This is a genomic window from Pseudomonas sp. HY13-MNA-CIBAN-0226, from assembly GCF_040310305.1.
GTDB lineage: Bacteria > Pseudomonadota > Gammaproteobacteria > Pseudomonadales > Pseudomonadaceae > Aquipseudomonas > Aquipseudomonas gregormendelii.
The window spans coordinates 1-55,127 of the sequence record NZ_JBEOPS010000023.1 but is presented as its reverse complement, the minus strand read 5'-3'; the positions used below and the strand labels follow the sequence as shown (position 1 = coordinate 55,127).

Genomic DNA, 55,127 nt, shown 5'->3' with positions numbered 1-55,127 from the left:
AACCAGTTCCATCCGACTTGCCTGTATCACCCGCAAGCCAAGAGCTTTCTGGTGACAGAAGCCCTGCGCGGCGAAGGTGCGCACCTGAAACTGCCCAACGGCGAACGTTTCATGCAGCGTTTCGACCCGCGTGCCGAACTCGCGCCCCGGGACATCGTGGCACGGGCCATCGATCATGAAATGAAGCGCCTGGGGGTGGACTGCGTCTACCTGGACATCAGCCACAAGCCGGAAGCGTTCATCAAGAGCCACTTCCCGACAGTGTACGAACGCTGCCTCGAATTCTCCATCGACATCACCAAACAGCCGATCCCCGTGGTACCGGCTGCGCACTACACGTGCGGCGGGGTGATGGTCGACCAGCACGGTCGCACCGATGTCCCAGGCCTGTATGCCATCGGCGAAACCAGCTTCACCGGGCTGCACGGCGCTAACCGCATGGCCAGCAACTCGCTGCTGGAATGCTTTGTGTACGCACGGTCAGCGGCGGCGGACATTCTAAAACAGCTGCCTGCAGTGTCGATCCCGATCGACCTGCCGGTCTGGGATGCCAGCCAGGTCACCGATTCGGACGAGGACGTGATCATTGCGCACAACTGGGATGAACTGCGCCGTTTCATGTGGGACTACGTCGGCATCGTGCGCACCAACAAGCGTCTGCAGCGCGCCCAGCACCGGGTACGTTTGCTGCTTGATGAGATCGACGAGTTCTACAGCAACTATAAAGTCAGCCGGGACCTGATCGAGTTGCGCAACCTGGCCCAGGTGGCCGAGCTGATGATCCGCTCGGCCATGGAACGCAAGGAAAGCCGCGGTCTGCACTACACGCTCGACTACCCGAACCTGTTGCCGGTGGCGCTGGACACTATTCTGGTGCCGCCCACCTACGTCGACTGAACCTCAACCGCACCCGCAGGCGGCGGTGCACATCTACCGCCTGCGAATCCCGGGGTACGCACACTGATCGGACCCTTCTCTCGCCTCGCAGGCGAAAGCGCAACACCACGATCAGTGGCAGCGCCAGGCTGTCCGGGCGCAACTGCACCGGCTGCCAGCCCCTGGCCTCATTCCACAACTGCCAGCCATCGGCATCTCGACGCAGCCCGCGAAACGCCTGGGGATGACTCAACAGAATCTGCCTAGGCAAGACCCACGCACCGTGGGCCACGCACAGCAGCACCCCAAGCGCAGTGGCCCAGAGTGGAATGGAGAGCAGGAACAACGAAACCAGCGCGAGCAGCTGCGCCAGCAGATAGGCCGCCAGCAGCTGCCGTGAGGCGTGCCAGCGGCATTCAAACAGGTTACTTGGGCTGGACACGATCCAGGATCATCCGGACCATGCGCTGCAGCTCCGGGTCTTCCGATTCAGCGCGTTCCATGAACCAGCCGAACATGTCCTGGTCTTCACACTCGAGCAACCGGACGTAGCAGTCGCGGTCGACTTGGTTCAGATGCGGATAAACCTCTTTGACGAAGGGCACCAGCAACACGTCAAGTTCAAGCATGCCGCGGCGGCTGTGCCAGTAGAGGCGATTGAGTTCAACATTTTCGACCATGGAGCGCTCCTCAAATAGGCCGCAAGTATACAGCCCCGTGCCCGGCGGGACACTCGGCTTTGGTCGGGCGCGATCAGGCTTTTGTAAACTACCCATTTCGAGGGCACACCCTTATGATGTCCTCCAGACTCTTTACCCTGCGATGACTCATGGCCGATTCTGCTTTTTTTTGCACCCTGTCTCACGAAGGCGTACTCGCGGTCCGAGGCGCGGACGCCAGTAAATTCCTGCAAGGCCAGTTGACCTGCAACCTCAACTACCTGAGTGATACCCAGGCCAGCCTGGGCGCGCGCTGCACGCAAAAAGGTCGGATGCAATCGAGTTTCCGCATCCTGCTGGAAGGAGACGGCGTGCTCATGGCCATGGCGAGCGAACTGCTGGAGCCGCAGTTGGCGGACCTTAAAAAATACGCCGTGTTTTCCAAATCCAAATTGACCGACGAAAGCGCCGCCTGGGTCCGCTTTGGCCTGGAGCATGGCGACGCTGCACTGAACGCCCAGGGTTTAGACCTGCCGGCAGTCACCGACAGTGTCGCGCGCCACGGCGGTCTCGTCGCCATCAGGGTTTCGCCTGACCGCGCCGAACTCTGGGTGGCTGCCAATCAGGCCGCTGCCGTGAAGCAACAGCTGGCTGCCGTACTGGCTGAAGGCGAACTCAATCAATGGCTGCTGGGCCAGATTCGCGCCGGGATTGGCCAGGTCATGGCGGGCACCCGCGAGCTGTTTATCCCGCAGATGCTGAACCTGCAAGCCATCGGTGGGGTGAGTTTCAAGAAAGGTTGCTACACCGGCCAGGAAATCGTCGCGCGCATGCAGTACCTGGGCAAGCTAAAGCGCCGGCTGTATCGCCTGCAACTGACTGGCGATGCATTGCCGGAGCCCGGCGCGCCGCTGTTTTCCCCCAGCCACGCCAGCGCCATAGGCGAAGTGGTGATCGCGGCACAGGCAGGCCAAGACATTGAACTACTGGCAGTATTGCAGGCCGAAGCAGCGGAAGGTGGTGATGTTCACCTGGGCAGCCTCGAAGGGCCTGCCCTGACCTTGCTTGACCTGCCTTACGAGCTGGATCGCGACCGCGAAATCCAGCGCTAAAGGCAGCACCTCTCGCAATACCCTCCTGGATAGACAAAATGAGCAAGCTGGCGGAAAAGGTCCAACAGGATTTGGTTGCGGCCATCGACAACGATGACCTGGTTCTGCCTACGTTGCCCGAAGTGGCCTTGCAGATTCGCAAGGCTGCCGAAGACCCGGAAATCAGTGTCAGTGCCCTCGGCAAGGTGATTGGCCGCGATACGGCGTTGTCGGCGCGCCTGATCAAGGTGGTCAACAGCCCGTTGCTACGCGCCACTCAGGAAGTCACTGACCTGCACACGGCGATCACCCGCCTGGGCGTCAACTACAGCAGCAACCTCGCGATTGGCCTGGTCATGGAGCAGATCTTCAACGCCCGTTCCGAGGTGGTCGAGCAGAAAATGCGCGAAGTCTGGCACAAGAGCCTGGAAATCGCCGGCGTCAGCTATGCACTGTGCCGTCGCTACACCCAACTCAAGCCGGACCAGGCCGCTCTTGGCGGGCTGGTGCACCAGATCGGCGTGCTGCCGATCCTGACGTATGCCGAAGATCACAATGAGTTGCTGGCCGACGCGGTGAGCCTCAATCACGTCATCGACCAGATCCATCCGCTGATCGGCGAAAAGTTGCTCAAGGTCTGGGATTTTCCCGAGAAGCTGGTGCAGATTCCCCGGCTGTACCTGGATCTGCAGCGCGATTCCGAACGCCTGGACTATGTCGACCTGGTGCAGGTCGCCAGCTTGTACTGCCACAAGAACAGCAATCACCCGCTCTCGCGAGTCGATGCCCTTGAAGTGCCGGCGTTCCGGAAAATGGGGATTGACCCGCAGAACGAGACGCTGTGCAGGGATCTGGAAGAGTCGCGGTCGATGTTTTACTGAGCCTTGTGCTCAGTAACCCTGGGGCCACTGCGCAACCTTTATCCCGCGACGAAACTCACCCGAACCTTCAAGCCCGAGTGCTCGCCATCGTGCAGACTGATTTGTGCCAGGTGCGCACGGCAGATCTCACCGACAATCGCCAGGCCCAGTCCCGACCCGGCGACCTGCTGATTGCGTCGGTAAAATCGTTCGAATACCCGCTCACGCTCTTCAAGGGGAATTCCCGGGCCATCGTCCTCGACCTCCAGCACCGCCGGCGCAGTGACCCGCAGAATCACATTGCCGCCCGATGGCGTGTGGGCCAGCGCGTTGTCTACCAGATTACTCAGCAGCTCGTTCAACAGCGTGGGTTCGCCGCGCAACCACACCGGTTCGTCTGCTTCCAGGGCCAGCGCCACCCCGCGAGCATGGGCAAGAGGCGCCATGGCCATGCCCAGCTCCCGGGCCAGTTGGCTGAGATCGAGCAACTGCGCACCGCCCTCGGCGATCGCCCGGGCGCCGTTCTCCACCCTGGCCAGTGACAGCAGCTGGTTCGCCAGATGGGTCAGGCGGTCGGTGCCCTGGGCTGCGGTTTCCAGGGTGCTGCGCCAGGTTTGCGGTTCGGTTGCCCGCAAGCCCAGTTCCAAACGTGCCTTGAGCGCCGCCAGCGGAGTGCGCAATTCGTGCGCGGCATCGGCGATAAATTGCGCCTGGCGCTCGAACTGCCCGCGCAGGCGTTCGGTGAAATGGTTGAGCGCGCGCACCAGCGGCCATAATTCGTGCTGAACCTCCACCAGTGGCAGTGGCCGCAAATCGTCCGGCTGACGCTCTTCCACGGCAGTGCGCAAGCGTTCCAGGGGCCGCAGCGCAGCGCTGACGGCAAACCACACCATCAACAGCGCTCCGATTGCCAGCATGCCCAGGCGCAGCAGGGTGTCCGCCGCGAGGCTGCGGGCCATGTCGACCCTGGCTTCATCGGTTTCCGCGACCCGAATCTCCGCCATGCCGTTCATGTTCGGCTCGCTGACCGGCTTGAGCAGGCTGACCACGCGAACATTCTGGCCCTGATACTTGGCGTTGTAGAACCGCGCAAGCGCCGGGTAATCGTCGGTGCGCGGGGTACCCGGGGGCGGTGGAGGAAGGTTTTCATAGCCGGAGATCAGTTTCTGGTTGATGTCGTTGACCAGGTAGAAAATTCGCCCGGCGCTGTCGTAGGCGAAGGTATCGAGCGCCACATAGGGCACGTCGGCGCTGAGGGTGCCGTCGACCTGGGAGACCCCCGCAGCGATGGTACGCGCCGAGGCCAGCAAGGTGCGGTCATAGGCCGTATCGGCGGCCTCGCGACCATTCCAGTAAGCGCTCAATCCACTGGCCAGCATCAACACCACCAGCAACAGCGCCAGGTTCCACAACAACCGCCAGCGCAGGCTGCTGGGCTTATGCATCGCGGCTTTCCAGCAAGTACCCGAGGCCGCGGAACGTCACGATGGCGACCGACTGGCCGTCGAGTTTCTTGCGCAGGCGGTGCACGTAGATTTCGATCGCGTCGGGGCTGGCTTCCTCGTCCAGGCCGAACACCTGGGAGGCCAGTTGTTCCTTGCTCATCACCCGCCCCGGCCGGGCGATCAGCGCCTCGAGCACCGCTTGTTCGCGCGAGGTCAGGGTGAGCAACTCCTCTCCAAGGGTGAAGCGTCGAGTGTCCAGGTCGTAGGACAGCACACCGCAAGTCTGCTGGCGCTCGCCACCCAGCACGCTGCGGCGCAGCAGGGCCTTGACCCGTGCCTCGAGCTCGGTCAGCTCAAAGGGCTTGGCCAGATAATCGTCGGCGCCCAGGTTGAGGCCATGCACCCGATCCTTGACGTCGCTGCGGGCCGTCAACATCAGCACCGGCAGGTTCTTACCCCGGGAGCGCAGGCGCGCCAACACCTCGAAGCCATCCATGCGTGGCAACCCGACGTCGAGGATCGCCATGGCGTAGTCCTCGCTGCTCAGTGCCAGGTCTGCGGCCACGCCATCGTGTAGTACGTCCACGGTCAGCCCCGTGCTTTTCAGCGCCTGGGCGACACTTTCGGCAAGCTGCAAGTGGTCTTCGACGAGCAGAACACGCATGGATCTTTACCTCATTCAGGGATGGTCGACGCCATTCTTTGGCGCGAAGTTTACAGCCCGATCCGGCGCTGTGAAGCAGCAAAACCGTGAAAGCACGCTGAAAGGTTGGCGAAAGGTTGGCCCGTTACAGTCGGCCGACGGACGGTTTCGACTGCAAGCCATCACCCCGTGCTTTGAAATGTAGCTCCCGAAAAACGCCTTGAAGCGTTTTCGCCAATAAGAACAATAAACGAGGTACTGCACCATGCCGTTTACACGCCGCCAGGCTGACCTGTCTCGTCCCATCCTTCGCTCCCCAACGCTTATCGACACCATTTGCATGGTGCGAAATTGCTTCGCCTGAATCATTCCAAAAACAATAACTCCCCTGGAGACACCATGAATCGATCACTGCGCCGTTTCGCCCTCGCCGCCAGCTGCATACTCTTTGCTGGACAAATCATGGCCGAGCCCAAGCGCCCGGAATGCATCGCCCCCGCCTCGCCCGGCGGCGGTTTTGACCTGACGTGCAAGCTGGTACAGAGCGCCCTGGTGAACCAGAAACTGCTGAGCAAACCGATGCGCGTGACCTACATGCCCGGCGGAGTCGGCGCAGTGGCGTACAACGCGGTGGTTGCCCAGCGCCCGGCCGATGCCGGCACGCTGGTGGCGTGGTCAAGTGGTTCCCTGCTGAACCTGGCCCAGGGCAAGTTTGGTCGTTTCGACGAGAGCGCGGTGCGCTGGCTGGCGGCGGTCGGTACCAGCTATGGCGCGATCGCAGTGAAAAGCGATTCGCCCTACAAGACCCTCGACGATCTGGTCCAGGCGCTGAAAAAAGACCCGAGCAAGGTAGTGATCGGCTCCGGCGGCACCGTGGGCAGCCAGGACTGGATGCAGACCGCGCTGATCGCCAAGGCCGCCGGGATCAACCCGCGCGACCTGCGTTACGTGGCCCTCGAAGGTGGCGGTGAAATCGCCACGGCGTTGCTGGGCGGGCATATCCAGGTCGGCAGCACCGACATCTCCGACTCCATGCCGCACATCCAGAGCGGCGACATGCGCCTGTTGGCGGTGTTCTCCGAGCAGCGCCTGGACGAGCCGGAAATGAAAGACATTCCGACCGCCAAGGAGCAAGGCTACGACATCGTCTGGCCAGTGGTTCGCGGCTTCTACCTCGGGCCGAAGGTCAGTGACGAGGATTACGCCTGGTGGAAAGACGCCTTCGACAAACTGCTGGCGTCCGATGAGTTCGCCAAGCTGCGCGATCAGCGTGAACTCTTCCCCTTCGCCATGACCGGCCCCGAGCTGGACACCTACGTGAAGAAGCAGGTCGCGGACTACAAAGTGCTGGCCAAAGAGTTCGGCCTGATCCAGTGATCGTCCTTGTCTAGCGGTTGCGACCCCGCCCCGGGGTCGCAGCCAAGGAGTTTCCCATGCTCTTACAACGCATTTTTGCTGCGGTGCTGTTGCTGGCCTGCGTCGGCCTGGCACTGATGGCATGGCCATATCAGGCCGCTTTTTCCTACGAGCCGGTCGGCCCACGGGCCTTTCCCCTGCTGATGCTCGGGCTGATGGGCTTGGGCCTGCTGTACATGCTGTTCCGTCCGACGCCGATCGTACACAGCGACGATGACCCTAAGCTCGATCGCGAAACCCTGAACAAGATCGGCATCTGCATCGTGCTGCTGCTGATCTTCGCCGGCCTGTTCGAACCGCTGGGCTTCATCCTTAGCAGCATCCTGATCGGTATTCCGATGGCTCGCCTGTACGGCGGTCGCTGGTGGCCGAGCATCGTGGTGACGACGCTGATGAGCGTTGGTCTCTACCTGCTGTTCGACAAGTTGATGGACGTGCCGTTGCCACTGGGCCTGCTCGACGTTCTGGAGAACTGATATGGATACTTTTGGCTATTTGGGCCAGGGGTTCGGCGTCGCGCTGAGCCCGTATAACCTGGTGACTGCACTGTGTGGCACCCTGATAGGCACCGTCGTCGGCCTGTTGCCGGGCCTGGGCCCGATCAACGGCGTGGCCTTGCTGATCCCGATCGCGTTCGCCCTCGGCCTGCCGCCGGAGTCGGCGCTGATCCTGCTCGCGGCGGTGTACCTGGGTTGCGAATACGGCGGCCGGATCAGCTCGATCCTGCTGAACATCCCGGGTGAGGCCTCCACCGTGATGACCACCCTCGACGGTTACCCGATGGCGCGCAAGGGCCTGGCCGGCGTTGCACTGTCGCTCTCGGCGTGGAGTTCTTTCATCGGCGCGTTCATCGCCACCTGCGGCATGGTGTTGTTCGCGCCGCTGCTGGCGAAATGGGCAATTGCCTTCGGCCCGGCGGAATACTTCGTCCTGATGGTGTTCGCGATTGTCTGCCTCGGCGGCATGGCTGGCGACCGACCGTTGAAGACGTTTATTGCGGCACTGATCGGCCTGTTCCTGTCGACCGTCGGCATCGACGCCAACAGCGGTGTGTACCGGTTCACCGGGGATAACATCCACCTGACCGATGGCATTCAGTTCGTGGTGCTGGTGCTGGGCCTGTTCTCCATCAGCGAAATCCTGCTGCTGCTGGAAAAAACCCACCGCGGCCAGGAAGCGGTAAAAGCCACCGGGCGCATGATGTTCAACTTCAAGGAAGCGTCGGCGGTGTTCGCGGTGAACATCCGGTGCGGCCTGCTTGGCTTCATCATGGGCGTGCTGCCAGGTGCCGGGGCCACCCTCGCCAGCGCCGTGGCCTACATGACCGAAAAACGCATTGCCGGGGCCAAGGGTACGTTCGGCCAGGGCGACATGCGCGGCCTGGCGGCACCGGAAACGGCCATCGGTGCTTCGGCCTGCGGCGCGCTGGTGCCGATGCTGACCCTGGGTGTTCCCGGCTCAGGCACCACGGCCGTGATGATCGGCGCCCTGTCGCTGTACAACATCACCCCAGGCCCGCTGCTGTTCCAGCAACAGCCAGACATCGTCTGGGGGCTGATCGCGTCACTGTTCGTCGCCAACATCATGCTGGTGATCCTCAACATCCCGATGATCCGCATATTCACCCGCATCCTTGCCGTGCCGAACTGGGCACTGGTGCCGGTGATCGCCATCATTACCGGGATCGGCGTCTACGCGGTGCACGCCACCACCTTCGACCTGTTCCTGATGATCGCCATCGGCATCTTCGGCTACATCCTGCGCAAGCTGGACTTCCCGCTGTCGCCGGTACTGCTGGGGTTCATCCTCGGCGGTTTGATGGAGCAGAACCTGCGTCGCGCCCTGTCGATCTCCAACGGAGCGCTGGAAATCCTCTGGTCCAGCCCGATCACCTTCGGGGTGTGGATACTGACGGCGCTGATGCTGTTGATGCCGTTGCTGCGGATCTGGCGCAAACGTTCGGTCGCTCGTCGCGCAGTCGCCGATGCCTGATCGAGCACCCCTCAACGCCTGGTGGGGTACGCCGCTGGTTGGCGCGCTGGGCGGTTACCTCGCCAGTCTGGTGGGCTGGCCGCTGCCGTGGATGGTCGGCTCGCTGCTGGCGATCATCCTGGTGCGCTGCCTGACGCCGTGGCAGTTGGCAGAGATCCCTGGCGGGCGTAAATGCGGCCAGTGGATCATCGGCATTGGTATCGGCCTGCACTTCACCCCGCTGGTGATGGAGCAGGTGCTGAGCCACTTCGGCCTGATATTTTTTGGCGCACTGGTCACCAGTCTGTCCGCCGTGGTCGGCGTCTGGCTGATGCGCCGGACGGGCGAAGATCGCGCCACCGCGTTCTTCTCCAGCATGCCCGGCGGCTCCGGCGAAATGGTCAACCTCGGTGCGCGCAATGGCGCAGTGTTGAGCCGTGTCGCTGCAGGGCAGAGTCTGCGAGTGCTGGTAGTGGTGCTGTGCGTACCAGCGGCATTCAAGTATCTGCTGGGTGACGGCGCACCGGTTTTCCATCCGGCGGCTGTCAGCTGGTGGTGGCTGGCCCTGCTCTTTCCGGCAGGCGCCATGGCCGCCTGGGTCTGGGATTTTCTGCGGCAACCCAACCCTTGGCTTTTCGGCCCGTTGCTGGTCACTTCGGCAGTGAGCATTGGCTGGGACCTGCACATCGGTTTACCCGATGGTGGCAGTCAGATCGGCCAATGGCTGATCGGCAGCGGACTGGGCTGCCACTTCAACCGGCAATTTTTCCGCCGGGCACCCTCGTTCATGGGCCGCACCTTGATAGCCACCGTGCTGACCATGCTGATCGCGACACTGGCGGCACTGGGGCTCAGTGCCTTGACCCATCTGGACTTGCGTTCGCTGACCCTGGGGATGATGCCCGGCGGGATTGCCGAGATGAGCCTGACTGCCGAGACCCTGCAGCTGTCGGTGCCACTGGTGACGGCGATGCAGGTGATGCGGTTGTTGTTTGTGCTGTTTCTGGCGGAGCCGTTGTTCAAGTACTGGAATCGCAATCCTGATTAGACCGGCGGCAACCGCCACTCGATGGGCGCTTCGCCGTTCTGTTCCAGAAACTTGTTGGTACGGCTGAAGTGCCCGCAACCGAGAAACCCGCGATAGGCCGACAAAGGCGACGGATGCACCGATGTCAGCACCAGGTGCTTGGTCGCATCGATCAGCTTCTGCTTGCTCTGGGCATGGGCGCCCCAGAGCATGAACACCAGATGCGGCTGATGGAGGCTGACCAGTTCAATGATCCGGTCGGTGAAAAACTGCCAGCCCTTGTCCTTGTGCGCATTGGCATTGGCGCGCTCAACCGTCATGGTGGTGTTGAGCATCAGCACGCCTTGATCGGCCCAGCTCTGCAAATAGCCGTGGTTGGGGATATCAATGTTCAGGTCGCGCTTGAGCTCTTTGTAGATGTTGACCAGCGATGGTGGCGCCGGCACGCCCGGTTGCACCGAGAAGCACAGGCCGTGGGCCTGACCCGGGCCGTGGTACGGATCCTGCCCGAGAATCACGACTTTGACTTTATCCAGGGGCGTCGAATTGAGCGCATTGAAAATCATCGGGCCAGGCGGATAGATCTCCTTGCCCGCCGCCCGCTCCTGCTGCAGGAAATTGCGCAACTCTGCCATGTAAGGCTGGTCGAACTCAGCACGCAGTGCCTCCTTCCAGCTCGGTTCGAGTTTGATACGGTCGTCAGCAGTCATGGTTACACCCGGCAAAAACAATGGGGGGAACCCTAAGAAGGCCGCTCACACTTGTCAATTGATCTGACGCAGATCCGGCACTTTCCTGCACAGCGATCATACTGAACGCTCAAATTCCTGATCGAGGTCACGATGAATCTGCACTTCGAAGAACTCACCGGTACCGACGGCGCACGCATCGGCGTGGCCACCCTGGATGCCGAAAAATCCCTGAATGCCCTGTCCCTGCCGATGATCAACGCATTGAGTCAGCAACTGGACGCCTGGGCCAAGGAGCCGCAAATCGTCTGCGTCCTGTTGCGCGGAAACGGTGCGAAGGCGTTCTGTGCCGGTGGCGAGGTGCGCAGCCTGGTGGAAGCCTGCCGCGCGCAACCGGGCGAAGTACCGCCCCTCGCCGCGCATTTTTTCGCGGCGGAATATCGCCTCGATTTCAACCTGCATACTTATCCCAAGCCACTGATCTGCTGGGGCCATGGTTACGTACTCGGTGGTGGCATGGGCCTGTTGCAAGGCGCAAGCCTGCGCATTGTTACGCCGAGCAGCCGCCTGGCAATGCCGGAAATCAGCATCGGCCTGTATCCGGACGTTGGCGCCAGCTGGTTCCTGTCGCGCCTGCCGGGCAAGCTCGGCCTGTTTCTAGGGCTGACAGGCGCGCACATGAATGCTCGCGATGCGATCGACCTCGACCTGGCTGACCGCTTCCTGCTCGATGAGCAACAGGAAGCGTTACTGGAAGGGCTGTTGCAGATCAACTGGCAGGAACAGACCGCCATGCAGCTCAACAGCCTGCTCAAGGCCTTGCAACAGCAAGCCCTGGCGCAGATGCCCGAGGCGCAATGGTTACCTCGCCGTCAGCAGATCGATGAGCTGCTGGATGTCAGTGACGTGCGCTGTGCCTGGAAAGCCATCAGCCAGCAGAGCGACCACAGCGACCCGCTGCTCAGCCGGGCTGCCAAGACCATGAGCGAAGGCTCGCCGCTGACTGCGCACCTGGTGTGGGAACAGATTGCCCGCGCGCGGCACATGTCGCTGGCGCAGGTATTCCAGATGGAATACACCCTGAGCCTGAACTGCTGCCGTCATCCGGAATTCAGTGAGGGGGTGCGGGCGCGATTGATCGAAAAGGACCAGAAGCCGCATTGGCACTGGCCTGATATCAATAATGTGCCGGAGGCGGTAGTCGATGCGCATTTCAAGAAGGTTTGGGAAGGGCGCCATCCGCTGGCGGATCTCTCGGAATACTGAAAACAATTGCAGGAGCCGATTTTCTGGCGGTGCCAGCAACGCTGGTATGCCCGTTTAACCCGTAGGAGCTGCCGAAGGCTGCGATCTTTTGCCTTCGGCGCCCATTTTGACGCAGAAGATCAAAAGATCGCAGCCTTCGGCAGCTCCTACGGGTGTGGTGTATCCGATGCGCAGCCATTCAGATGGCGGTATATCAGACGCATGTGACACGGGGGCGGTGTATCAGACGCATAGCAATACAGATGGCGGTGTATCAGTCGCATGTAATACAGCTGGCGGTGTATCAGATACATCGTAGATTGCCGGCAATCCGTTGCCGGCAATCCGCTCCTTCGGGGTTTCAGCGGTTGCGGCCACCGCGGCCATCGTGATCACCGCGACCATTATGGTCGCCACGCCCACCGTGGCGTCCGCCGCCGCGATAGTCATTGTTGCCGCCGCCACGATTAGGTCCATCCCAGCCGTGCCGCTGTTGAGCCCGATAATCGGCCCGTGGTGACGAGTGGTAATAACGCGGTGCGGGCTGGTAGACCCGTGGCTGGTAATAATGCCGCGGAGTCGGCTGGTAATACCGCGCAGGCGGTGCGTAGTAGCGGCGCGGCTGGGTGTAATAACCGCCGCCTCCCGAGTAGTAAGTGCCGCCGGAATAGTAGGCAGGCGCGGGCGAGGTGTAGACCTCGGAACTGTAGTAGCTGCCTCCTCCATCGGAATAGGGCACGCAGGCGCCCACTGACAATCCCAACGCAGCAATCAGAAGAATTCGCAGTTTTATTCGAGAGAGCATGGCGGCCTCCTGGACCGCGAGTGAGCCACACCAGCGACGCTGGCAGGCGACAGTCAATTATTCGGTGACTGTCGATAGATCAGACATCGATTCCGGAATCTGGTGCGGCCTTGCAATACGTTGAAACATCTCGCCGATGAAAGGTTCGTCATCTATGGCCCAGGCCTTCCAGCATTTCGACGATGCACCTGCACCAACCCCGGTCGCCCGCAATGATCGCGCCAGGCTGGTGGTGGGCGGCGCTCAGCCATTGCGGTAGAGGTCTGGGAATTACCGAGCAGCGAACTGGGCTCGTTCCTCACCGGCATCCCGGCGCCTTTGGGCCTGGGTAAAGTGCAGTTGGCAGATGGCCGTTGGGAGAGCGGATTTATCTGTGAAAGTTATGGCCTGGAAGGCGCAGTCGACATCAGCCATTGTGGCGGATGGCGTGCGTATCTGACAGATCGGCAGTGACCTCACGCTTCGCGAGCAAGCCCGCTCTTGTAGGAGCAAGGCTTGCCCGCAATGACACCCTCCCTGCCACCACCCGTCCTGATCCTTACCAATTCACCCTGCAAATCCCACAGTTATTTCCCCGCAGTGCCTTTAGAATGTTTTGCACCGGATCATTGCCAACGGAATTGTCATGCCGCTTCGCTCGCCGCTGTATTCGCAACGTTCATTGGTTTTCACCCTGATTGCCTTGCTCGGCGCCGGCTTCCTGGCCACGTCCTTGCTCAGCTATTACGCCTCGCGCGCGTCGATCCGCGACAGCATCGTCAACACCGAGCTGCCGCTGACATCGGACACCGTCTATTCGGAAATCCAGAAAGACCTGGTCCGGCCGATCCTGATTTCCTCGATGATGTCCCGCGACACCTTCATGCGAGACTGGGTGGTGGACGGCGAGCAGAACCCCGAGCAGATGACCCGCTACCTCAATGAAGTGATGACGCACTACGGTGCCTACACCGCGTTTTTCGTCTCCAACGCCAGCCTCACCTACTACCACGCCAAAGGCGTGCTCAAGCAGATCAAGGTCACCGAGCCCCGCGATGCCTGGTACTTTCGCGTGCGCGACATGGCCGAGCCCTACGAGATCAACGTCGATCCGGACCTGGCCAACAAGGACAACCTGACCTTCTTCATCAACTACAAGGTCTATGACTACAACAACCGATTCATCGGCGCAGCAGGCGTCGGCCTGACCGTCGATGCGGTGATCAAGCTGATCGACCGCTACCAGCAGCGCTATCAACGCAGCGTGTACTTCGTCGACACCTTCGGCCGCCTGGTGCTGACCGGCGCAGAAGGCGGGCCTCAAGGCGCGCACATCGGGCAGACCCTGAGCGAACTCGACAGCATGAAGAGCCTCGTCAGCCAACTGCCCAAACCCAACAGCGGCAGCTACGAGTACTCGGTCCAGGGCGAGGGCCATTTCCTCAACGTGCGGTTTATTCCGGAGCTCAACTGGTACCTGTTCGTCGAAAAGCGCGAAGACGGCGCACTGAGCGAAATTCGTCATTCGCTGTACCTCAATTTGCTGATCTGCCTGCTCGTCACCCTGATCGTGCTGGCCCTGCTGAACCGTGTGATCAAGCGCTACCAGCGCCGCATCCACGCCCAGGCCACCCTCGACAGCCTGACCGACCTGCCCAACCGACGCGGCTTCGATCTGCTGGCCGCGCAAGCCATGCATGAAGCGCAGCGCGAGCCGAAACCGCTGACCGCGTTGCTGCTCGACCTGGACCATTTCAAGGCGTTGAACGACACCTATGGCCACCTCGCCGGCGACCAGGTACTGATCGGCTTTGCCCGGGACCTGGAAAGCTGCCTGCGCCATTCCGACATCGTCTGCCGCTGGGGCGGCGAAGAGTTCATTGTGTTGCTCAAAGACACCGATGGCGAGACTGGCCAGATGATCGCCGAGAAAATCCGCCGGCACGTCGAGCAGCAGGACTATGCCTATAACGGTCATTCGCTGAAGCTGACCGTGAGCATCGGCCTCACCACCCTGCAACCTGACGACACCTTGCACACATTGCTGTCCCGGGCGGATCATGCGATGTATCGGGCCAAGCAAACCGGCCGCAACCGCACCTGCGTGCTATCCCACTCAAGCAGTCCACACACCGTTCATGAATAAACCAGATACCTGCCCGGCCTGCGGTGCGCCCAACGATTGCACCCTGGCCGACCCGCGCACCGCCGCACGGGCCTGCTGGTGCTACGGCGTCAGCATCGACCCGGCAGTGCTTGAAGCCTTGCCCGCCGAACTGCGCAACGCCACCTGCCTGTGCCCCCGCTGCGCCGGCGTCGAGGCGCAACTGCAAGCAGGCGCCCGGCCGATCACGTAAGATACGCGGCCTTTTCCTGCCGACGCCCCGTCATGCGTGTAGACCGTTTTCTCAGCAATCTGCCGTGCTTCAACCGCAAGCAGGTGCGCCTGTTGCTGGTGGAAAAACGCGTGCGCATCGATGGCAGTATCGTCAGCGACCCGCACGCCGAAGTCCGCGAATTCAGCCGGGTCGAAGTCGATGGCGCGGTGTTACAGCCTGGCAAGCCCGTGCGTCACTACATGCTGCACAAACCCCCTGGCTGCGTCAGCGCTACCCGCGACCCGGAGCACCCGACCGTCCTCGACCTGATCCACGAGCCGGACAAGGAGGACTTGCACATCGCCGGTCGCCTGGACTTCAACACCACCGGCCTGATGCTCATCACCAACGACGGCAGCTGGTCGCGGCGCCTGACCCAGCCCCAGACCAAACTGCCCAAGGTCTATTACGTCGAGACCGAGCAACTGATCGGCCCCGAATATGCGCGCAAGTTTACCGAGGGCCTGTACTTCGCGTTCGAAGACCTGACCACCCTGCCCGCCAACCTGGAGGTGCTTGGCCCCAGGTCGGCACGCCTGAGCATCGTCGAAGGTCGGTATCACCAGGTGAAGCGCATGTTCGGCCACTTCGACAACAAAGTGCTGCGCCTGCACCGCGAGCGCATGGGGCCGCTGGTGCTCGACAGCTCGTTGAACCCGGGGGAATACCGCCCGCTGAGTGCCCAAGAGATCGAAATGATCTAAGCGGGCTACCGCTGAGCAGAAGTTGTCGAACAATTTGCCAAAGGTACTTGCGCGATGCCTTCGCCCCTGCTTGAATCAGGTCGTCAGCCGAAATGTGACTGATGAGTCACAACATACTTCTAAGAAACTTTTTGCCGGTTAGTGAACCCTCAGGTTCCGCCTCAGACCAGCAAACTGCCCGCCAATAATAATACCCGTCGACCTGCCTTACCGGATCGACATGGGCCTCGCAAAATTCCAGGCATATGCCTACCTGTCACAAAGCTCGTGCAATCTCATTTGCGCGCATACCCGCTTGCCAGGAGTCTTATGACATGAGGCCAGAAATCGCTGTGCTGGATATACAAGGTCAGTATCGGGTTTACACGGAGTTCTATCGCGCAGACGCCGCAGAGAAGACCATCATCTTGGTCAACGGCTCGATGGCCACGACTGCGTCGTTTGCACAAACCGTGAAAAACCTGCATCCGCAGTTCAACGTGGTCTGCTACGACCAGCCCTACGCGGGCAAGTCGAAGGCCCACAACCTGCACGAGAAATTGCTGACCAAGGAAGTCGAAGGGCAGATCCTGCTGGAGCTGATCGATCACTTCGCCGCCGAACACGTGCTGTCGTTCTCCTGGGGCGGCGCCGCCACCCTGGTGGCGCTCGCGCAGCAGCCACGGCGCATCGAAAAAGCCGTGATCAGCTCGTTCTCCCCGGAGATCAATGCGCACATGCTCGACTACCTCGAGCGCGGCATCGACTACCTCGGCAGCCGTGACGGCGACCGTGTCGGCAACCTGGTCAACAGCACCATCGGCAAGCACCTGCCAACGCTGTTCAAGCGCTTCAACTACCGCCACGTCAGCAGCCTGGCCGAGCACGAGTACGGGCAGATGCACTTCCACATCAGCGACCTGCTCAACAGTGACCGCCAGTGCTTCCTCAAGGCGTCAGAGAAGATCAAGGTGCCGGTGCTGTTCATGAATGGCGAATGGGACGAATACACCGCCGCCGACGGCGCGCAACTGTTCGCCAACCACGTGCAGCACAGCACCTTTACCACTCTGGAGGCGACCGGCCACTTCCTCGACATGGAACACAAGGCTGCCTGCCGCGACAGCCGCAACGCCCTGCTCGGCTTCCTCAAACCCGCGCAACATGAAAGCCGAACCCGTTACCACTACGTCCAGGATCACCATGCACTGGCAATCTGAAACAGAGTCATCGCGAGCAAGCCCCTCCCGCTGTGCAGGAGCAAGGCTTGCCCGCGATTGACCGCCGTATGGTTTTTTTGAACGGTTTCACCTGTACTAAAGCCTTGCACTTAAAGAAAAACTTCATTTCCGCGCGCACATCTGGTACAAAGTCAGCCGCTCTGAGCGGGTGTCGTATAATGGCATTACTCCAGCTTCCCAAGCTGATAACGAGGGTTCGATTCCCTTCACCCGCTCCACTCGGATTTCGCACTCGCGTTGTTGTTTTGACGGGAGATGCACGTAAAGAAAAAAACCGGCCTTGATGGCCGGTTTTTTTATTTCCACAGATTCCCCGGCACCACACCCGGACACCTGGAGAACCAGGCGCCCAAGCGCAGCACCCAGCTCAATCAGTCCGTCTCAAGCGTATAGCTCTTGCTCACAAACAACCCCGCGAACAACGACTTGTCTTCCTTGAAGCTGTACGCCTCCTTGAACTTGCCATCGGCAACCAGCTTTTGCGCAATCGCGCATTCCGAGTCGCTGTGCTGCTTGGCCTTGGCGCCGAAGTCGTTCTGGAACGTTGACAGGCCGGCCGCTGCGCAGTAACCGGCGAACTCCTTCTGCTTGGTCGCGGCCTGGTATTCGTCGAAGCCATCCTTGAGTTCATCAAAGCCCTTGTAGGTCAGCGAGTAGCTGGCCACCTTGGCTTTGCGCGCGAAGTTGCCCACGGCTTCGGCGATGACGGTTTGCCCGGTGGAGGTGCTGTAGGCGCCGACGATGAAGCCGCTGAACGCCGCCTTGAGCTGTTCCTGGACGTCGTCCAGCGGCGGTATCGAGGCGAATGAAGCCTCGCGTACGATGCGCCCGACTTCACTGCCGTCGTTGCGGTGTACTACCACGAATTTCATCGAGCCTTCACCGTCATCGGAGCGCTTGAGGGTGAAATCCAGGTCGACCTTGGTGCCGATATCGCCGGTAGCAGCGCTGATGAACGCACCGGTAAACGGCAGGCGGGCGACCATGTTGCTGCCCCACGAGAAGTTTGAGCTGACGACGCGACCGTACTGATCGACCTCGGCCCGCGGCTGGATTTCGTCTGCCACCTCCGACACCAGTACTACGTCACCACCTTTCTGCGAGAGGTAGGGATTGCTCAGGTCCAGGCCCAGCAACTGGACGTGGATCTCGCCGTCCTTGCTGTCGCCGGAGCGACTGACCTTCAGGGCATCGGCCTTGAGGTACACGCCACCCGCTTTGCCGCCACCGGTGGTGGAGGTGATCAGGTAGCGGGACCAGGCGGCCAGGCCGCTTTCCGCCGTATTGGCGTTGAGACCGGCGAGCATGCCCATCATGCTCTTGAGGAATTTGTCAGCGCCATTGGTATTGGCGGCGACCAGGCGGATCTCCGGGGCCTCCACAGTGAGGTTGCCGGACCAGAACGAATAGGATACGTCCCCTTCGTTCAGCACGTTCTCAAGGAAAAACTGTTCCTTGAGTTCGTCGTAATAACCCAGGGTTTCCTTTTTTCCGGCACTGGACAGCATCGAGCCGACAATGCCGAGGATCACCACGCCGGCGACCGCGGCGGCGATGATGATTTGTTTCTTGTTCATCGATTTCATATTGGCGGTGCCTTACTGAATTTGGGCGGAAGCTTGCTGCCAAGCTGTCACGTAGCGCTCGGAGACTTCAGGCGTCCAGCTGAAGTCGATGCCGGCGTTTGGAAATTCCTTGGCCAGCACGGCACCAAACGACACGCGGTCGGCGCAGTGATCCTGCTTGCAAGCCTCTGGATCGCCAACGGCGTATACGCGGAACGTTGGAATCGCACGGCCGTCTTCCAGGGGCAGGTAAGGCGTCATGTTCGCGGCATGGATCACGTACCACTGATCCTCCAGCTCTACATCGGCCTGGACCCGGCCCTTGCGCGGGAAGTCGATTTCATAGAAGTCGCCGCGTTTGCCGGTGACGTGAATCATCATCGGCACCGCCGAGGTCGAGGACGACGGATCGAGCAGGGTCATGGGTGCGGCGAACGTCACCTTGATCCCGGCCATCTGCGCCAGCGCTTCGGTCTCGCGGCCCTTGAACGCGGTCATGCCGTCCTTGAGCTGCTCGTAACGGGCGAGTACGCGGTTGTGCAGTTCAGCCATCTGCTGCTGCTGGCGACGGGCTTCACGCAGACGAGTCTCCTCACGACGCTGGGCGTAGTTGGTGCCTTCACGCGCATCGAAGTAGAACTCGCCACGGTTCTCACCCATGCGATTGCGCACGATCTTGTCCTTGTCGTCGTTGGAGTAGCCGGACGCCGGGTAGAGGGTTTCCAGGTTCTTGGCGATGAACAGGTTCGACAGGTCGACCGTGGTGGGCGAGGTTGCTTTCACCAGTTGATACACCTCCAGCACCGCACGCTTGTACTCCGCCGGATCGAGGGCGAAGCTTTCGTCCGCCGTGATCGCCACGTAGTACGGGTCGCTGCTGAACGGCGACAGGATGCGATAGGTGGAGCGCTGGTAAGCCAGGTACACCTTCATGCCACGCGCCGGGATTTCGCCGAGCTGGAACAGCGCCTGGTCGGCGTTGTTGCTGAGGAATGACAGCGACTTGCCTTTGACGGCGGCACTGATGGACTGATTGAACATCAACCCGCTCGGGTGCACGTAGGTGCGCGACCAGGTGTCCCCGCGATAGGTGTTGGGGATCGACCAGCGCAACTTGTCGAAAGCACCTTCGGCATAACCGGAGATGCCACAGGGCATCGCTGGAGTGGAGGCGAAGGCAAAGCTGGAGTCGTTTTCGTCGATAGCGCTTTTGCTGATCAACCATTTGCAGCCGCTGGCATCTGTGATGCCGACGAGATTCTTGTTGGCCAGGACCAGCGCACGGCCAAGGTCTGCGGACTGCACGGCAGCGACTGCTGCAGGCGGTGCGACGGGGGCTGCGGGTGTTGGCGGGGCTGCTTCTGGGGCTGGGGCCGGTGCGGGAACGGAAACCGGTGCAACAGCGACAGGTTCAGCCGGGGCTGGAGCTGGAGCTGGAGCTGGAGCTGGAGCTGGAGCAGCAATAGGAGTAGCAACAGGAACAGGGGCTGGTACAACAACCACTGCAGCCGGGGCAACAGGGGCCGGCGCAACAGGTGCTACGGCTGGCGCTGGTGGTGCAGCCACCACTGGCGCTTCAACGACCGGTGAAACCGCAGCAGGCGCGGGTGTGACCGGCGCTGGTGCAGGCGCTGCGGCAGGAGCGGGAACGGCAGCGGGAGCGGGAGCGGCAGCAGCAGGAGCCGCCGGTGCAGCAACAGCCGCAACCACCGGAGCAGGCGCAACCGCCAGCGTCGCTATGCCCAGATTGCTCGCATTGCCCGCGCCAGAGGCGTAAACCACGCCCTTGGCATCGACCGCTTTCCAGCTGACTTTAGCCTGGGGACACTCCTGGCCGAGAATGAAAGGCAACTTGCTCAATAGCCCATTCAATGGCTTCTGATCATCCCAAGTGGGACGCTGCATGGTGATGGCGATTTCCGGCTGGCACCAGGTGGTGGCTTCGCCGTTGACGACAACGTGGATCTGCTCGGTTTTCGAGAAGGCAATCTCGTGTGCAAATGCTTGCGGCGCGAGGCCGCAAGCACTCATCACAGCGAGTGCGAGTGCGCGGTTTTTCATGGAGATCCTTAAATGAGTTCCCAGGTGCCGTTGGCTTGTTTGCAGAACGTGTTCTGTTCCTGCTCGCTCTTGCCGTCTGCCGCCTTGAGGCTGACGGTGACCGGCCGGCAGGCAGTTTCTGCGGCGACCTGCTGGGTCGGCAGGGCAGCAATAGCGTCAAGATCGAAGGCCTTGGTCTCGGTGTCGGCGGCCACGTCCATCTCGTCGAGATTGGCCGCCGGTTTCACGCTGCGTACCACGGCTGCAGATTTGGGCGAGACCAGATCTTTGCTGATGTAGCCCACGGTCACGCCCTTGCGCCCGACCAGAATCCAGTCACCGGTAGAACCCACTGCAGTGAACTCGGTACCCGCCTTGAGCCCGCCGACCTTCTCTGCCGTCTTGTTGGGCGCGGCCCGCACGTTGGAACTGCTCTTGGTCAGGTATTGCTCGTTGATGAGTTTCATCGACGGAACTGCGGCGATCTTTGGCGCGCGCTTTACTTCAACCGTCTTGGTCTCGGTGTACTCCTTGCCCTGCACGATCTGCGCGGTCGCGCCGGAATGGCCGGATGTCCAGGACACCGCTTTAGCCGAATCATTGGCCGGCAGGCTCAAGGCTTCCTGGGTACGCAATGCCAGGGCCTGCTTGTCCTGGTCGTCGAGCATCGAACCGATCTTGTTGCCGATGAAACCGCCGATGGCGCTGGTCAGCAGGACAGCGACAACCTTGCCATTGCCGTTGCCGATAAAGGAGCCAACGACTGCGCCGGCTACCATGCCAACTGCAGTACCAGCCTGCTGCTTGTTAATGCCCAATTGCGCACAACCGGAGGCGGCGGCGATGGACACTGCGAGGACGGCGACGACAAACTTTTTACGCACGGTGAAGCTCCCTTTCTTTCAGGTTCACTGGGGGGACGGAATTTTTTTCAGGCGAAATGACTGCGCCGCGCTGTTCGGAAACAGAGCGTTTAACGTAGGGTGGCGGAGTAAACGGAAGGCATTGCAAACCACGGGTACGGCAGACATCCAACTGATCCTTGTCAGAAATACAGGCGTAAAACCCTGATTGAAAGGGTCTGCGCCAGCAGATGTAGCATATTGCCATCTCGCCGACGGATGCACCAGCCGCCCGTGCTCACTAACGCGACAGAGCAGCTCGAACATGACTCAAAACATTTACGACGATCTCGAATTTTTCCAGGCCTACAGCCAGTTGGGCCGCTCGGTCGGTGGCCTGGATGCCGCACCGGAGTGGCCTGCCCTCAAAGCACTGCTGCCCCCCCTAAAAGACCTGAAGGTGGTGGACCTGGGGTGCGGTTATGGTTGGTTCTGCCGCTGGGCCAGTGAACAAGGCGCAGCCCGTGTGCTGGGGCTCGACGTCTCGGAAAAAATGCTCGAACGGGCCCGTCAGACCACCAGCGGCGCCACCGTGCAATACGCCCGCGCCGACCTGGAACACCTCGACCTGCCAGCCGCGCAATTCGACCTGGCCTACAGCTCGCTGGCGCTGCACTACATCAAGGATCTGCCAGCGCTATTCGCCACGATTCACGCAGCGCTGAAACCCGGCTCGCGTTTCGTCTTCTCGATTGAACACCCGATCTTCATGGCGCCGCGCAACCCCGGCTGGCTGACGGACAGCGAGGGCCACAAGCGCTGGCCGGTGGACAGTTATCAACGCGAAGGCGAACGGGTCACTAACTGGCTGGCCGATGGCGTGATCAAGCAGCATCGAACCGTCGGCACGTTGCTGAACACGCTGATCGCAGCGGGATTCAGCATCAGCCACGTCAATGAATGGGGCCCGAGCGACGCCGATGTGGTGGCGCTGCCGGCGCTCGCGGAAGAACGAGAGAGACCGATGATGATGCTGGTGGCGGTGGAGCGCTGACGAGCGCGCCGAATCACGACTCCCCCTGTAGGAGCAAAGCTTGCTCGCGATTGCGCACTGACAGCCACCATTGATGTCGACTGACACTACGCAATCGCGAGCAAGCTTTGCTCCCACAAGATTCAGCTCCAGATTTGCTGCAACAAGATTCAGATCCAGATTTGATCCCAGTGGATTCAGGTCCGGAGAACCTGGCGCACTACCGGGTCGCGACAATAAACAACCGCGGAAACGGCAGCAGTACTGATCCATCTTCCAGCGCCGGATAAGCCTGCTCAACGCCCGCCAGATACTCCTGGAGAAAAGCATCGCGCTCTTTCTCATTCAGAGGCTCGAGAAACGGACGCAAACCACTGCGCTTGAACCATTCGACGACCCCCGAAGGCCCCGCAGCCAATGGGTGATGATAGGTGGTGAGCCAGACGTCGACCCGTGAACAGTGCGGGCGCAGCACGGCGTAATAATCGCTGGCGCTGGCGACCTCGGTGCGTTGCGCGGCAGCCCCGGCCAGTTTTTTTGCCCACGGCCCCGTCGCAGCCACCTCTCGCATCAAGCGGTGCGATGGCTGGTTGAGCGTGTCGGGCATCTGCACCGCCAGGCTGCCGCCCGGCGCCAGTTTGTCCACCAACGCGGGCAACAATGAGGCGTGATCAGGCAACCACTGCAACACTGCATTGGCGAAAATCACATCGAACGGACCCGTCTCGCTCCACTGATCGATGTCGGAAACATCGAACCGCACTTGAGGCAAGCGCTTGCGTGCGGCTTCGATCATGTCGCTGGAACTGTCCAGCCCGCGCAATGTGGCGTGGGGATAGCGCTCCACCAACAGCTCCGTGGAGTTGCCCGGACCGCAGCCGATATCGATGGCCGAATGCACATCCCCTGGCGGTAGCGCGGCCAGCAGGTCGCGGGCGGGACGCGTGCGCTCATTTTCAAAAGCGACGTATTGTCTGGCAGACCAACTCATTGCGTTCTCCTGTAGGTGCGAAACGGCCAGGCACAAGCTTCACGGCAAATTCGCACCCACAAAAATAGCACGGACCTATTTGTCCGCTGCCTCCTTGTCCTGCATCTGCACCGAAGACTTGGTGCCATCAGTGTTGTCCCGGGTTTCGTTATCGGAATTATCGAAGCAGCCTTGCAGGGCGAACAGGCAGCAGGAAAGGCAAAGAGTGCGCAGGATGTTCATGGGGGGGCTCCAACTCTAATGGGGTTTAACTAGTGACTCTCCAGAGCGGGCAAAGGTTGCGACTGTCACCGCGATCAACGTCGAGCGTGGCTTTTTTTGACTCGAGTAAAATGTAAGCAGAATTTTCCATGTGCCGGTGCTGTCACAAATTCAAGTGCACCCCAATAAGGAATCCGGCAATGAAATTCGCAAAGATCTCGCAGAAGCTCGCTCTGTGGGCCGGCAGCCCCAAGACGTTCATGGCGGCCTTGATCCTGATATTCCTCTGGGGCTTGAGCGGTCCGATATTTGGCTACAACGATACCTGGCAGCTGGTCATCAATACGTCCACCACGATTATCACCTTCCTCATGGTGTTCCTGATCCAGAACACGCAAAACCGCGACACCGACATTCTCCACCTGAAAATCGACGAGTTGCTGCGGGTCAACAAGGAAGCGCAAAACGCCATGTTGGGCCTCGAATTGCTCGACCTGAAACAGCTGGAAGCCTTGCGCAAACACTATCGGGCCATGGGCGAAAAAGACGTCCACGCCCTCGAAGGGCTGGCTGCGGCGAACAAGCGCAAACAAGACCTGAACGAATGCTGAGCAAAAAAAACGGCGCCTGTGATGGGCGCCGTTTTGCGTTACTGGAAGCTATCGACTGGCTTGCAGGGCCCTGGCCATCTGTAAGTGATTCTGCAACTTGGGCAGAGTCTCTTCGGCAAACGCCTTGATTTCCGGCACCTGCGTGGACTGCGCCTGTTGCTGCAGTTGCTGGATGGCTTCTTCAGTGGTTTTCACCTGACTGGCCGCATAGGCCTGGTCGAACGAAGCGCCGTCCTGCACCTCGGGCATCAGGGCCTTGGCTTTATCCACCACCACTTCCCGTGGCGCCACCGGCAAGTCCAGCTGCTTGGCTATCTTGGCCAGATGCTGGTTAGCGGTGGTGCGGTCGTTGATCACCACGATGGTGTAGTCCTTGACCTCCTTGGATTCGGTTTTCTGATGCGCCAGGCGGCTGGCTTCGATGTCGGCCATGCCTTTGGCCGACGCATCGTTGATGAATTCGGCGGGTGACTGGGCGAAGGCATGGGTGGCAAACAACCCCAGTAACGTGGCAAAACTGATAGTGCGTAAACGGGTGGCCATCCGGCTCATGGTCGCGCCCTCCTCTTGAAGAATTCAAGCGCGAGCTTTCGCTCCCGCCTCTGGGTGATGACTGCGGCAGACAGCAGCCCGCATCACATAGGAAGTTCAAGAGCTTGAAAGGTTTAGTAAAGCTGACGCCAGTGCGACGAACGGTGGCCAATACAGAGCGATCAGGCTCAGACATCCAGGCGACGGCGATCTCTACGCTTGGCGCCGTACATCGCTTCGTCAGCATGGCGCAGCAGCTGCGACTCTTCGCTGCCATGCTCGGGGTAACGCGCGATGCCGATGCTGGTCTGGATGCTCATACCATGTCCGTCAAGGCGAAGGGGCTGAGCGAGCACCTGGCGTATATTAGCCGCCACCCGCTCGGGGTCTTGCCCGGCATCGATACGGTGCAGCAGCACGACGAACTCGTCTCCGCCCATACGGGCCACTGTGTCCGAACCGGTTACGCAACTCTTGAGTCGATGGGCGACCGCCTGTAACAGCAGATCACCAATGGCGTGACCGTGGGTATCGTTGACTTCCTTGAAGCGATCCAGATCGACATACAGCAAGGCCATTCGGCCGTCATTGAGATGCGCCGCTGTCAGCGCGGTTTTCAGGCGCTCGCGTAACAGGGTGCGGTTGGGCAACTGGGTCAGGGCGTCATGCCGAGCCATGTGATGCAAACGCGCGTGCAGTTGCTTGCGTTCAATTGCTGTTGCGACCTGGGCGCAGACGAAATGCAGCAGTTCCTGGTCCTGTTCGGTATAACGCAGGCCGTCCGGGCCGCTTTTGACCAGTACGGCGCCGATGGTGCCGTTCTGCGAGCTCAGCGGCACACCCAGCCAGCACGGCGAATCCTGGCTCGACACCAGCGCTTCAAAGCCTGCCGCCGCAGTGTGTTGCCCGGGTGTCAGCAACAGCGGCTGGCCGCTTCGAATGACCTCAGTGCACAGACGCTCGGTCACCGCTCCCGGCAGATCGGGCGAACACCCTGCTTCGTCGACGTGATAAGGAAACTGCAACGGTGCGCCATGCTCGTCGCACAGGGCCACGGTGAAATTCAGCGCCGGCAGCCATTCACCAATGATCGAGTGGATGCGCTTGAACAATGCCAGCAAATCTTCAGCCGCGTGGGCGGCCTCGGAAATCGCGTACAGCGCGGCTTGTCGGGACTCGGCCTGCTTGCGCCCGGTGATGTCTCGGGCCACGGCGATGCGCAGCTGATCGACTTCAGACCAGCGCGCCGACCAGAGAAGGTGCACGACGCGGCCATCCTTGCGCACGTAGCGATTTTCGAAGTTGAGTTTGGGCTCGCCGCCCATGATTTCCCGGGCGGCGTCGAGCGTGCGCTGCCGATCGGCGGGATGTACCAGGTCGATCATCCGCTGACCGATCAGCTCGTCGGCGGTATAGCCAAATACCTGTTCGCAGGCCGCACTGATGAACACGAAGGTGCCTTGCTTGTCGACGGCGCAAACCGCGTCCAGCAGCAAATCGATGTAACTCGCCAGGGGCGCGGAATTTCTGCTTGCCATGATGCTCCGGCGATTCGCCTCAAGTCCTGTCAGTCACCAGCCCGGGCAATGCATGCGCCAGGGCATTGATGGCGAAACCGATAAACATCACGCCACACAACCGAGTGATCAATAACTCATGGCGTTGGTACAAGGTCCGCACCTGACGCGTACCGACGATGCCAATGAGGATAGCGTAGGCTACCAGGCCGCCGAGAAAACTCAGCACGATCAACCAGGGCAGCATCGACCAGTTGAGCAACTCTGCCCGGCTGGACAACAGCGCGGTGAATGTTGCAACCGCCACCGGATACGCCTTGGGATTGGTCAGTCCGAACATAATGCCGTGCCACAACGGCTGCCGCGCCGCGCCTTGGGGCGCCTCGCCACTGCCACGCCTGGCACGCACTGCGCGCCATCCGAGCCAGAACAGATACAGCCCGCTGAGCACGCCCAGCACGTCGAACGCGGTGCTGCCGATCTCCCGCGCACCCACTATGGCGATCAGTGCTGTACTGCACCAGACCACATCCCCGAGCAAATGCCCACACAAAAAAGCTGCCCCGGCCCGCCGCCCTCGCGCTGCACCGATGCCAAACACCGCCAACACACCGGGCCCCGGTGTAATGCCGTAGATAAAACCCGAGGCGAGAACGGCCATGAGCAACGATGGGGTCATCGGTAAATCCTTTGAACGACGGGGTGACTGCACGCCAGTCTATCTCAGGTCTTGGGGCAGCCAATGTATTCTTCGTCGATACGCTCTCCTGTGGGAGTCAAGCTTGCTCGCGATAGTGGTCAATCAGCCGATAAAAGTTTTGAGCACCAGCCCGTCATCGCGAGCAAGCTCTGCCCCCAACAACGTGCAGGGGCTCTGCGAGCCCCTGCACCCGCCCGAAAAACAACTTAAAACGCGCTGCGGAAAATCTCCTCGATCTGGCGCTGATCCGCTGGGCGCGGGTTGGTCAGGCCGCAGGCGTCTTTGAGGGCGTTGGTAGCCAGGATCGGGATGTCGCTGAGTTTGGCACCCAGGTCGCGCAGGCCGGCGGGGATCTCGACGTCACGCGCCAGGGTGCGGATCGCGGCGATGGCGGCCTGGGCGCCCTCCTCCGGACTGAAGCCGCGGATATCGGCGCCCATGGCGTGGGCCACATCGGTCAGGCGGTCGGCGCAGACCAGCGCGTTGAAGCTCTGCACGTGAGGCAGCAGTACGGCATTGCAGACGCCATGGGGCAGGTCGTAAAAACCGCCCAACTGGTGGGCCATGGCGTGGACGAATCCCAAGGACGCATTGTTGAACGCCATGCCCGCGAGGAACTGCGCGTACGCCATGTTTTCCCGGGCCGCCAGGTCGCTGCCGTCGCGTACGGCCAGACGCAGGTTGTTGCTGATCAGGGTGACGGCTTTGAGCGCGCAGGCATCGGTGATCGGGTTGGCAGCGGTCGACACGTAGGCTTCGATGGCGTGGGTCAATGCGTCCATGCCGGTGGCTGCCGTGAGGCTCTTGGGCATCGCGACCATCAGCGCCGGGTCGTTGACCGACAGCAGCGGTGTAACGTTGCGGTCGACGATGGCCATTTTCACGTGACGGGATTCGTCGGTGATGATGCAGAAGCGGGTCATCTCGCTGGCGGTGCCGGCAGTGGTGTTGATGGCGATCAGCGGCAGTTGCGGCTGGCTGGATTGATCAACGCCTTCATAGTCGCGGATCTGCCCGCCGTTGGTGGCGCACAGGGCGATGCCCTTGGCGCAGTCATGGGGCGAACCGCCGCCCAGCGACACCACGAAATCACACCGGCTTTCCTTGAGCAGACCAAGGCCCAGTTCGACGTTGGCGATGCTCGGGTTCGGCCTGGCGCCGTCAAAGATCACCGATTCGATGTCCAGCAGCGCCAGCTTCCCGGCGATCATGCCGGCGACGCCGGCCTTGGCCAGCCCGGTATCGGTGACGATCAGGGCCTTGCGAAACCCGTACTTGCCAATGGCAACCATGGCTTCGTCAAGGCAGCCGATGCCCATGATGTTCACGGCGGGGATAAAAAATGTGCTGCTCATGAGCGAATCTCCTGACAGGAGCCGAACCGGTGATACCGACCCAGCGGGTACCCACAGGATCGACCCATCGGCGATGCGCTAACTTGATCTGGCTCAACGTCGGGTCGTGATAAAGTCACCGCCCATCAGACCTTTTGCTTCGAGACTCTCACCGCAATGACCGATTTCCAGGATGTTGATGCCCAACTTGAAGACTGGAATGCCTTGCGCGCCACCGCCTCGCTTGATGGCCTGCTGGTGGGCAATGGCGCCAGTCGCGCCGTGTGGGATGATTTTGGCTATGACTCGCTGTTTGAAAACGCCCGCACGGTTGAAGAAAAACCCTTGAGCCAATCCGAGCTGAGCGTATTTGACGCGTTGCAGACCCGCAGTTTCGAACAGGTCCTCAGCGCGCTGAAAACCACCAGCCGGGTGAACAAGGCCCTGGCAGTGAGCTCCGCCGCCCCGCGCAATCGCTACTATGCGATCAAGGAAGCGCTGATCAACACTGTGCATGCGGTGCATATTCCCTGGCGCCTGATCGTGCCTGCCACACTGGCTGCCATCAGTCAGGAGCTGGGCCGATACCGGACGGTGTTCACCACCAACTATGATCTGCTCAACCACTGGGCGATCCAGCACCAGCCAGATGCGATCAGCGACCTGTTCCAGGGCACCGAGCCACGCTTTGACCTGAGTGCCGCGGCCACGGGCAAAACCCGCTTGCTGTACCTGCACGGCGGCCTGCACCTGGTGCGCAACCAGGACGGCACGGCGCGCAAACTGATGACGACCGAGGGCACGTTGCTGGGCAGCTTTGCCATCAACAACACGATCAAGACCCTGGACGACGTGCCACTGTTCGTGAATGAGGGACAGTCCCAGGACAAGCTCAGGACCATCCGCAGCTCGGACTATCTGTCGTTCTGCTATGACCAGCTACTGGGGCATGGCGAGGGTTTGTGCATTTTCGGGCATGCGTTGGGCGAGCAGGACAACCACATCATCCAGGCGCTGCGCCAGGCGCAACCCAAGGTGGTGGCGATTTCGATTTATCCGCGCAGCAAGGCGTTTATCCAGCACCAGAAGCGGCATTACGCGAAGGTGTTCGAGGGGACGGGGTCAGCGTTGCGGTTTTTTGATGCCAAGACGCATGCGTTGGGCAGCCCCAAGCTCACCGTACCGGTGGAGGTATAGCGCTGGGGCGGCCGACGCCATCGCGAGTAGGCTCACTCCCACCGGGGGATGTGTGTCAGGCTTGAGGGAGGGTGATCAGAGCACCGGCAGAGTCTTGTCCTTGATCACCGTGCTCGGGCCATTGGCCTTGACGCTGGTGATGCCTTTTTCCAGTGCCGAAGCGTTGGCGTAGGATTCGCTGCTGCCAATGACCTCGTGATTGCCGGCCTTTAGATTGAAGTAAGGATGGCCGTCTTTGGTGGTCTTCCTTTCGTAGCGTTCTTCCAGCGGGCTGTTGCTCTGCACTGCCGCAATGCCTTTGTCGGCAGCGGCGCGGGTGGTGTACAACTCGCTGGTCAGAATGGTTTCGGCATTCGCGGCCTTCAGGACAAATCTGTACTGGCCACTGCTGCTTTTGCTCACTTCGTACCATCCGGACATGCTGGTGCTCCTGGGCAATTGAGAGGTTTCGCGCTTCAGAGTAAAGACCAGCCGAGGTTTTTTGTCGCCTGTCCGCGATGGCGGCGACGCGGTTAACGCTACTTCACCGCCGCGCGCACCACCGATAACTCCGGCGCCTGCCCCCGCCGCTGACTCAGATACCGCGTGCAACTCACCCTTAGAAACGAAGCAAAATTCACCACCTCGCCGCGGTAGTCCATCACCTCTTCATACAGCTTGGCGATCAACTGGTTGGTGGTCATGCCGTCGACTTCGGCGATTTCGCCCAGGATGTCCCAGAACTGGTTTTCCAGGCGCAGCGTGGTCACCACCCCGCAAATGCGTAGCGAGCGGGAGCGCGATTCGTAGAGGATCGGATCGGCTTTGACGTAGAGCTCGCACATCGCAATATCCCTCGTTACAGCGTGATTTGGGTGCCCAGCAATCCGAGAAAACCCGCGAGCCAGCTCGGGTGCGCCGGCCAGGCGGGCGCAGTGGCCAGATTGCCTTGAACGTGGCCCTGCGTCACCGGGATATCGATGAACGTACCTCCGGCAAGGCGCACCTCCGGAGCACAGGCCGGGTAGGCGCTGCACTCGCGGCCTTCAAGCACCCCGGCGGCGGCCAGCAGTTGCGCACCGTGGCACACGGCAGCGATCGGCTTGCCGGCCTGGTCAAACGCTCTCACCAGATCCAGGACCTGTTCATTGAGGCGCAGATATTCAGGAGCGCGGCCGCCGGGAATGACCAGCGCGTCGTAGTCCTGTGCCTTGACCTGGGCGAAGTCGAAGTTCAGGGCGAACAGGTGGCCGGGTTTTTCACTGTAGGTCTGGTCGCCTTCGAAGTCATGAATCGCCGTGCGCACGGTCTGGCCGGCGCTCTTGTCCGGGCACACCGCATGCACCGTGTGACCGACCATGAGTAGTGCCTGGAACGGCACCATCACTTCGTAATCTTCGACGTAATCGCCGACCAGCAGCAGAATTTTCTTGGCAGCCATGAGGGGAACTCCTTGGGGGTACAGGGGAGTATTGAAGGTAGTCTTTATCTGTAGGGGTGGGTAATAACCTGCTACTACGGCATGGCGTTGGGATGGGTTGGTTCGGGCTGTAGCTGCGGCTGCGGCTGCGGCTGCGGCTGCGGTTGTATGCGGACGGCGTAGGAGCTGGCGTAGCCTGCGATCTTTTGGCGGTGTCGGAGGGGACGCAAGATCGAGATCAAGAGATCGCAGCCTTCGGCAACTCCTACGTTCGGGGATTACCCGAACTGTACACCCAACTCTGTGCCTATCTGTAACCGTCCAGGCGCGGTGGATTGTGGCTAGATGAAGCCACGCTCCATCATCCCTGATCCTGGTCCCCATCATGTCCTCGCGCGAAAACACCGGCATGGCCCTCGGCCTGCTAGGCGTAGTGATCTTCAGCCTCACCCTGCCCTTCACACGGATCGTCGTGCAGGAAATCCATCCCTTGCTCAACGGCCTGGGGCGAGCCCTGTTTGCGGCAGTACCGGCGGCGCTGCTTCTGCTGTGGCAGCGAGAGAAATGGCCCACCTGGAAACAGATCAAAGGCCTGACGCTGGTAATCGCCGGGGTGATTCTGGGATTTCCGGTGCTTTCGGCCTGGGCGATGCAAACGTTGCCGGCATCCCACGGGGCGCTGGTGAACGGGCTGCAACCCTTGTGCGTGGCGCTGTACGCCGCCTGGTTGTCCCACGAGCGGCCGTCAAAAGCCTTCTGGGCCTGCGCGGCGCTGGGCAGCGCGCTGGTGCTCGGTTATGCATTGATCAGCGGCGCGGGTAGCATCCAGGCCGGTGACTTGCTGATGTTGGGTGCGATTGCCGTGGGCGGCCTGGGGTATGCGGAGGGAGGCCGGCTGGCCAAGGAAATGGGCGGCTGGCAAGTGATCTGCTGGGCGCTGGTGCTGTCGACGCCGCTGTTGATCGGACCAGTACTTTACCTGGCGCTGCAACATCAGGGCGAGATCTCCGCCAGGACCTGGTGGGCTTTCGGCTACGTTTCACTGTTTTCGCAGTTCATCGGTTTTTTCGCCTGGTACGCCGGGCTGGCCATGGGCGGAATCGCCCGGGTCAGTCAGATCCAGTTGCTGCAGATCTTTTTCACCATTGCCTTTTCTGCGTTGTTCTTCGGCGAACACGTTGAGCCGATCACCTGGGTGTTTGCTGGCGGGGTGATTGTGACGGTCATGCTGGGACGCAAGACTGCGGTCAAACCTGCCCGCATCGCGACCTCATGAGGCCTCGCCGCCCGGAGCAGGCGCAACGCTTGCTCACGATATCGAGATCGCCATCGCTATCGCGAGCAAGCTTTGCTCCTACAGGCATGGTCACCCTTCAGAGGTAACCATCAGCCCGCAGCAAGGTTTCCAGGCAGTGCTCGCTGATACGGTAGAAGTCCTTCAGCTCCTGGATCTTTACCAGCAACTGCGCCGGGTCCACGGGCTCGGCGCGCTTGACTGCCAGGATCATCTTGTTTTTGTTGGTGTGGTCCAGCGAGATGAACTCGAACACCTTGGTTTCATAACCGCAGGCTTCCAGGAACAGCGCACGCAGGCTGTCGGTGACCATTTCCGCCTGCTGCCCCAGATGCAGGCCGTATTGCAACATCGGCTTGAGTAAAGCCGGGCTCTGAATCTGCAGGCGGATCTGTTTGTGGCAGCACGGCGAACACATGATGATCGAGGCGCCCGACCGAATGCCGGTATGGATCGCGTAGTCAGTGGCAATGTCACACGCATGCAAGGCGATCATCACCTCCAGTTCGCTCGGCGCCACGCTGCGCACGTCACCGCATTTGAACACCAGCCCCGGATGCTCGAGCTTGGCAGCAGCGGCATTGCACAGGGTCACCATGTCTTCGCGCAGCTCGACTCCAGTCACTTCGCCCTCGGCGTGCAGCGTGTTGCGCAGGTAATCGTGAATCGCGAACGTCAGGTAGCCCTTGCCTGAGCCAAAATCGGCGACCCGAACCGGCTTGTCCAGCGCAAGTGGCGAGGTGGTGAGGGCGTGGCTGAACACCTCGATGAACTTGTTGATCTGCTTCCACTTACGCGACATCGCCGGGATGAGTTCGTGTTTCCCGTTGGTCACGCCGAGGTCGGCAAGGAACGGCCGGCTGAGGTCCAGAAAACGATTCTTCTCGCGGTTGTGCTCGGCGGACGGCACTTCGCGCAGTTGCTGGGGTTTACTTTTGAACAGCGAACTCTTGCCCTTTTTACTGTATTCGAGCTGGGCTTCGTCAGTCACCGACAGCAAGTGGGCATTCTTGAATGAGGCTGGCAGCAAAGCGCCAATGCTGGCCACGCCCTCGCCCAGCGCCAGGTTCCTGGTGATATCGCGGGTCTTGTAACGGTAGACAAAAGACAGGCACGGCTGATCCTTTACCGTCAGCTGCTTGATGATCACGCGCTGCAAATCCGGCTCGTCACCGACGTACTTGGCCAGTACCAACTTGATAAACGCATGCTGCTCCAGGCTTGAACGCAGCAAGTCGATGAACTGCGCGTGGTGATCCGGCGCGAGGCTGGCGGGGGTGGCAACAATGGACATGGCAGAAACAGCCTCAGGCGGAGCAAACAGGGAATGCCGCTATTTTAAGGGGGATGGCCGCTTTGGGCACGGGGTTATTTGCCACAGGTCCTGAAACCTAACCCAATACCACCAGACGGTTGGGCAACTCGTTCCTGGCATGGGTAACCGGCACATGCACCTTCAGCAACTCTCCACAGGCCTCGACGCAGGTCACGAACCCCTGCAAGGTCTGACCCTGTTTCACCTGGTGGGTAAAGGTCGAGACAATCGCGTCCCAGGTCTTGTTATCCAGGCGACTGGAGATCCCTTCATCCACCAGGATTTCCACATAACGCTCGGCTTCGCAGACAAAAATCAGCATCCCGGTGCTGCCCACCGTATGGTGCAGGTTCTGTTCCAGGAACTGTCGGCGCGCCAGGTTCGATGCACGCCAATGCCGCACCGACCGAGGGATGAGGTGGGTAGTGATGCGCGGGATGCGGAACAGCAGGCACAACACGATAAAGCTCCCCCATTGCACCAGCAGCAGGCTGTGCAGGGTCAGCCAGCCGGTCAGGTAATGCACGACACCCGGCACCACCAGGGCCAGCAGGCTGGCCCACAGCAGTGGAATGTAGGCATAGTCGTCCGCACGAGCGGCGAGCACGGTGACCAGTTCGGCGTCGGTCTCGCGCTCCACCCGCGCGATCGCTTCGGCGACCTTGCGCTGTTCGTGTTCATTCAGTAATGCCATATCAGAAACGCTCGCTCACTTATTGTCATCACCAGCCGCCCGACGAACCACCGCCCCCGAAACTGCCCCCGCCACCACTGAAGCCACCGCCACCGCCGCCACCGAATCCACCACCGCCAAAACCGCCCGAACCGCCTCGCCCACCGCCACCACTGGGCAGGATGCCGAGCATCTGGCAGACAAATACGGTGAGGATGAACAGCATGACGAGGAACACCAATACCCCGGGATGCCGTGACAGGAAATCGCTATCCTGATCCCCGCGGGGTTCGTAGACCGTGGAAGGTTCGTCCAGCGGATTGCCGCCCAGCACGACCAGCATGGCCGCAACGCCGTCGCTGATGCCCTTGCTGAAATTACCGGTCTTGAACGATGGAGTGATCACCTGATTGATGATCACCGAACTCTGCGCATCGGTCAGGCGATCTTCCAGCCCGTAACCGACCTCGATACGCAACCGTCGATCATCCCGGGCCACAATCAGCAGTGCGCCGTTGTTCTTGTCCTTCTGGCCAATGCCCCAGTACCGCCCCAGTTGATAGCCGAAGTCGGCAATGTCTGTGCCCTGCAAATCCGCCACAGTGACCACCACCAACTGTTCACCGGTGGCTTTTTCGTGAGCCTGGAGTTGCTGGGCCAGTTGCTCGCGAACCGCGGGCTCGATCATCTGGGCGTTATCAACCACCCGCCCGGTCAGCTGGGGAAACTTCAACTCGGCCTGGGCCGCCAGGGCAAACACCCAGAGCAGCAGCACCAGGCCAACTTTCAACACGCGCATTGGCAACCTCATCCGTGGTAATGCAGCCCGATCAGAACTTCACTTGAGGTGCTTTATCGGCATCGGGGCTGGTCGCCTCGAAGGTTTCACGCACAGGCAGATCGCTGTACATCACACTGTGCCAGAGGCGCCCAGGGAAAGTGCGGATCTCGGTATTGTATTTTTGCACTGCCAGGATGAAATCCCGTCGTGCGACCGCGATACGGTTCTCGGTACCTTCGAGTTGCGACTGCAGCGCCAGGAAGTTCTGGTTGGCCTTGAGGTCCGGATAACGCTCGGACACCACCATCAGGCGACTCAGGGCACCGGTCAGCTGATCCTGGGCCTGCTGGAACTGCTTGAGCTTTTCCGGGTTGTCGAGGGTGCTGGCATCCACCTGGATCGAAGTCGCCTTGGCCCGGGCTTCAATGACCGCCGTCAGGGTTTCTTCTTCATGTTTGGCGTAGCCCTTGACCGTTTCCACCAGGTTGGGGATCAGGTCGGCACGGCGTTGGTACTGGTTCTGCACCTGACCCCAGGCGGCCTTGGCCTGTTCGTCCAGGGTTGGAATATTGTTGATGCCACAGCCGGCCAACAGCGTGGTCAGCAACATCAGGGCAGCCACCTGCAAGCTCGACCGATAGTGGTGTCGTACATTCATCTGGTTGACGCTCCCTTGCACATTCCGTTGAAAAAACAACCTGCGAACTTTGAACGCGGCTCTTGGGGCATAATCGGCGCCGCCACTGGATTGCATCCTGCCGATGGGCTAAAAGATGCTCCAGGATTAAAACAGTTCAGAAGTTTGCTGCATTTACCTGAACAACAATAGTCGCTCCCTCAATTTTGGCTGACCGGCGCGAAGTCATCGCCGCTTAGGCTTTCGAGAAGACAATTCATGAAGAAGCTGTGTTTGCTGGGCCTGTTCGTCAGCCTGGCCAGTCATAACGTACTGGCCGCCGCGACGCCCGCACCTCTGGAAAACAAGGATGCCTTCGTCAGTAACCTGATGAAGCAGATGACCCTCGATGAAAAAATCGGCCAGCTGCGCCTGATCAGCATAGGCCCGGAAATGCCGCGCGAGATGATCCGCAAGGAAATTGCCGCCGGCAACATCGGTGGCACGTTCAACTCGATCACCCGCCCGGAAAACCGTCCGATGCAGGACGCAGCGATGCGCAGCCGGCTGAAGATCCCGATGTTCTTCGCCTATGACGTGATCCACGGCCACCGGACGATTTTCCCGATTCCGCTGGCCCTGGCGTCGAGCTGGGATATGGACGCCATCGGCCTGTCCGGGCGCATTGCTGCCAAAGAGGCCGCGGCCGACAGTCTCGACATCACCTTCGCACCGATGGTCGACATCTCCCGCGACCCGCGCTGGGGCCGCACTTCCGAAGGCTTCGGCGAGGACACCTACCTGGTGTCGCGCATCGCCGGGGTCATGGTCAAGGCGTTCCAGGGTGCCGGCGCGAATGCGGCCGACAGCATCATGGCCAGCGTCAAGCACTTTGCCTTGTATGGCGCGGTAGAGGGCGGTCGCGACTACAACGTGGTCGACATGAGCCCGGTCAAGATGTACCAGGACTACCTGCCGCCGTACCGCGCCGCGATTGATGCTGGCGCCGGCGGAGTCATGGTGGCACTGAACTCAATCAACGGCGTACCGGCGACCGCCGACACCTGGCTGATGAATGACCTGTTGCGCAAGGACTGGGGCTTCAAGGGCCTGGCTGTCAGCGACCACGGGGCGATTTTCGAGCTGATCAAGCACGGCGTTGCTCGCGATGGCCGTGAAGCGGCGAAGCTGGCGATCAAGGCCGGCATCCACATGAGCATGAACGACACGCTTTATGGCAAGGAACTGCCAGGGTTGCTGAAGGCTGGCGAGATCGAGCAGAGCGACATCGACAATGCCGTGCGGGCTGTGCTCGGCGCCAAGTACGACATGGGGCTGTTCAAGGACCCGTACCTGCGCATCGGCAAGGCCGAGGATGACCCGGCCGACACCTACGCCGAAAGCCGCCTGCACCGTGCCGAGGCCCGTGACGTAGCACGTCGCAGCCTGGTGCTGCTGAAGAACCAGGGCGAGACCCTGCCGTTGAAGAATACCGCGAAGATCGCCCTGGTCGGTCCGTTGGCCAAGGCGCCAATCGATATGATGGGCAGTTGGGCCGCTGCCGGCAGACCCGCGCAATCAGTGACCCTGTTCGACGGCATGAACGCGGCCATGGCCGACAAGGCAACTTTGATCTACGCCCGCGGCGCCAACATCACCAGCGACAAGAAGGTCCTGGATTACCTTAACTTCCTGAACTTTGACGCACCGGAAGTGGTTGATGATCCGCGCTCGGCCCAGGTGCTGATCGACGAAGCCGTGAAAGCGGCCAAGGACGCCGATGTGGTGGTGGCAGCGGTGGGCGAATCCCGTGGCATGTCCCACGAGTCCTCAAGCCGCACCGACCTGAACATACCCGCCAGCCAGCGCGAACTGATCAAGGCCCTCAAGGCCACCGGCAAGCCATTGGTCCTGGTGTTGATGAACGGGCGTCCACTGTCGATCCTTGAAGAAAAGGACCAGGCAGATGCGATTCTGGAAACCTGGTTCAGCGGCACCGAAGGGGGCAATGCCATCGCTGACGTGCTCTTCGGCGACTATAACCCCTCGGGCAAGCTGCCCCTGACCTTCCCGCGTTCGGTAGGCCAGATTCCGACCTACTACAACCACCTGAGCATTGGCCGGCCGTTCACGCCGGGCAAGCCGGGCAACTACACCTCGCAGTACTTCGATGACACAACCGGCCCGCTGTTTCCATTCGGTTTTGGCCTGAGCTACACCGATTTCAGCCTGAGCGACATGGCGTTGTCATCGACCACACTGAACAAGACCGGCAAGCTCGATGCCAGCGTCATGCTGAAGAACACTGGCAAGCGTGATGGCGAGACCGTGGTGCAGTTGTATATCCAGGACGTCACCGGTTCGATGATCCGGCCAGTGAAGGAGCTGAAGAACTTCCAGAAAATCATGCTCAAGGCCGGCGAACAGAAAGTCGTGCACTTCACCATTACCGAGGATGACCTGAAGTTCTTCAACACCCGGCTCAAGTACGCGGCAGAGCCTGGCAAGTTCAACGTGCAGATCGGCCTGGACTCGCAGGACGTGACTCAGCAGAGTTTCGAGTTGCTGTAACCCCTCGGACACTGCGAATCACTGTGGGAGCGGGCTTGCCCGCGATGAGGCCATAACATTCAACATCTACGTTGACTGTCAGGCCGTCATCGCGGGCAAGCCCGCTCCCACAATAATTTACGACTACCCCCGCCGATCCAGCAAATTCACCACGAGCCGATCCACCCATCCCCACACCCGCTGCTTCACCCGCCGCCACAGCGGCCTGCGCTGCCAGGCCTCCAGGCTGACTTCCTGACTCTGGGTAAAATCCTTCTCGAAACTGGCCACCACTGCTCGGGTCAACCCTGGGTCCAGGGCTTCAAGGTTGGCTTCCAGGTTGAAACGCAAATTCCAGTGATCGAAATTGCACGAGCCGATGCTGACCCAGTCATCGACCAGGACCATTTTCAAGTGCAGGAAACAGGGCTGGTACTCGAAGATTTTCACGCCAGACTTCAGCAACCTGGGGTAATAACGATGCCCGGCGTAGCGGACCGACGGATGATCGGTGCGCGGCCCAGTCAGCAGCAGCCGCACATCGATCCCCCGCGAGGCAGCGCGGCGCAGCGAGCGACGGACCTTCCAGGTCGGCAGGAAATAGGGCGTGGCGAGCCAGATGCGTTTCTGCCCACTGTTCAGCGCACGGATCAGCGACTGCAGAATATCGCGGTGCTGGCGCGCATCAGCGTACGCCACCCGCCCCATGCCCTCGCCCGCGGAAGGCACCTTGGGCAGGCGCGGCAAACCGAAATGCGCCGCAGGCCTCCATGCGCGGCGATGGCGGTTGGCGATCCATTGGCGGTCAAACAGTAACTGCCAGTCGATCACCAGAGGACCGGAAATTTCCACCATGACCTCGTGCCACTCGCTGACGTCCTCCCCCGGGTTCCAGAACTCATCGGTGACGCCAGTGCCGCCGACCACCGCCAGGCTCTGATCGACCAACAGCACTTTGCGGTGGTCACGATAGAAGTTGCCCACCCAGCGCCGCCAGCTCAAGCGATTGTAGAAGCGCAACTCCACGCCAGCGGCTATCAGGCGCTGACGCAGGGCCTGGGTAAATGCGAGGCTGCCATAGTCATCGAACAGGCAGCGCACACGCACTCCGCGCTCGGCGGCCTGGGTCAACGCCTGCACCATGGCTTCGGCGCAGGCGCCCGCCTCCACCAGATACAGCTCCAGTTCGACCTGTTCTTCGGCGCGTGCGATCGCCACCAGCATTCGCGGGAAGAACTGCGGACCATCGATCAACAGCTCAAAGCTGTTGCCTTCGCGCCAGGGGAAGATCGCACCGGCCATGGCAGTCAGCGCGCCGTGAAGATCAGTACCGCACCCACCGGTACCGACAGGCTGATCGCCGATAGACCGGCGACCTTGCGCAAGCTTTCCAGCCCCGGCGCAAGGTCGAAGTCCGCCGCGTTGATCACCAGCGGCTCCAGCGTCACTACCTGAAATCGCCGGTCATCAAGACGAGTCGCCAACAGCTCGGCGTTGTATTCGTGGGTCTTGCCATGCAGGTTAACGGTCACCGGCAGACGCAACTCGAGCTGCGCACCGGAGGCGAGATCATTGATCGGGCCCAGGTCAATTTGCGTAGTGATCAGGGCTTCGGCGAAGGTCTTGGTGTCGAACAGCTCCTTGCGCATGCGTTCGTCGCGCAATGGAATACCACTGTTCACCGAGTCCAGCTCGACTTCGACCTCGGCCAGGCCTTTGGGGCTGACCTTGCCGTGCAGCACGAGGAAGCGCTGCACTTCGGAAATGTTGGCGTTTTTAGTGCTGACGAACGACAGCCGCGAAGACTCGCCATCGAGGTACCAGTTGGCCTGCGCCGACGCAGTAGCGCTGGCCAGCAGCACAAAGGCGAGCGTTTTACAAAGGGGCCGCTTGAACATAAAGACTCGTGGGGCAGATAAACCTGAGCGAACCTTAACCGCCCCTGAGCGCATTGCAAACTGTGGCGTCGAATCATCGCAGTTGAATTCCTGTGGGAGCGAGCCTGCCCGCGGTGGCGGTTTCGCATCCAGCATTGGCAGTGGATGCCAGATTGCAATCGCGAGCAGGCTCACTCCTACAGGGTTTCGCCAGTTGCTACCGGTTTCAGGGCATCAGGCGACAGCCCTGACGCGCGCCGAGCCACTGCGCGCTGCTGCTACGACCCAAGCCACTGACGGAGACGGTCTTGCTGGCGGAGTCATCCGCGAAACCGCTGGTCGCCAGCCACTGCTTCACATAGCGGTGGCAGTACTCGGCGGGGTTGTTCATCACGTAACGGCACGAGCAATACTCCTTCGCGGTGTAGGCGCTGATGATGTCAGGAAACGCCCACAGCGCCATCCGCTCCTGCCAGACCCAGCCAAGCAGGGCGAGCAGCAGAATCAGCCACAGCGTGATGAGAGGACGGCGGCGTACAAAGCTGCGGCGAGTCACCGCTGCACCTGCCCGGCGACTGCCTGGCGCACGAGCCTGAGCAATGTGTTGTGGCTATAGCTGCCATCGCGATCATCACCGTAGCGCACGATCACCAGGTTTTCGCTGGGGATCACGTACAGCGCCTGGCCCCAATGCCCGAGCGCCGCGAAGGTATCGGCAGGAGCATCGGGCCAGGGTCGCGCTGCCCCCTCGACGACGCGGTTAAGCCACCAATGTCCGCCCGGCACCGTAGCATCCTGGTGGGCCTTGTACCCCTTGAAGGGCTCGCGATTGAAGGCGACCCAGTCCTTGGGCAGCAATTGCCGTTCGCCCCAGCGCCCGTCTCGCGCCATCAGCAAACCGATGCGTGCCAGATCGCGGGCGGTGAGGTAGGCATAGGAGGACGCGACGAAAGTGCCACTGGCGTCGGCCTCCCAGGTCGCGTCGCGGATGCCCAGCGGCTCGAACAAGGCGTTCCATGGGTAATCCGCATAACGCGTCGGCCCAACGATGGCTTTCAACGCGGCGGACAGCAGGTTGCTGTCGCCACTGGAATAGCGAAACACCTGGCCGGGCTCGGCGTAAGCGTCATGGGAGGCAGTGAACGCAGCCATGTTTGAATGACCGCGGGTATACAGCATCGCCACCACTGAGGACTTCAGCGGGGCGTACTCGTAGTCTTCCTGCCAGTCCAGGCCGGAGGCCCAGTGCAGCAGGTCAGCCATGCTGATGGCCGGATGCTTTCCTAGCGCCGGATAGAACTTCAGCACCGGGTCCGAAAGCTTGAACAGGCCTTCGCCATAGGCCACGCCGAGGACCGCGGCCATGAGGCTCTTGCTGATCGACCAGGTCAGGTGCGGCGTGTCGGCAGTGATCGGTGCGCAGTAGCGTTCGTAAAGCAATTGGCCGTCGCGGATCACCAGCAAGGCATCGGTACGTATACCTGCCCGGGTGCTGTCATTACGGGGCGCGAATGCATAGGCCTCCAGGGCTTGCAGCGTTGGCCCGCTCAGGCTCGGGCCGCTGGACCACTGCTCCCCGGGCCAGGTTTCGGCACGGGCGCAGACACTGAGCATCACCAGGAAACACAGGGACAAACCTTTGGACATGGTGAGGGCTCGGGAGGTTGAACCTGTTGAGCCTAGTTGAAGCTAATTACAGTTTTAAGTTGGGTGTGGACCTTGGAGACGCCATCGCGGGCAAGCCTTGCTCACACAGGTCAGCGGCCACACCGCTGACTGGTCTGGCCCAAAAATGTTGGACCTCAATCATCAATTTTGGGGTGCAGACCATCGCGCAGGAATCGCGTGTGCACTGCAAATCCCTGTGGGAGCAAGGCTTGCCCGCGATGGGGCCATTCAATCCAGCGCAGATCACGCCAATGCCTTGGCCAACCGCTTGCCCCGCGCCACCGCTGCCAGATCCATCACCGCCTGATCGCGCTGCCACATCGCCGCCCAGTGCGGCGGCCCATCCGCCAGCGCCAGGCCGATCTCGACCTTGAGCCCGTCGAACTGGGCGAACAAACCGCCCAGCAACACATGCCCTGCCGGATTGTTCGGCGCCTGACGGCTGACTTCCGCACATCCGGCGAGCAACGCCAGCAATCGCAGCTGCAGGGACTGCGGCCAGGCACTGTCCTGCCCTATGCCGTAAAGCCAGGCGGTCACTGCGCTCAGCACATAGATATCTTCCAGGGTGCGGAACGGTTTGACGTAGGCGTCCCAACCGTCCCCGGCCAGCAATTCGCATTGGGCGTTCTCCAGAACCAGCCGACAGTGGCCGATATCCGGCATCAACGGGATCGACGGCAGGTGCTCCAGGCTTACCCCGGGCTCGCCCGGATACACCACCGCCAGGCTCAGGCGAGGCGCTTCGCCGGGCTGCTCGCTGCGAGCGGCGACCAGCAGCCAGTCGGCAGCATTGCCCGCGGTGACGAAATCCTTGCGGCCGCTCAGGCGTAAATCGCCCAGGCGAGTCTGCATGTCCGCCACCCGCAGGCTGCGCTGCTCGGTCGCACACATGGCGCCCAGGCTCAGCGGCGCGCTTGGCCAGAGCATGCGTAACGCAGCCTGATACCCCACCAGAAATGCCAGCCCCGGCGTCGCCATCAATCGCCCGCCCGCCACTGCCAGCTCGAAGGGCGTGACACTCCCCAGTTGCTGCAAAAGATTGGCAAAGCCTTCCGCCAGGTCCGCACTGGCCGGCACTCGATCACAACGTTTCAACAGGTTCTGCCAAGGCATTGAAGGCTCCTCAAGGGCTGTCATACAAGCATCACCAAAGCTTCATGGCGATGACACCGGGGCTACATAGCCTGACTTTGCACAACACGGCTGCATAAAGAAAGTCGATCGACTGCCACCCAAGACGGGTGACCAGCCCGCACGGAGATTCGCCATGACCCAGATCGCCCACATCCGCGACACCGGCAATGAACGTCGCCTGCAAGCCGAACGCCTGGTAGGTGCCGACGCGCTGCAGGAAGCCCAGGCTCTGCGCTTCAACGTGTTCAGCGGCGAATTCAACGCCAAGCTGAAGGGCGCGGAGTGGGGTCTGGACATGGATGACTACGACGTTCACTGCGCCCACATCGGGGTGCGCGACCTGAACACCGGCCGCCTGGTGGCGACTACCCGCTTGCTTGACCACCAGGCCGCGAGCAGCCTGGGCAGGTTCTACAGCGAAGAGGAGTTCAGCCTGCATGGCCTGGTCCACTTGCAGGGCCCGATTCTGGAAATCGGGCGCACCTGCGTCGATCCCGCCTATCGCAACGGCGGCACCATCGCCGTGCTCTGGGGTGAGCTGGCCGAAGTGTTGAACCAGGGCGGCTATAGCTACCTGATGGGCTGTGCCAGCATCCCGATGCAGGATGGCGGAATCCAGGCCCATGCGATCATGCAGCGCCTGCGCGAGCGCTACCTGTGCACCGAACACCTGCGTGCCGAGCCGAAAAAGCCGCTGCCGGCACTGGCCATTCCCTCCAACGTCATCGCCGAAATGCCACCGCTGCTCAAGGCGTACATGCGCCTGGGCGCGAAGATTTGCGGCGAGCCCTGCTGGGATGAAGATTTCCAGGTGGCCGACGTATTTATCCTGCTCAAGCGCGATGAACTCTGCCCGCGTTACGCCAAGCACTTCAAGGCGGCCATGTGATGAGCCGGTTGAGGGTGTACGCACGAATCGCACGAGTGCTGGTGGTGGTAACGCTGGGGTTGAGCATGGCTGGCGTGTTCGGGTTGTTCGAGCGCCTGGGCATCGCGCACTCCATGGCGCGCCGCCAGCGCTGGTCGCGTTTCTTCATGGCGCGCCTGGCCAATGCCCTGCCCTTTCGTGTGACCGTCCACGGCGAACTGCCGCAGCAACCGATGCTCTGGGTCAGCAATCACGTGTCCTGGACAGACATTCCGCTGCTGGGCATGCTCACCCCGCTGTCGTTCCTGTCCAAGGCAGAGGTGCGCACCTGGCCGGTGGCGGGCTGGCTGGCGGCCAAGGCCGGCAGCCTGTTCATTCGTCGTGGTTCGGGCGACAGCCAGTTGATCCGCAAGCAAATGGCCCGTCATCTGCAGCAGGCCCATCCCCTGTTGATGTTCCCGGAAGGCACCACCACCGATGGCCGCTCGCTGCGCACCTTCCATGGTCGCCTGCTATCCGCGGCGATTGATTCCCAGGTGAAGCTGCAACCGGTGGCGATTCGTTATCTGCGCGGGGGTGAGCTGGATTCGCTGGCGCCTTTTATTGGCGACGATGACTTGCTGTCGCACCTGATGCGCCTGTTCGGCGATGAGCGCGGTGATGTGGAAATTCATCTGCTCAAGCCAATCGCTTGTGAAGGCCGGGAACGCGCGGCGCTGGCGTTCGATGCGCAGCAGGCGGTGCAGAAGGCATTGTTTGGGGCGATTCCGGAACAGCAGCAAAGGCCGATGCGCCCTGCTATAGCTGCCTGACACCATTCCCCGAAAACAACAAATATCCTGTGGGAGCGAGCCTGCTCGCGATAGCGGTGTATCAGTCGGCAACTCTGTTGGCTGACAGACCGCAATCGCGAGCAGGCTCGCTCCCGCAGGGTCTCCCCCAGGTCTATTTTGCTGGATGGTTCTGCACAAAGAGCTGAAGCTGAGGGTAGAACAACCGGAAATCCTCGCTCAGCGGCTCATACAGCACCCGCAACTCCTGCATCGCCCCGGCCAGTTCCTCCGGCCGGGTCAGCCGCCGCGAAATCCCGCGCAGCACCTGCTCCAGCACATCGAACTGGCGATAAGACCCCAACCAGTCATTGGCCATCATGTGCGGCGCAATCCTCGCCAGGCGTTCCGGCAGTTGCCGCTCACTGGCCAGCACCCGGTACACATCCGAAGTGAACCGTTCCAGCGGCTGCTCGGCATACAGGCCCCAGTCCCGCGCCAGGCAGTGATCGAAAAACACATCGAGGACGATCCCGGCGTAACGCCGGCGAGTCAGGGAAAAACGCGACAACGATACATCGACCAACGGATGCCGGTCGGTAAATACGTCAATGCTGCGATGCAGCTGGATGGCCGCCTCGACCTCCGGATCAAATTGCCCCTGCAGCCGCCCTTTGACGAAATCGCCATACAGGCTGCCGAGCAATTGACCGGGGCGCTGCCCACCAAGGTGCAGATGTGCGAGATAATTCATGTCGCCAGCTTAGCACTGCGCACCCGAATCGTTACAGCCAACGTATCGTTATAACTCGATATAGCGAATTATGTGGTCGTGAGACCAAAATCATATTTGTGTATCGCGAAATAGCGATTTAAAGTTCGCCTCATCGCGATATAGCGTTTTACTCATCACGAGCCCATACCATGCCTATTAATCTCGACGAAATAATAAAAGCCCTGGCACACCCAGTCCGGCGAGAAATCCTGCACTGGTTGAAAGACCCGACCCTCGAATTCCCCGACCAGACCCACAGCAACGAGCACGGAGTCTGCGCCGGACAAATCGATCAACGCTGTGGCCTGTCGCAATCCACAGTCTCCGCGCACCTGGCCACCCTGCAACGCGCCGGCCTGATCAGCAGCCGCAAAGTTGGTCAATGGCACTTTTTCAAACGCAACGAGGAAACCATCCAGGAATTCCTCAGCACCTTCAGTAAAGAGCTCTGACCCTTTCAGTCAGCCAGCCCACAAGGAATCAACATGCCCCTCTCGCTCCTCATCCTGGCCTTGAGCGCCTTTGCCATCGGTACCACCGAGTTCGTCATCATGGGCCTGTTGCCCGATGTGGCGGCCGACCTCGGCGTGTCGATTCCTGGCGCGGGCTGGTTGGTGACCGGTTACGCACTGGGCGTGGCCATCGGTGCGCCGTTCATGGCACTGGCCACCGCCAAACTGCCGCGCAAGGCCGCCCTGGTAGCGTTGATGGGCATTTTCATCATCGGCAATGTGCTTTGCGCGCTGGCCAGTGACTACAACGTGCTGATGTTCGCCCGTGTCGTGACGGCGCTTTGCCACGGCGCCTTCTTCGGCATCGGCTCGGTGGTGGCGGCAGGCCTGGTTCCGGCTAACAAGCGCGCATCCGCCGTGGCCCTGATGTTCACCGGCCTGACCTTGGCCAACGTCCTCGGCGTGCCACTGGGCACCGCCCTCGGCCAGGAAGCCGGCTGGCGCTCGACCTTCTGGGCAGTGACCGTCATTGGCGTGATTGCGCTGATCGGCCTGATTCGGTTCCTGCCCGCCAAGCGGGATGAAGAGAAACTCGACATGCGCGCCGAATTGCGGGCACTCAAGGGCGCCGGCATCTGGTTGTCCCTGAGCATGACCGCGCTGTTCGCCGCCTCGATGTTCACCTTGTTCACCTATGTCGCGCCGCTGCTCGGCGACGTTACCGGGGTCTCGCCCAAAGGCGTTACCTGGACCCTGCTGTTGATTGGCCTGGGCCTGACCGTGGGCAACATCATCGGCGGCAAGCTGGCGGACAAGCGACTGGCAGCGACCCTGATTGGCGTTTTCATCTCGATGGCCGTGGTCTCCACCGTATTGACCTGGACCAGCGTGGCGCTGATCCCGACCGAAATCACCCTGTTCCTCTGGGCCACCGCATCGTTCGCCGCCGTCCCGGCGTTGCAGATCAACGTGGTGACCTTCGGCAAGGCGGCACCGAACCTGGTGTCGACCCTGAACATCGGCGCATTCAACGTCGGCAACGCACTGGGCGCCTGGGTCGGCGGCAGCGTTATCGCCCACGGCTTCGGCCTGACCCGCGTGCCATTGGCGGCCGCTGCCCTGGCAGTCCTCGCCCTGCTGGTGACGCTGATTACTTTCCGCCAGAGCGGCAATGCCGAACTGGCCCCTGCTACCCATTGATCTGCCACGAGGTTTGTATTTCATGACGACTATTTTCGATCCGATCAAACTGGGCGACGTCGAACTCGCCAACCGCATCATCATGGCGCCATTGACCCGCTGCCGCGCCGACGAAGGCCGGGTGCCGAATGCGCTCATGGCCGAGTACTACGTACAACGGGCCTCGGCTGGCCTGATCCTCAGCGAGGCCACCTCGGTCACGCCGATGGGTGTCGGCTACCCGGATACCCCGGGTATCTGGTCCAACGACCAGGTACGCGGCTGGAGCAACGTAACCAAGGCCATCCACGGCGCGGGCGGCAAGATCTTCCTGCAACTGTGGCACGTCGGCCGGGTCTCTCACGAGTCGTACCTGAACGGTGAGCTGCCTGTCGCACCAAGCGCCATTCAGCCAAAAGGCCACGTCAGCCTGGTGCGCCCTCTGGCCGACTACCCGACCCCACGCGCCCTGGAAACCGCTGAAATCGCCGACATCGTCGACGCCTACCGCACGGGTGCCGAAAACGCCAAGGCCGCCGGTTTCGACGGCGTGGAAATCCACGGCGCCAACGGCTACCTGCTTGACCAGTTCCTCCAAAGCAGCACCAACCAGCGCACCGACCACTACGGTGGCTCCCTGGAAAACCGCGCCCGCCTGTTGCTGGAAGTGACCGACGCCGCCATCGAAGTCTGGGGCGCCGGCCGCGTGGGCGTGCACCTGGCGCCTCGCGCCGACTCCCACGACATGGGCGATGACAACCTGGCGGAGACTTTTACCTACGTCGCTCGAGAGCTGGGCAAACGTGGCATCGCGTTCATCTGCTCCCGGGAAAAAGAAGGCGCCGACAGCCTCGGCCCACAACTGAAAGAAGCATTCGGCGGCCCGTACATCGCCAACGAACGTTTCACCAAAGACAGCGCCAACGCCTGGCTGGCGGCTGGCAAGGCTGACGCAGTAGCCTTCGGCGTGCCGTTCATTGCCAACCCGGACTTGCCGGCCCGCTTGAAGGCTGATGCGCCGTTGAACGAGCCGCGTCCGGAACTGTTTTACGCTAAAGGTCCAGTGGGCTACATCGACTATCCGGTGCTGTAAAACCGAACAGCAACACGCACTACAACAAAGCCTCGTCTCGAAAGAGCCGGGGCTTTGTATTACGGGTGTCTTGACCTTCAGGCAGTGAGGGTATTGGCGCGCTGACGGCTAGACCCGTTAGATCAATTGACACAAATCTCCTACAAAATACGCACCCCGCTACCTGTCCACCTGGCGGCTCTACGTATATAAAGCAGTCTGCGGCGCTCGTCCCTTGACATCGCTGCTGCTACTTACGCATTTTGTTTCATTTGCGCAGGCTGGGACTGAAGCGCAGCATATCCAACCCTGTATCGGCCCAGCGCTCGGCCTCGGCGTGCAGCTCAAAGCTGTCCGGTGCCAGCAGCCACTGATACAGAATGCCGTCAATGTAGGCATGCAGGCTGATGGCGGCACGGACGGTGTCGAGGTCTGCCGGCAATTGCCCACGGTTGACTGCGTTACGCAAGGCGAGGCCGATCCGCACGTTGCAGTCCAGGCTGGCGGCCTGACGCTGCTGACGCAGGTCGCACATTTCATCGGTGAATTCGCACTTGTGAAACAGGATCTCATTGAGACGCCGGGTTTTCGGGTCCAGGGCAATCTGATGAAACAAATGAATCAGCAGCTTGCGCATGCAGCCCAGGGGGTCGGGTTCGTCCTCGCTCTCGCTGGCCTTGGCCATGTCATCCAGTGGTTCGTGCAAGCTATCGAGCATCGCCTGCACCACATCGGCCTTGTTGCTGAAATGCCAATAGATGGCCCCGCGAGTGACGCCGGCCAGGGTCGCGATATCGGCCAGTGTCGTGCGCGCCACACCCCGCTCGTAGAAGGCTTTTTCTGCCGCTTCGAGTATCTGGTTACGGGTTTCCTGGGCTTCCTCTTTGGTACGACGGACCATGGCAGTACAACCTCGATCAGGATGCTTCAGCAGTCTGAACATCCACTGAATAAAATTGCAGCGAGCGCTCTTGGGACTCGTCTGCGGCCTACAATTCAAACCTTCGCGGAGCATTTGTAACGGGATAAGTACAACGCCAAAGGTATTTACAAACAACCATGAACGTAAGTATATTCCTTAGCAAGCTACTTATCCACTCAGCGCACATTTTTTACCTTTCACACTTTCTAGTGCGCACCTAGCGCGCCTGACCCGAGGATTTTCATGCAATTCAAGCCAGCTGTTACCGCTCTGGTCACTGCCGTCGCCCTTGCATCGCTGCTCAGCGGATGTAAAAAGGAAGAGGCGGCCCCCGCCGCACCACCCCCTCAGGTCGGCGTCGTGACGCTGCAGGCACAATCGTTCACCCTGACTTCCGAGCTTCCGGGTCGTACCAGTGCGTTCCGCATTGCCGAAGTCCGCCCGCAGGTCAACGGCATCATTCTCAAGCGCCTGTTCAAGGAAGGCGGCGACGTCAAGGCCGGCCAGCAGCTGTACCAGATCGATCCGGCCGTCTATGAAGCCACGCTGAAAAGCGCCGAAGCCAACCTGCAGCAGACCAAGTCGATTTCCGACCGCTACAAGCTGCTGGTGAAAGAGCAGGCCGTGAGCCGTCAGGAATACGACACGGCGCTGGCCAACCGCATGCAGGCGGAAGCTTCGGTGCAGACGGCCCAGATCAATGTGCGCTACACCAAAGTCTACGCGCCTATCAGCGGTCGAATCGGTCGCTCCAACGTGACCGAAGGTGCCCTGGTTACCAATGGCCAGGCCGAGGCCTTGGCGGTGATCCAGCAACTCGATCCGATCTATGTCGACGTGACCCAGTCGTCCGTGGAGCTGCTGGAACTGCGCCGTGAACTGGAAAGCGGGCGCCTGCAAAAGGCCGGTGACACCGCCGCGGCGGTCAAGCTGACCCTTGAAGACGGCAGCCAGTACAAGCTGGACGGTAAACTTGAGTTCTCCGAAGTCTCGGTAGACCAGACCACCGGTTCCGTGACGTTGCGCGCCGTGTTCCCCAACCCTGACCACACCCTCCTGCCCGGCATGTTCGTTCACGCTCAGCTGCAGGCCGGTGTGAACAGCGCAGCGATCCTGGCACCCCAGCAAGGCGTGACTCGTGACCTCAAGGGCGCGCCAACAGCACTGGTCGTGGGCCCGGACAACAAGGTCGAGCTGCGCCAGCTCAAGGCCAGTCGCACCGTGGGCAGCCAGTGGCTGATCGAAGATGGCCTGAAGGCGGGCGATCGACTGATCACCGAAGGGCTGCAGTACGTCAAACCTGGTGTCGAAGTCAAAGCCACTGAAGCGACTAACGTAGGCACCAAGAACCCGGTCCCCGCACAGGCAGCTGACAAGGCTTCCAGCGGCAAAGGGGAGTAACCCATGTCCAGATTTTTTATCGACCGTCCGATTTTCGCCTGGGTAATTGCCCTGGTGATCATGCTGGTCGGGGCACTATCGATCCTCAAACTCCCGATCAACCAATACCCGAGCATTGCGCCACCGGCCATTGCGATCCAGGTAACCTACCCAGGCGCGTCCGCACAAACCGTGCAGGACACCGTGGTCCAGGTGATCGAGCAACAGCTCAACGGTATCGATAACCTGCGTTATGTCTCCTCGGAAAGTAACTCCGACGGCAGCATGACCATTACCGCGACCTTCGAGCAGGGTACCAACTCCGATACCGCCCAGGTCCAGGTGCAGAACAAGCTGAACCTGGCCACCCCGCTGCTGCCGCAAGAAGTGCAGCAACAGGGGATCCGCGTAACCAAGGCGGTGAAAAACTTCCTGTTGGTCATCGGTGTGGTGTCGCGTGACGGCAGCATGAACAAGGACGACCTGTCCAACTACATCGTGTCCAACATGCAGGATCCGATCTCGCGGACCGCCGGTGTCGGTGACTTCCAGGTCTTCGGTTCCCAGTACGCCATGCGCGTCTGGCTCGATCCGGCCAAGTTGAACAACTTCAACCTGACCCCGGTAGACGTCAAGGCGGCCATCGCGGCGCAGAACATCCAGGTGTCCTCCGGCCAACTGGGCGGCTTGCCTGCTGCACCTGACCAGCAGCTGAACGCTACCATCATCGGCAAAACCCGCCTGCAGACCGCCGAGCAGTTCAACAAGATCCTGCTCAAGGTCAACAAGGACGGCTCGCAAGTGCGTCTGTCCGATGTCGCGGATGTGGGTCTGGGCGGTGAGAACTACAGCATCAACGCTCAGTTCAACGGCGCACCGGCTTCCGGCCTGGCGGTGAAACTGGCCAACGGTGCCAACGCCCTCGACACCGCCAAGGCACTGCGCAACACCATCGAAACCCTCAAGCCCTTCTTCCCGCAAGGAATGGAAGTGGTGTTCCCGTACGACACCACGCCAGTGGTGACCGAATCGATCAAGGGTGTGGTTGAAACCCTGGTCGAAGCGATCGTGCTGGTGTTCCTGGTGATGTTCCTGTTCCTGCAGAATTTCCGCGCCACGGTCATCACCACGATGACGGTGCCGGTGGTACTGCTGGGTACCTTCGGGATTCTCGCGGCGTTCGGTTTCAGCATCAACACCCTGACCATGTTCGGCATGGTGCTGGCCATCGGCTTGCTGGTGGACGATGCCATCGTTGTGGTGGAAAACGTCGAACGGGTCATGAGTGAAGAAGGCCTGTCACCCAAGGAGGCCACCAAGAAATCCATGGGGCAGATCCAGGGTGCACTGGTGGGTATCGCCCTGGTGCTCTCGGCGGTACTGCTGCCAATGGCGTTCTTCAGCGGTTCTACCGGGGTGATCTACAAGCAATTCTCGATCACGATCGTCTCGGCCATGGCCCTGTCGGTACTGGTTGCCCTGATCTTCACGCCGGCGCTTTGCGCCACCATGCTCAAGCCGATTCCGAAAGGCGAACATGGCACCCCGAAACGCGGCTTCTTTGGCTGGTTCAACCGCAGTTTCGACCGCGGCGTCAAAAGCTACGAGCGCGGCGTTGGCAACATGCTCACGCACAAGGCCCCTTACCTGCTGGCCTACGTGATCATCGTGGTCGGCATGATCTGGTTGTTCACCCGCATTCCAACGGCGTTCCTTCCGGAAGAAGACCAGGGCGTACTCTTCGCCCAGGTGCAGACCCCGGCCGGCTCCAGCGCCCAGCGGACCCAGGTGGTGATCGACGAAATGCGCGAATTCCTGCTACGGCCGTCCAAGGACGGCGGCGAAGGCGATGCGGTGGCCTCGGTGTTTACCGTGAACGGCTTCAACTTCGCCGGTCGCGGCCAGAGTTCGGGCTTGGCCTTTATCATGCTCAAACCCTGGGGCGAGCGAAACGCCGATAACAGCGTATTCAACCTGGCCGCCCGGGCCCAAAAGCATTTCTTCTCGTTCCGTGACGCCATGGTGTTCGCCTTCGCGCCACCTGCGGTACTGGAGCTGGGCAACGCCACGGGCTTTGACGTATTCCTCCAGGACCGTGCCGGCATCGGCCACGAAAAACTGATGGAAGCGCGCAACCAGTTCCTCGGCATGGCCGCGCAGAGCAAGGTGCTGTCGCAGGTACGTCCCAACGGCCTGAACGACGAACCGCAATACCAGCTGGAAATCGATGACGAGAAGGCTAGTGCCCTGGGCCTCACGCTCAGCGACATCAACACCACCCTGTCGATTGCCTTGGGCAGTAGCTACGTCAACGACTTCATCGACCGCGGTCGGGTGAAGAAGGTGTACGTGCAAGGCCAGCCTGATTCGCGGATGAGCCCCGAAGACATCAAGAAATGGTACGTGCGTAACTCCGAAGGAACCATGGTGCCGTTCTCGGCCTTCGCCAAGGGCAAGTGGATCTACGGCGCACCTAAGCTGTCGCGTTATAACGGTGTAGAGGCGATGGAAATTCTCGGAGCCCCGGCGCCGGGTTATTCCACCGGTGAGGCCATGGCCGAAGTCGAAGCGCTGGCGAAGAAACTCCCGGCGGGTGTAGGGATTTCCTGGACCGGCCTGTCGTACGAGGAACGCCTGTCCGGCTCGCAGGCTCCGGCGCTGTACGCGTTATCGCTGCTGATGGTGTTCCTGTGCCTGGCGGCTCTGTACGAAAGCTGGTCGATTCCGATTGCGGTGATGCTGGTAGTACCTTTGGGGATCATCGGGGCACTGCTGGCGACCAGTCTGCGCGGGCTGTCCAACGACGTTTACTTCCAGGTGGGCCTGTTGACGACTATCGGCCTGGCGGCGAAAAACGCCATCCTGATCGTTGAATTCGCCAAGGAACTGCACGAGCAGGGCAAGAGCCTGCGAGAGGCGGCGATCGAAGCCTGCCGCATGCGTTTGCGCCCGATCATCATGACCTCGCTGGCCTTTGTCCTGGGCGTAGTGCCCCTGGCGATTTCCACTGGTGCCGGCTCAGGTAGCCAACATGCCATCGGTACAGGCGTTATTGGCGGTATGATCACGGCCACGGTCCTGGCGATTTTCTGGGTACCACTGTTCTTCGTTACCGTGTCGTCCATTGGTCAGCGCAAAAAAACCGACCCGGATGACACTACTGAAACTCCTAAAGAGGCTGGCCAATGAGCAAGTCACTACTCTCCCTGGCAGTCGCCGCGTTCGTACTTGGTGGCTGCTCGCTGATACCCGATTATCAGCAGCCTGAAGCACCGGTGGCGAGCCAGTACCCGCAAGGGCCGGCTTATTCGCCGGCCCAGGCGCCAGGTCAGGCCGCTGCTGAACAGGGCTGGAAGCAGTTTTTCCATGACCCGGTCCTGCAACAGCTGATCCAGGTGGCCCTGGAAAACAACCGTGACCTGCGAGTCGCCGCATTGAACATCGACGCCTTTGCCGCGCAGTACCGCATCCAGCGTGCGGACCTGTTCCCGGCGGTGTCGGCCAATGGCACTGGCAGCCGCCAGCGCGTTCCGGCCAACGCTTCGCAAACCGGCGAGGCAGGGATCACCAGTTCCTACTCGGCTACGGTCGGCATCAGCGCTTACGAACTCGACCTGTTCGGTCGTGTTCGCAGCCTGAGTGAAGAAGCCCTGCAACAGTACTTCGCCACTGAAGAAGGCCGTCGCAGCACGCAAATCAGCCTGGTGGCCAACGTGGCCAACGCCTACCTGACCTGGCAAGCCGACAAGGAACTGCTCAAGGTGACCCAGGACACCCTTGGTGCGTTCGAGGAGAGCTACAAGCTCACTTCGCGCAGCAACGAAGTGGGCGTCGCCTCGGCACTGGACCTGGCGCAGTCGCGCACCTCGGTGGAAAACGCCCGGGCGCAACTGGCCAAGTACACCCGCCAGGTCGCGCAGGATGAAAACAGCCTGGTGCTGCTGCTCGGTACCGGCCTGCCGGCGAACCTGCAGCCCACCCGGCCCCTGGCTGACGACTTGCTGAGCGATGTACCGCCAGGCCTGCCGTCGGACTTGCTGCAACGGCGCCCGGACATCCTCCAGGCCGAGCGCAACCTCAAGGCCGCCAACGCCAACATCGGCGCCGCGCGGGCTGCGTTCTTCCCGAGCATCAGCCTGACAGCCAATGCCGGTTCCCTGAGTCCGGACCTGTCCGGCCTGTTCAAGGGCGGCTCGGGCACCTGGTTGTTCCAGCCGCAGATCAACCTGCCGATCTTCAACGCCGGCAGCCTGCGTGCCAGCCTGGATTACTCGAAAATCCAGAAAGACATTGGCGTGGCGAACTACGAGAAGTCCATTCAAACGGCCTTCCAGGAAGTCGCCGACGGCCTGGCAGCGCGCCAGACCTACACCCAGCAGCTGCAGGCGCAGCGTGATTTCGTCACCGCGAACCAGGACTACTACCGTCTGGCCGAGCGACGTTATCGCATTGGTGTCGACAGCAACCTGACCTTCCTCGATGCCCAGCGCCAGTTGTTCAGCGCCCAGCAGGTACTGATCACCGATCGTCTGGCCCAACTGGTCAGCGCAGTCAATCTGTACAAGGCACTGGGTGGTGGCTGGAATGCGCAAACCGCGCAAAACGAGCCGGTGAAAGAAGAAGCGCCGAAACTGAAGTTGTTCTGATAGCGCTTTTCGCAATATCGAAGCCCACCTTACCGGTGGGCTTTTTGTTGGGCTTCAGGACCAACAGATCGCAGCCTTCGGCAGCTCCTACAGGCATTCGCGCACACCTGTAGATACTCTGTTACCGGTCAAGCTTTCAGCAGGTGTTTTTCGCTGAAAAGCTTGGCCGTGTCGAAATCTTCT

Annotated in this window: 54 protein-coding genes, 1 tRNA gene and 1 pseudogene (1 of these 56 running past the window's edge); 27 read left to right on the top strand and 29 right to left on the bottom strand. The window is 61.0% G+C overall.

Features of this window, described 5'->3' with window-relative positions:
- Window positions 1–897, top strand: partial view of an L-aspartate oxidase gene (gene nadB, locus AAEZ05_RS23045; protein ID WP_045058776.1) — the 3' portion only. It extends 720 nt beyond the left edge of the window; the window shows 897 of its 1,617 coding nt (coding positions 721–1,617); its start codon lies off the left edge, out of view; the stop codon is at window positions 895–897.
- Here the strand turns inward: nadB and AAEZ05_RS23040 are convergent.
- Window positions 866–1,318, bottom strand: a complete 453-nt coding sequence (locus tag AAEZ05_RS23040; RefSeq protein ID WP_082069149.1) for a protein YgfX — start codon at window positions 1,316–1,318, stop codon at window positions 866–868. The genes nadB and AAEZ05_RS23040 overlap by 32 nt on opposite strands.
- On the bottom strand, window positions 1,302–1,556 hold the full coding sequence (locus AAEZ05_RS23035) for an FAD assembly factor SdhE (protein WP_045058777.1): 255 nt from the start codon (window positions 1,554–1,556) through the stop codon (window positions 1,302–1,304). Before AAEZ05_RS23035 ends, AAEZ05_RS23040 begins: the two co-directional genes overlap by 17 nt.
- 149 nt (window positions 1,557–1,705) lie before the next feature.
- Here AAEZ05_RS23035 and ygfZ point away from each other — a divergent pair, with 149 nt between their 5' ends.
- Both ygfZ and AAEZ05_RS23025 read left to right on the top strand, forming a co-directional pair.
- Window positions 1,706–2,647, top strand: a complete 942-nt coding sequence (ygfZ, locus tag AAEZ05_RS23030) for a CAF17-like 4Fe-4S cluster assembly/insertion protein YgfZ (RefSeq protein WP_045058778.1) — start codon at window positions 1,706–1,708, stop codon at window positions 2,645–2,647.
- Between the two features lie 38 nt (window positions 2,648–2,685).
- Window positions 2,686–3,507, top strand: a complete 822-nt coding sequence (locus AAEZ05_RS23025; protein WP_045058779.1) for an HDOD domain-containing protein — start codon at window positions 2,686–2,688, stop codon at window positions 3,505–3,507.
- A gap of 38 nt (window positions 3,508–3,545) precedes the next feature.
- Here the strand turns inward: AAEZ05_RS23025 and tctE are convergent, their stop codons facing one another.
- Both tctE and tctD read right to left on the bottom strand, forming a co-directional pair.
- Window positions 3,546–4,931 (bottom strand): two-component system sensor histidine kinase TctE, encoded by a 1,386-nt coding sequence (gene tctE / locus AAEZ05_RS23020; protein ID WP_045058780.1) that lies wholly within the window; start codon window positions 4,929–4,931, stop codon window positions 3,546–3,548.
- Window positions 4,924–5,595, bottom strand: a complete 672-nt coding sequence (gene tctD / locus AAEZ05_RS23015; protein ID WP_350649002.1) for a two-component system response regulator TctD — start codon at window positions 5,593–5,595, stop codon at window positions 4,924–4,926. The genes tctE and tctD overlap by 8 nt, the downstream gene beginning before the upstream one ends.
- Before the next feature lie 378 nt (window positions 5,596–5,973).
- On the opposite strand from tctD, the gene AAEZ05_RS23010 reads away from it, so the two are divergent.
- Genes AAEZ05_RS23010 through AAEZ05_RS22995 form a run of 4 tightly spaced genes read left to right on the top strand, consistent with a single transcriptional unit; the run spans window position 5,974 to window position 10,009 of the window.
- On the top strand, window positions 5,974–6,951 hold the full coding sequence (locus tag AAEZ05_RS23010) for a Bug family tripartite tricarboxylate transporter substrate binding protein (RefSeq protein ID WP_350649000.1): 978 nt from the start codon (window positions 5,974–5,976) through the stop codon (window positions 6,949–6,951).
- A gap of 56 nt (window positions 6,952–7,007) precedes the next feature.
- Window positions 7,008–7,466, top strand: coding sequence for a tripartite tricarboxylate transporter TctB family protein (locus AAEZ05_RS23005; protein ID WP_045058783.1), 459 nt, complete (start codon window positions 7,008–7,010; stop codon window positions 7,464–7,466).
- Window position 7,467: 1 nt separating this feature from the next.
- Window positions 7,468–8,982 (top strand): tripartite tricarboxylate transporter permease, encoded by a 1,515-nt coding sequence (locus AAEZ05_RS23000; protein ID WP_350598507.1) that lies wholly within the window; start codon window positions 7,468–7,470, stop codon window positions 8,980–8,982.
- A complete protein-coding gene (locus AAEZ05_RS22995; protein WP_350598505.1) occupies window positions 8,975–10,009 on the top strand; it encodes an AbrB family transcriptional regulator in 1,035 nt (344 codons plus the stop codon). The genes AAEZ05_RS23000 and AAEZ05_RS22995 overlap by 8 nt, the downstream gene beginning before the upstream one ends.
- On the opposite strand, the gene ung is transcribed toward AAEZ05_RS22995, so the two are convergent.
- Entirely contained in the window at window positions 10,006–10,698 is a 693-nt protein-coding gene (gene ung / locus AAEZ05_RS22990; protein ID WP_045058786.1) for a uracil-DNA glycosylase, read from the bottom strand. The genes AAEZ05_RS22995 and ung overlap by 4 nt on opposite strands.
- Window positions 10,699–10,830: 132 nt before the next feature.
- Between ung and dspII the strand changes: the two genes are divergently transcribed.
- Window positions 10,831–11,943 (top strand): enoyl-CoA hydratase/isomerase DspII, encoded by a 1,113-nt coding sequence (gene dspII / locus AAEZ05_RS22985; RefSeq protein WP_350598503.1) that lies wholly within the window; start codon window positions 10,831–10,833, stop codon window positions 11,941–11,943.
- Window positions 11,944–12,283: 340 nt separating this feature from the next.
- Here the strand turns inward: dspII and AAEZ05_RS22980 are convergent, their stop codons facing one another.
- On the bottom strand, window positions 12,284–12,727 hold the full coding sequence (locus AAEZ05_RS22980; protein WP_205891851.1) for a hypothetical protein: 444 nt from the start codon (window positions 12,725–12,727) through the stop codon (window positions 12,284–12,286).
- A gap of 151 nt (window positions 12,728–12,878) precedes the next feature.
- On the opposite strand from AAEZ05_RS22980, the pseudogene AAEZ05_RS22975 reads away from it, so the two are divergent.
- The 6 genes and pseudogenes from AAEZ05_RS22975 to AAEZ05_RS22950 form a co-directional block, all read left to right on the top strand.
- Window positions 12,879–13,180, top strand: a pseudogene (locus AAEZ05_RS22975) (allophanate hydrolase-related protein); the annotation flags it as partial.
- A 172-nt stretch (window positions 13,181–13,352) separates the two neighbouring features.
- Complete coding sequence (locus AAEZ05_RS22970) at window positions 13,353–14,852, top strand: sensor domain-containing diguanylate cyclase (RefSeq protein WP_045058796.1); 1,500 nt, start codon at window positions 13,353–13,355, stop codon at window positions 14,850–14,852.
- A complete protein-coding gene (locus AAEZ05_RS22965; RefSeq protein ID WP_045058797.1) occupies window positions 14,845–15,063 on the top strand; it encodes a cysteine-rich CWC family protein in 219 nt (72 codons plus the stop codon). Before AAEZ05_RS22970 ends, AAEZ05_RS22965 begins: the two co-directional genes overlap by 8 nt.
- Window positions 15,064–15,095: 32 nt before the next feature.
- On the top strand, window positions 15,096–15,788 hold the full coding sequence (locus tag AAEZ05_RS22960) for a pseudouridine synthase (RefSeq protein WP_350648999.1): 693 nt from the start codon (window positions 15,096–15,098) through the stop codon (window positions 15,786–15,788).
- A 314-nt stretch (window positions 15,789–16,102) separates the two neighbouring features.
- Window positions 16,103–16,987, top strand: coding sequence for an alpha/beta fold hydrolase (locus AAEZ05_RS22955; RefSeq protein WP_045058799.1), 885 nt, complete (start codon window positions 16,103–16,105; stop codon window positions 16,985–16,987).
- Between the two features lie 165 nt (window positions 16,988–17,152).
- A tRNA-Gly gene (locus AAEZ05_RS22950) sits at window positions 17,153–17,226 on the top strand.
- 153 nt (window positions 17,227–17,379) lie between these two features.
- On the opposite strand, the gene AAEZ05_RS22945 is transcribed toward AAEZ05_RS22950, so the two are convergent.
- From AAEZ05_RS22945 to AAEZ05_RS22935, 3 genes are read right to left on the bottom strand one after another with little or no spacing between them, the layout of a single operon-like run.
- A complete protein-coding gene (locus AAEZ05_RS22945) occupies window positions 17,380–18,585 on the bottom strand; it encodes a hypothetical protein (RefSeq protein ID WP_236695846.1) in 1,206 nt (401 codons plus the stop codon).
- Window positions 18,586–18,606: 21 nt separating this feature from the next.
- A complete protein-coding gene (locus AAEZ05_RS22940) occupies window positions 18,607–20,634 on the bottom strand; it encodes a hypothetical protein (protein WP_350648998.1) in 2,028 nt (675 codons plus the stop codon).
- Window positions 20,635–20,642: 8 nt separating this feature from the next.
- Window positions 20,643–21,497 (bottom strand): SH3 domain-containing protein, encoded by an 855-nt coding sequence (locus AAEZ05_RS22935; RefSeq protein ID WP_205891848.1) that lies wholly within the window; start codon window positions 21,495–21,497, stop codon window positions 20,643–20,645.
- Between the two features lie 283 nt (window positions 21,498–21,780).
- Here AAEZ05_RS22935 and AAEZ05_RS22930 point away from each other — a divergent pair, with 283 nt between their 5' ends.
- Window positions 21,781–22,509: a class I SAM-dependent methyltransferase gene (locus AAEZ05_RS22930; protein ID WP_045060249.1), complete on the top strand. Its 729-nt coding sequence runs from the start codon at window positions 21,781–21,783 to the stop codon at window positions 22,507–22,509.
- A 199-nt stretch (window positions 22,510–22,708) separates the two neighbouring features.
- Here the strand turns inward: AAEZ05_RS22930 and tam are convergent, their stop codons facing one another.
- On the bottom strand, window positions 22,709–23,479 hold the full coding sequence (tam, locus tag AAEZ05_RS22925) for a trans-aconitate 2-methyltransferase (RefSeq protein WP_350648996.1): 771 nt from the start codon (window positions 23,477–23,479) through the stop codon (window positions 22,709–22,711).
- A gap of 75 nt (window positions 23,480–23,554) precedes the next feature.
- Window positions 23,555–23,701, bottom strand: a complete 147-nt coding sequence (locus AAEZ05_RS22920; protein ID WP_163019358.1) for a hypothetical protein — start codon at window positions 23,699–23,701, stop codon at window positions 23,555–23,557.
- A gap of 179 nt (window positions 23,702–23,880) precedes the next feature.
- Between AAEZ05_RS22920 and AAEZ05_RS22915 the strand changes: the two genes are divergently transcribed.
- On the top strand, window positions 23,881–24,291 hold the full coding sequence (locus AAEZ05_RS22915) for a low affinity iron permease family protein (RefSeq protein ID WP_045060251.1): 411 nt from the start codon (window positions 23,881–23,883) through the stop codon (window positions 24,289–24,291).
- A 48-nt stretch (window positions 24,292–24,339) separates the two neighbouring features.
- Here the strand turns inward: AAEZ05_RS22915 and AAEZ05_RS22910 are convergent, their stop codons facing one another.
- From AAEZ05_RS22910 to yiaY, 4 genes are all read right to left on the bottom strand, one after another.
- Window positions 24,340–24,843 carry a DUF4142 domain-containing protein gene (locus tag AAEZ05_RS22910; RefSeq protein ID WP_122837792.1) on the bottom strand — a complete coding sequence of 168 codons (504 nt, stop codon included), beginning with the start codon at window positions 24,841–24,843 and terminating at the stop codon, window positions 24,340–24,342.
- 167 nt (window positions 24,844–25,010) lie between these two features.
- On the bottom strand, window positions 25,011–26,360 hold the full coding sequence (locus AAEZ05_RS22905) for a sensor domain-containing protein (protein ID WP_205891845.1): 1,350 nt from the start codon (window positions 26,358–26,360) through the stop codon (window positions 25,011–25,013).
- A 19-nt stretch (window positions 26,361–26,379) separates the two neighbouring features.
- Window positions 26,380–27,018 (bottom strand): LysE family translocator, encoded by a 639-nt coding sequence (locus tag AAEZ05_RS22900; RefSeq protein WP_350648994.1) that lies wholly within the window; start codon window positions 27,016–27,018, stop codon window positions 26,380–26,382.
- A gap of 227 nt (window positions 27,019–27,245) precedes the next feature.
- Window positions 27,246–28,394: an L-threonine dehydrogenase gene (gene yiaY / locus AAEZ05_RS22895; RefSeq protein WP_045060255.1), complete on the bottom strand. Its 1,149-nt coding sequence runs from the start codon at window positions 28,392–28,394 to the stop codon at window positions 27,246–27,248.
- Between the two features lie 156 nt (window positions 28,395–28,550).
- Here yiaY and AAEZ05_RS22890 point away from each other — a divergent pair, with 156 nt between their 5' ends.
- On the top strand, window positions 28,551–29,570 hold the full coding sequence (locus tag AAEZ05_RS22890) for a DUF4917 family protein (RefSeq protein WP_045060256.1): 1,020 nt from the start codon (window positions 28,551–28,553) through the stop codon (window positions 29,568–29,570).
- A gap of 75 nt (window positions 29,571–29,645) precedes the next feature.
- On the opposite strand, the gene AAEZ05_RS22885 is transcribed toward AAEZ05_RS22890, so the two are convergent.
- From AAEZ05_RS22885 to AAEZ05_RS22875, 3 genes are all read right to left on the bottom strand, one after another.
- Window positions 29,646–29,990 carry a YegP family protein gene (locus tag AAEZ05_RS22885; protein ID WP_045060257.1) on the bottom strand — a complete coding sequence of 115 codons (345 nt, stop codon included), beginning with the start codon at window positions 29,988–29,990 and terminating at the stop codon, window positions 29,646–29,648.
- 98 nt (window positions 29,991–30,088) lie between these two features.
- Window positions 30,089–30,394, bottom strand: a complete 306-nt coding sequence (locus tag AAEZ05_RS22880) for a ribbon-helix-helix domain-containing protein (RefSeq protein WP_045060258.1) — start codon at window positions 30,392–30,394, stop codon at window positions 30,089–30,091.
- Between the two features lie 14 nt (window positions 30,395–30,408).
- Window positions 30,409–30,990: a DJ-1/PfpI family protein gene (locus tag AAEZ05_RS22875; protein ID WP_045060259.1), complete on the bottom strand. Its 582-nt coding sequence runs from the start codon at window positions 30,988–30,990 to the stop codon at window positions 30,409–30,411.
- Between the two features lie 364 nt (window positions 30,991–31,354).
- On the opposite strand from AAEZ05_RS22875, the gene AAEZ05_RS22870 reads away from it, so the two are divergent.
- A complete protein-coding gene (locus AAEZ05_RS22870) occupies window positions 31,355–32,245 on the top strand; it encodes a DMT family transporter (RefSeq protein ID WP_045060260.1) in 891 nt (296 codons plus the stop codon).
- Window positions 32,246–32,342: 97 nt separating this feature from the next.
- On the opposite strand, the gene AAEZ05_RS22865 is transcribed toward AAEZ05_RS22870, so the two are convergent.
- The 4 genes from AAEZ05_RS22865 to AAEZ05_RS22850 all read right to left on the bottom strand — a co-directional run bounded on the left by AAEZ05_RS22865 (window position 32,343) and on the right by AAEZ05_RS22850 (window position 35,690).
- Window positions 32,343–33,557: a class I SAM-dependent methyltransferase gene (locus AAEZ05_RS22865; protein WP_350598489.1), complete on the bottom strand. Its 1,215-nt coding sequence runs from the start codon at window positions 33,555–33,557 to the stop codon at window positions 32,343–32,345.
- A gap of 97 nt (window positions 33,558–33,654) precedes the next feature.
- Window positions 33,655–34,272: a TPM domain-containing protein gene (locus AAEZ05_RS22860; RefSeq protein ID WP_045060262.1), complete on the bottom strand. Its 618-nt coding sequence runs from the start codon at window positions 34,270–34,272 to the stop codon at window positions 33,655–33,657.
- Window positions 34,273–34,300: 28 nt separating this feature from the next.
- A complete protein-coding gene (locus tag AAEZ05_RS22855) occupies window positions 34,301–35,050 on the bottom strand; it encodes a TPM domain-containing protein (RefSeq protein ID WP_122837778.1) in 750 nt (249 codons plus the stop codon).
- A 31-nt stretch (window positions 35,051–35,081) separates the two neighbouring features.
- Window positions 35,082–35,690 (bottom strand): LemA family protein, encoded by a 609-nt coding sequence (locus AAEZ05_RS22850; protein WP_045061101.1) that lies wholly within the window; start codon window positions 35,688–35,690, stop codon window positions 35,082–35,084.
- 237 nt (window positions 35,691–35,927) lie between these two features.
- Between AAEZ05_RS22850 and bglX the strand changes: the two genes are divergently transcribed.
- Window positions 35,928–38,219, top strand: coding sequence for a beta-glucosidase BglX (bglX, locus tag AAEZ05_RS22845; RefSeq protein ID WP_045061018.1), 2,292 nt, complete (start codon window positions 35,928–35,930; stop codon window positions 38,217–38,219).
- A 123-nt stretch (window positions 38,220–38,342) separates the two neighbouring features.
- On the opposite strand, the gene AAEZ05_RS22840 is transcribed toward bglX, so the two are convergent.
- The 5 genes from AAEZ05_RS22840 to AAEZ05_RS22820 all read right to left on the bottom strand — a co-directional run bounded on the left by AAEZ05_RS22840 (window position 38,343) and on the right by AAEZ05_RS22820 (window position 42,859).
- On the bottom strand, window positions 38,343–39,500 hold the full coding sequence (locus AAEZ05_RS22840) for a phospholipase D-like domain-containing protein (RefSeq protein WP_045061019.1): 1,158 nt from the start codon (window positions 39,498–39,500) through the stop codon (window positions 38,343–38,345).
- Window positions 39,501–39,505: 5 nt separating this feature from the next.
- A complete protein-coding gene (locus AAEZ05_RS22835) occupies window positions 39,506–40,096 on the bottom strand; it encodes a YceI family protein (protein ID WP_350648991.1) in 591 nt (196 codons plus the stop codon).
- 205 nt (window positions 40,097–40,301) lie between these two features.
- Entirely contained in the window at window positions 40,302–40,631 is a 330-nt protein-coding gene (locus tag AAEZ05_RS22830; protein ID WP_350648989.1) for an amidase, read from the bottom strand.
- Window positions 40,628–41,722, bottom strand: a complete 1,095-nt coding sequence (locus AAEZ05_RS22825) for a serine hydrolase domain-containing protein (RefSeq protein WP_350648987.1) — start codon at window positions 41,720–41,722, stop codon at window positions 40,628–40,630. Before AAEZ05_RS22825 ends, AAEZ05_RS22830 begins: the two co-directional genes overlap by 4 nt.
- A 264-nt stretch (window positions 41,723–41,986) precedes the next feature.
- Window positions 41,987–42,859 (bottom strand): acyl-CoA dehydrogenase middle domain-containing protein, encoded by an 873-nt coding sequence (locus AAEZ05_RS22820; RefSeq protein ID WP_350648985.1) that lies wholly within the window; start codon window positions 42,857–42,859, stop codon window positions 41,987–41,989.
- Between the two features lie 154 nt (window positions 42,860–43,013).
- On the opposite strand from AAEZ05_RS22820, the gene olsB reads away from it, so the two are divergent.
- Both olsB and AAEZ05_RS22810 read left to right on the top strand, forming a co-directional pair.
- A complete protein-coding gene (olsB, locus tag AAEZ05_RS22815; protein WP_045061028.1) occupies window positions 43,014–43,769 on the top strand; it encodes an L-ornithine N(alpha)-acyltransferase in 756 nt (251 codons plus the stop codon).
- Window positions 43,769–44,560 carry a lysophospholipid acyltransferase family protein gene (locus AAEZ05_RS22810; RefSeq protein ID WP_045061029.1) on the top strand — a complete coding sequence of 264 codons (792 nt, stop codon included), beginning with the start codon at window positions 43,769–43,771 and terminating at the stop codon, window positions 44,558–44,560. The genes olsB and AAEZ05_RS22810 overlap by 1 nt, the downstream gene beginning before the upstream one ends.
- Before the next feature lie 133 nt (window positions 44,561–44,693).
- Here the strand turns inward: AAEZ05_RS22810 and AAEZ05_RS22805 are convergent, their stop codons facing one another.
- Window positions 44,694–45,272, bottom strand: a complete 579-nt coding sequence (locus tag AAEZ05_RS22805; RefSeq protein WP_350598477.1) for an acyl carrier protein phosphodiesterase — start codon at window positions 45,270–45,272, stop codon at window positions 44,694–44,696.
- A 170-nt stretch (window positions 45,273–45,442) separates the two neighbouring features.
- On the opposite strand from AAEZ05_RS22805, the gene AAEZ05_RS22800 reads away from it, so the two are divergent.
- From AAEZ05_RS22800 to AAEZ05_RS22790, 3 genes are read left to right on the top strand one after another with little or no spacing between them, the layout of a single operon-like run.
- On the top strand, window positions 45,443–45,745 hold the full coding sequence (locus AAEZ05_RS22800) for an ArsR/SmtB family transcription factor (RefSeq protein WP_045061031.1): 303 nt from the start codon (window positions 45,443–45,445) through the stop codon (window positions 45,743–45,745).
- A 33-nt stretch (window positions 45,746–45,778) separates the two neighbouring features.
- Window positions 45,779–46,945 (top strand): MFS transporter, encoded by a 1,167-nt coding sequence (locus AAEZ05_RS22795; RefSeq protein WP_350648982.1) that lies wholly within the window; start codon window positions 45,779–45,781, stop codon window positions 46,943–46,945.
- Window positions 46,946–46,967: 22 nt separating this feature from the next.
- Window positions 46,968–48,017 carry an alkene reductase gene (locus AAEZ05_RS22790; RefSeq protein ID WP_205893087.1) on the top strand — a complete coding sequence of 350 codons (1,050 nt, stop codon included), beginning with the start codon at window positions 46,968–46,970 and terminating at the stop codon, window positions 48,015–48,017.
- Between the two features lie 247 nt (window positions 48,018–48,264).
- Here the strand turns inward: AAEZ05_RS22790 and emhR are convergent, their stop codons facing one another.
- The gene (emhR, locus tag AAEZ05_RS22785; protein WP_045061103.1) at window positions 48,265–48,897 is read right to left on the bottom strand and encodes an efflux system transcriptional repressor EmhR; all 633 of its coding nucleotides are present in this window, start codon (window positions 48,895–48,897) and stop codon (window positions 48,265–48,267) included.
- A 264-nt stretch (window positions 48,898–49,161) separates the two neighbouring features.
- Between emhR and AAEZ05_RS22780 the strand changes: the two genes are divergently transcribed.
- The 3 genes from AAEZ05_RS22780 to emhC are packed head-to-tail and all read left to right on the top strand — an operon-like array spanning window position 49,162 to window position 54,944.
- The gene (locus AAEZ05_RS22780) at window positions 49,162–50,319 is read left to right on the top strand and encodes an efflux RND transporter periplasmic adaptor subunit (RefSeq protein WP_045061033.1); all 1,158 of its coding nucleotides are present in this window, start codon (window positions 49,162–49,164) and stop codon (window positions 50,317–50,319) included.
- Window positions 50,320–50,322: 3 nt separating this feature from the next.
- On the top strand, window positions 50,323–53,487 hold the full coding sequence (gene emhB, locus AAEZ05_RS22775; RefSeq protein WP_045061034.1) for an efflux RND transporter permease subunit EmhB: 3,165 nt from the start codon (window positions 50,323–50,325) through the stop codon (window positions 53,485–53,487).
- Entirely contained in the window at window positions 53,484–54,944 is a 1,461-nt protein-coding gene (gene emhC / locus AAEZ05_RS22770) for an efflux RND transporter outer membrane subunit EmhC (protein ID WP_045061035.1), read from the top strand. Before emhB ends, emhC begins: the two co-directional genes overlap by 4 nt.
- The last annotated feature ends 183 nt before the right edge of the window (window positions 54,945–55,127 follow it).

What these genes read in the sequence shown, in the direction of transcription:
- AAEZ05_RS23035 (WP_045058777.1), bottom strand. Translation starts at nt 1,556, where the DNA reads ATGGTCGAAAATGTTGAACTCAATCGCCTCTACTGGCACAGCCGCCGC.
- ygfZ (WP_045058778.1), top strand. Translation starts at nt 1,706, where the DNA reads ATGGCCGATTCTGCTTTTTTTTGCACCCTGTCTCACGAAGGCGTACTC.
- AAEZ05_RS23025 (WP_045058779.1), top strand. Translation starts at nt 2,686, where the DNA reads ATGAGCAAGCTGGCGGAAAAGGTCCAACAGGATTTGGTTGCGGCCATC.
- tctE (WP_045058780.1), bottom strand. Translation starts at nt 4,931, where the DNA reads ATGCATAAGCCCAGCAGCCTGCGCTGGCGGTTGTTGTGGAACCTGGCG.
- tctD (WP_350649002.1), bottom strand. Translation starts at nt 5,595, where the DNA reads ATGCGTGTTCTGCTCGTCGAAGACCACTTGCAGCTTGCCGAAAGTGTC.
- AAEZ05_RS23010 (WP_350649000.1), top strand. Translation starts at nt 5,974, where the DNA reads ATGAATCGATCACTGCGCCGTTTCGCCCTCGCCGCCAGCTGCATACTC.
- AAEZ05_RS23005 (WP_045058783.1), top strand. Translation starts at nt 7,008, where the DNA reads ATGCTCTTACAACGCATTTTTGCTGCGGTGCTGTTGCTGGCCTGCGTC.
- AAEZ05_RS23000 (WP_350598507.1), top strand. Translation starts at nt 7,468, where the DNA reads ATGGATACTTTTGGCTATTTGGGCCAGGGGTTCGGCGTCGCGCTGAGC.
- AAEZ05_RS22995 (WP_350598505.1), top strand. Translation starts at nt 8,975, where the DNA reads ATGCCTGATCGAGCACCCCTCAACGCCTGGTGGGGTACGCCGCTGGTT.
- ung (WP_045058786.1), bottom strand. Translation starts at nt 10,698, where the DNA reads ATGACTGCTGACGACCGTATCAAACTCGAACCGAGCTGGAAGGAGGCA.
- dspII (WP_350598503.1), top strand. Translation starts at nt 10,831, where the DNA reads ATGAATCTGCACTTCGAAGAACTCACCGGTACCGACGGCGCACGCATC.
- AAEZ05_RS22980 (WP_205891851.1), bottom strand. Translation starts at nt 12,727, where the DNA reads ATGCTCTCTCGAATAAAACTGCGAATTCTTCTGATTGCTGCGTTGGGA.
- AAEZ05_RS22970 (WP_045058796.1), top strand. Translation starts at nt 13,353, where the DNA reads ATGCCGCTTCGCTCGCCGCTGTATTCGCAACGTTCATTGGTTTTCACC.
- AAEZ05_RS22965 (WP_045058797.1), top strand. Translation starts at nt 14,845, where the DNA reads ATGAATAAACCAGATACCTGCCCGGCCTGCGGTGCGCCCAACGATTGC.
- AAEZ05_RS22960 (WP_350648999.1), top strand. Translation starts at nt 15,096, where the DNA reads ATGCGTGTAGACCGTTTTCTCAGCAATCTGCCGTGCTTCAACCGCAAG.
- AAEZ05_RS22955 (WP_045058799.1), top strand. Translation starts at nt 16,103, where the DNA reads ATGAGGCCAGAAATCGCTGTGCTGGATATACAAGGTCAGTATCGGGTT.
- AAEZ05_RS22945 (WP_236695846.1), bottom strand. Translation starts at nt 18,585, where the DNA reads ATGAACAAGAAACAAATCATCATCGCCGCCGCGGTCGCCGGCGTGGTG.
- AAEZ05_RS22940 (WP_350648998.1), bottom strand. Translation starts at nt 20,634, where the DNA reads ATGAAAAACCGCGCACTCGCACTCGCTGTGATGAGTGCTTGCGGCCTC.
- AAEZ05_RS22930 (WP_045060249.1), top strand. Translation starts at nt 21,781, where the DNA reads ATGACTCAAAACATTTACGACGATCTCGAATTTTTCCAGGCCTACAGC.
- tam (WP_350648996.1), bottom strand. Translation starts at nt 23,479, where the DNA reads ATGAGTTGGTCTGCCAGACAATACGTCGCTTTTGAAAATGAGCGCACG.
- AAEZ05_RS22920 (WP_163019358.1), bottom strand. Translation starts at nt 23,701, where the DNA reads ATGAACATCCTGCGCACTCTTTGCCTTTCCTGCTGCCTGTTCGCCCTG.
- AAEZ05_RS22915 (WP_045060251.1), top strand. Translation starts at nt 23,881, where the DNA reads ATGAAATTCGCAAAGATCTCGCAGAAGCTCGCTCTGTGGGCCGGCAGC.
- AAEZ05_RS22910 (WP_122837792.1), bottom strand. Translation starts at nt 24,843, where the DNA reads ATGAGCCGGATGGCCACCCGTTTACGCACTATCAGTTTTGCCACGTTA.
- AAEZ05_RS22905 (WP_205891845.1), bottom strand. Translation starts at nt 26,360, where the DNA reads ATGGCAAGCAGAAATTCCGCGCCCCTGGCGAGTTACATCGATTTGCTG.
- AAEZ05_RS22900 (WP_350648994.1), bottom strand. Translation starts at nt 27,018, where the DNA reads ATGACCCCATCGTTGCTCATGGCCGTTCTCGCCTCGGGTTTTATCTAC.
- yiaY (WP_045060255.1), bottom strand. Translation starts at nt 28,394, where the DNA reads ATGAGCAGCACATTTTTTATCCCCGCCGTGAACATCATGGGCATCGGC.
- AAEZ05_RS22890 (WP_045060256.1), top strand. Translation starts at nt 28,551, where the DNA reads ATGACCGATTTCCAGGATGTTGATGCCCAACTTGAAGACTGGAATGCC.
- AAEZ05_RS22885 (WP_045060257.1), bottom strand. Translation starts at nt 29,990, where the DNA reads ATGTCCGGATGGTACGAAGTGAGCAAAAGCAGCAGTGGCCAGTACAGA.
- AAEZ05_RS22880 (WP_045060258.1), bottom strand. Translation starts at nt 30,394, where the DNA reads ATGTGCGAGCTCTACGTCAAAGCCGATCCGATCCTCTACGAATCGCGC.
- AAEZ05_RS22875 (WP_045060259.1), bottom strand. Translation starts at nt 30,990, where the DNA reads ATGGCTGCCAAGAAAATTCTGCTGCTGGTCGGCGATTACGTCGAAGAT.
- AAEZ05_RS22870 (WP_045060260.1), top strand. Translation starts at nt 31,355, where the DNA reads ATGTCCTCGCGCGAAAACACCGGCATGGCCCTCGGCCTGCTAGGCGTA.
- AAEZ05_RS22865 (WP_350598489.1), bottom strand. Translation starts at nt 33,557, where the DNA reads ATGTCCATTGTTGCCACCCCCGCCAGCCTCGCGCCGGATCACCACGCG.
- AAEZ05_RS22860 (WP_045060262.1), bottom strand. Translation starts at nt 34,272, where the DNA reads ATGGCATTACTGAATGAACACGAACAGCGCAAGGTCGCCGAAGCGATC.
- AAEZ05_RS22855 (WP_122837778.1), bottom strand. Translation starts at nt 35,050, where the DNA reads ATGCGCGTGTTGAAAGTTGGCCTGGTGCTGCTGCTCTGGGTGTTTGCC.
- AAEZ05_RS22850 (WP_045061101.1), bottom strand. Translation starts at nt 35,690, where the DNA reads ATGAATGTACGACACCACTATCGGTCGAGCTTGCAGGTGGCTGCCCTG.
- bglX (WP_045061018.1), top strand. Translation starts at nt 35,928, where the DNA reads ATGAAGAAGCTGTGTTTGCTGGGCCTGTTCGTCAGCCTGGCCAGTCAT.
- AAEZ05_RS22840 (WP_045061019.1), bottom strand. Translation starts at nt 39,500, where the DNA reads ATGGCCGGTGCGATCTTCCCCTGGCGCGAAGGCAACAGCTTTGAGCTG.
- AAEZ05_RS22835 (WP_350648991.1), bottom strand. Translation starts at nt 40,096, where the DNA reads ATGTTCAAGCGGCCCCTTTGTAAAACGCTCGCCTTTGTGCTGCTGGCC.
- AAEZ05_RS22825 (WP_350648987.1), bottom strand. Translation starts at nt 41,722, where the DNA reads ATGTCCAAAGGTTTGTCCCTGTGTTTCCTGGTGATGCTCAGTGTCTGC.
- AAEZ05_RS22820 (WP_350648985.1), bottom strand. Translation starts at nt 42,859, where the DNA reads ATGCCTTGGCAGAACCTGTTGAAACGTTGTGATCGAGTGCCGGCCAGT.
- olsB (WP_045061028.1), top strand. Translation starts at nt 43,014, where the DNA reads ATGACCCAGATCGCCCACATCCGCGACACCGGCAATGAACGTCGCCTG.
- AAEZ05_RS22810 (WP_045061029.1), top strand. Translation starts at nt 43,769, where the DNA reads ATGAGCCGGTTGAGGGTGTACGCACGAATCGCACGAGTGCTGGTGGTG.
- AAEZ05_RS22805 (WP_350598477.1), bottom strand. Translation starts at nt 45,272, where the DNA reads ATGAATTATCTCGCACATCTGCACCTTGGTGGGCAGCGCCCCGGTCAA.
- AAEZ05_RS22800 (WP_045061031.1), top strand. Translation starts at nt 45,443, where the DNA reads ATGCCTATTAATCTCGACGAAATAATAAAAGCCCTGGCACACCCAGTC.
- AAEZ05_RS22795 (WP_350648982.1), top strand. Translation starts at nt 45,779, where the DNA reads ATGCCCCTCTCGCTCCTCATCCTGGCCTTGAGCGCCTTTGCCATCGGT.
- AAEZ05_RS22790 (WP_205893087.1), top strand. Translation starts at nt 46,968, where the DNA reads ATGACGACTATTTTCGATCCGATCAAACTGGGCGACGTCGAACTCGCC.
- emhR (WP_045061103.1), bottom strand. Translation starts at nt 48,897, where the DNA reads ATGGTCCGTCGTACCAAAGAGGAAGCCCAGGAAACCCGTAACCAGATA.
- AAEZ05_RS22780 (WP_045061033.1), top strand. Translation starts at nt 49,162, where the DNA reads ATGCAATTCAAGCCAGCTGTTACCGCTCTGGTCACTGCCGTCGCCCTT.
- emhB (WP_045061034.1), top strand. Translation starts at nt 50,323, where the DNA reads ATGTCCAGATTTTTTATCGACCGTCCGATTTTCGCCTGGGTAATTGCC.
- emhC (WP_045061035.1), top strand. Translation starts at nt 53,484, where the DNA reads ATGAGCAAGTCACTACTCTCCCTGGCAGTCGCCGCGTTCGTACTTGGT.